This window comes from Thiohalophilus sp. (assembly GCF_046483665.1).
Classification (GTDB): Bacteria; Pseudomonadota; Gammaproteobacteria; order UBA6429; family Thiohalophilaceae; genus Thiohalophilus.
In genome coordinates this window covers 1-47,977 of the sequence record NZ_JAWOCR010000053.1, presented here as the reverse complement: position 1 = coordinate 47,977, position 47,977 = coordinate 1, and the positions used below count along the sequence as shown (strand labels likewise).

At 54.5% G+C, this 47,977-nt stretch carries 37 protein-coding genes and 2 pseudogenes; 17 read left to right on the top strand and 22 right to left on the bottom strand.

Annotation, left to right across the window (positions count from 1 at the left end):
• Nucleotides 1-200: pseudogene (locus R6U90_RS11345) on the top strand (hypothetical protein); the annotation flags it as partial.
• A 108-nt stretch (nt 201-308) separates the two neighbouring features.
• Here R6U90_RS11345 and R6U90_RS11340 read toward each other — a convergent pair.
• The 5 genes from R6U90_RS11340 to R6U90_RS11320 all read right to left on the bottom strand — a co-directional run bounded on the left by R6U90_RS11340 (nt 309) and on the right by R6U90_RS11320 (nt 6,730).
• Nucleotides 309-1,544 carry an OmpP1/FadL family transporter gene (locus R6U90_RS11340; protein ID WP_410352805.1) on the bottom strand — a complete coding sequence of 412 codons (1,236 nt, stop codon included), beginning with the start codon at nt 1,542-1,544 and terminating at the stop codon, nt 309-311.
• Between the two features lie 587 nt (nt 1,545-2,131).
• Nucleotides 2,132-2,941, bottom strand: a complete 810-nt coding sequence (locus tag R6U90_RS11335; protein WP_410352804.1) for an FkbM family methyltransferase — start codon at nt 2,939-2,941, stop codon at nt 2,132-2,134.
• Nucleotides 2,942-3,165: 224 nt separating this feature from the next.
• Nucleotides 3,166-4,389, bottom strand: coding sequence for an HDOD domain-containing protein (locus tag R6U90_RS11330; protein ID WP_410352803.1), 1,224 nt, complete (start codon nt 4,387-4,389; stop codon nt 3,166-3,168).
• Nucleotides 4,390-4,628: 239 nt separating this feature from the next.
• The gene (locus R6U90_RS11325; protein WP_410352802.1) at nt 4,629-4,961 is read right to left on the bottom strand and encodes a TusE/DsrC/DsvC family sulfur relay protein; all 333 of its coding nucleotides are present in this window, start codon (nt 4,959-4,961) and stop codon (nt 4,629-4,631) included.
• A gap of 953 nt (nt 4,962-5,914) precedes the next feature.
• The gene (locus R6U90_RS11320) at nt 5,915-6,730 is read right to left on the bottom strand and encodes a sirohydrochlorin chelatase (RefSeq protein WP_410352801.1); all 816 of its coding nucleotides are present in this window, start codon (nt 6,728-6,730) and stop codon (nt 5,915-5,917) included.
• A gap of 229 nt (nt 6,731-6,959) precedes the next feature.
• Here R6U90_RS11320 and R6U90_RS11315 point away from each other — a divergent pair, with 229 nt between their 5' ends.
• Nucleotides 6,960-7,523 carry a DedA family protein gene (locus tag R6U90_RS11315; RefSeq protein ID WP_410352800.1) on the top strand — a complete coding sequence of 188 codons (564 nt, stop codon included), beginning with the start codon at nt 6,960-6,962 and terminating at the stop codon, nt 7,521-7,523.
• On the opposite strand, the gene R6U90_RS11310 is transcribed toward R6U90_RS11315, so the two are convergent.
• Nucleotides 7,524-8,768 (bottom strand): EAL and HDOD domain-containing protein, encoded by a 1,245-nt coding sequence (locus R6U90_RS11310; protein ID WP_410352799.1) that lies wholly within the window; start codon nt 8,766-8,768, stop codon nt 7,524-7,526.
• A gap of 320 nt (nt 8,769-9,088) precedes the next feature.
• On the opposite strand from R6U90_RS11310, the gene R6U90_RS11305 reads away from it, so the two are divergent.
• From R6U90_RS11305 to R6U90_RS11280, 6 genes and pseudogenes are all read left to right on the top strand, one after another.
• Nucleotides 9,089-10,156, top strand: a complete 1,068-nt coding sequence (locus R6U90_RS11305) for a thioredoxin family protein (protein ID WP_410352798.1) — start codon at nt 9,089-9,091, stop codon at nt 10,154-10,156.
• 926 nt (nt 10,157-11,082) lie between these two features.
• Nucleotides 11,083-11,841 carry a TVP38/TMEM64 family protein gene (locus R6U90_RS11300; RefSeq protein WP_410352797.1) on the top strand — a complete coding sequence of 253 codons (759 nt, stop codon included), beginning with the start codon at nt 11,083-11,085 and terminating at the stop codon, nt 11,839-11,841.
• Nucleotides 11,838-14,084 carry a hypothetical protein gene (locus R6U90_RS11295; protein WP_410352796.1) on the top strand — a complete coding sequence of 749 codons (2,247 nt, stop codon included), beginning with the start codon at nt 11,838-11,840 and terminating at the stop codon, nt 14,082-14,084. The genes R6U90_RS11300 and R6U90_RS11295 overlap by 4 nt, the downstream gene beginning before the upstream one ends.
• Before the next feature lie 3 nt (nt 14,085-14,087).
• A complete protein-coding gene (locus R6U90_RS11290) occupies nt 14,088-15,365 on the top strand; it encodes a glycosyltransferase (RefSeq protein WP_410352795.1) in 1,278 nt (425 codons plus the stop codon).
• 75 nt (nt 15,366-15,440) lie between these two features.
• On the top strand, nt 15,441-17,915 hold the full coding sequence (locus R6U90_RS11285; RefSeq protein ID WP_410352794.1) for an endonuclease/exonuclease/phosphatase family protein: 2,475 nt from the start codon (nt 15,441-15,443) through the stop codon (nt 17,913-17,915).
• Nucleotides 17,916-18,007: 92 nt separating this feature from the next.
• A pseudogene (locus R6U90_RS11280) lies at nt 18,008-19,330 on the top strand (cation:proton antiporter).
• A gap of 135 nt (nt 19,331-19,465) precedes the next feature.
• On the opposite strand, the gene R6U90_RS11275 reads toward R6U90_RS11280, so the two are convergent.
• The 7 genes from R6U90_RS11275 to R6U90_RS11245 all read right to left on the bottom strand — a co-directional run bounded on the left by R6U90_RS11275 (nt 19,466) and on the right by R6U90_RS11245 (nt 26,705).
• Entirely contained in the window at nt 19,466-20,080 is a 615-nt protein-coding gene (locus R6U90_RS11275; protein WP_410352793.1) for an ABC-type transport auxiliary lipoprotein family protein, read from the bottom strand.
• Nucleotides 20,077-20,892, bottom strand: a complete 816-nt coding sequence (locus R6U90_RS11270; protein WP_410352792.1) for an MlaD family protein — start codon at nt 20,890-20,892, stop codon at nt 20,077-20,079. Before R6U90_RS11270 ends, R6U90_RS11275 begins: the two co-directional genes overlap by 4 nt.
• Nucleotides 20,893-21,702 carry an ABC transporter ATP-binding protein gene (locus R6U90_RS11265; protein WP_410352791.1) on the bottom strand — a complete coding sequence of 270 codons (810 nt, stop codon included), beginning with the start codon at nt 21,700-21,702 and terminating at the stop codon, nt 20,893-20,895. It lies immediately after the preceding gene.
• Nucleotides 21,699-22,835, bottom strand: a complete 1,137-nt coding sequence (locus R6U90_RS11260; RefSeq protein WP_410352790.1) for an MlaE family ABC transporter permease — start codon at nt 22,833-22,835, stop codon at nt 21,699-21,701. The genes R6U90_RS11265 and R6U90_RS11260 overlap by 4 nt, the downstream gene beginning before the upstream one ends.
• Nucleotides 22,836-23,285: 450 nt before the next feature.
• Entirely contained in the window at nt 23,286-25,496 is a 2,211-nt protein-coding gene (locus R6U90_RS11255) for a molybdopterin cofactor-binding domain-containing protein (RefSeq protein ID WP_410352789.1), read from the bottom strand.
• Nucleotides 25,493-25,963, bottom strand: coding sequence for a (2Fe-2S)-binding protein (locus tag R6U90_RS11250; protein WP_410352788.1), 471 nt, complete (start codon nt 25,961-25,963; stop codon nt 25,493-25,495). The genes R6U90_RS11255 and R6U90_RS11250 overlap by 4 nt, the downstream gene beginning before the upstream one ends.
• Nucleotides 25,964-26,393: 430 nt before the next feature.
• Nucleotides 26,394-26,705: an antibiotic biosynthesis monooxygenase family protein gene (locus R6U90_RS11245; RefSeq protein ID WP_410352787.1), complete on the bottom strand. Its 312-nt coding sequence runs from the start codon at nt 26,703-26,705 to the stop codon at nt 26,394-26,396.
• A 581-nt stretch (nt 26,706-27,286) separates the two neighbouring features.
• Here R6U90_RS11245 and R6U90_RS11240 point away from each other — a divergent pair.
• Both R6U90_RS11240 and R6U90_RS11235 read left to right on the top strand, forming a co-directional pair.
• Nucleotides 27,287-27,613, top strand: coding sequence for a hypothetical protein (locus R6U90_RS11240; RefSeq protein WP_410352786.1), 327 nt, complete (start codon nt 27,287-27,289; stop codon nt 27,611-27,613).
• Between the two features lie 70 nt (nt 27,614-27,683).
• Nucleotides 27,684-29,402 (top strand): chloride channel protein, encoded by a 1,719-nt coding sequence (locus tag R6U90_RS11235; RefSeq protein WP_410352785.1) that lies wholly within the window; start codon nt 27,684-27,686, stop codon nt 29,400-29,402.
• Nucleotides 29,403-29,503: 101 nt separating this feature from the next.
• Here R6U90_RS11235 and R6U90_RS11230 read toward each other — a convergent pair whose 3' ends face one another.
• Nucleotides 29,504-30,103, bottom strand: coding sequence for a hypothetical protein (locus R6U90_RS11230; RefSeq protein ID WP_410352784.1), 600 nt, complete (start codon nt 30,101-30,103; stop codon nt 29,504-29,506).
• Nucleotides 30,104-30,365: 262 nt separating this feature from the next.
• Between R6U90_RS11230 and R6U90_RS11225 the strand changes: the two genes are divergently transcribed.
• The 3 genes from R6U90_RS11225 to ligD (R6U90_RS11215) are packed head-to-tail and all read left to right on the top strand — an operon-like array spanning nt 30,366 to nt 32,901.
• On the top strand, nt 30,366-30,971 hold the full coding sequence (locus tag R6U90_RS11225; RefSeq protein WP_410352783.1) for a DNA polymerase ligase N-terminal domain-containing protein: 606 nt from the start codon (nt 30,366-30,368) through the stop codon (nt 30,969-30,971).
• A complete protein-coding gene (gene ligD, locus R6U90_RS11220; RefSeq protein ID WP_410352782.1) occupies nt 30,971-31,987 on the top strand; it encodes a non-homologous end-joining DNA ligase in 1,017 nt (338 codons plus the stop codon). The genes R6U90_RS11225 and ligD (R6U90_RS11220) overlap by 1 nt, the downstream gene beginning before the upstream one ends.
• Nucleotides 31,987-32,901 (top strand): non-homologous end-joining DNA ligase, encoded by a 915-nt coding sequence (gene ligD / locus R6U90_RS11215; protein ID WP_410352781.1) that lies wholly within the window; start codon nt 31,987-31,989, stop codon nt 32,899-32,901. The genes ligD (R6U90_RS11220) and ligD (R6U90_RS11215) overlap by 1 nt, the downstream gene beginning before the upstream one ends.
• A gap of 29 nt (nt 32,902-32,930) precedes the next feature.
• On the opposite strand, the gene R6U90_RS11210 is transcribed toward ligD (R6U90_RS11215), so the two are convergent.
• Entirely contained in the window at nt 32,931-33,686 is a 756-nt protein-coding gene (locus R6U90_RS11210; protein WP_410352780.1) for an SDR family oxidoreductase, read from the bottom strand.
• 134 nt (nt 33,687-33,820) lie between these two features.
• Between R6U90_RS11210 and R6U90_RS11205 the strand changes: the two genes are divergently transcribed.
• Entirely contained in the window at nt 33,821-34,747 is a 927-nt protein-coding gene (locus tag R6U90_RS11205) for a DMT family transporter (protein ID WP_410352779.1), read from the top strand.
• Between the two features lie 59 nt (nt 34,748-34,806).
• On the opposite strand, the gene R6U90_RS11200 is transcribed toward R6U90_RS11205, so the two are convergent.
• The 4 genes from R6U90_RS11200 to R6U90_RS11185 are packed head-to-tail and all read right to left on the bottom strand — an operon-like array spanning nt 34,807 to nt 39,977.
• Nucleotides 34,807-35,931 carry an ABC transporter permease gene (locus tag R6U90_RS11200; RefSeq protein WP_410352778.1) on the bottom strand — a complete coding sequence of 375 codons (1,125 nt, stop codon included), beginning with the start codon at nt 35,929-35,931 and terminating at the stop codon, nt 34,807-34,809.
• Nucleotides 35,932-38,715 carry a ribosome-associated ATPase/putative transporter RbbA gene (gene rbbA / locus R6U90_RS11195; protein WP_410352777.1) on the bottom strand — a complete coding sequence of 928 codons (2,784 nt, stop codon included), beginning with the start codon at nt 38,713-38,715 and terminating at the stop codon, nt 35,932-35,934.
• Nucleotides 38,712-39,785 carry an HlyD family secretion protein gene (locus R6U90_RS11190; protein WP_410352776.1) on the bottom strand — a complete coding sequence of 358 codons (1,074 nt, stop codon included), beginning with the start codon at nt 39,783-39,785 and terminating at the stop codon, nt 38,712-38,714. The genes rbbA and R6U90_RS11190 overlap by 4 nt, the downstream gene beginning before the upstream one ends.
• Before the next feature lie 48 nt (nt 39,786-39,833).
• Complete coding sequence (locus tag R6U90_RS11185) at nt 39,834-39,977, bottom strand: hypothetical protein (RefSeq protein WP_410352775.1); 144 nt, start codon at nt 39,975-39,977, stop codon at nt 39,834-39,836.
• 219 nt (nt 39,978-40,196) lie between these two features.
• Between R6U90_RS11185 and R6U90_RS11180 the strand changes: the two genes are divergently transcribed.
• The 3 genes from R6U90_RS11180 to R6U90_RS11170 all read left to right on the top strand — a co-directional run bounded on the left by R6U90_RS11180 (nt 40,197) and on the right by R6U90_RS11170 (nt 43,820).
• Nucleotides 40,197-41,039 carry a mechanosensitive ion channel family protein gene (locus R6U90_RS11180; RefSeq protein WP_410352774.1) on the top strand — a complete coding sequence of 281 codons (843 nt, stop codon included), beginning with the start codon at nt 40,197-40,199 and terminating at the stop codon, nt 41,037-41,039.
• A 151-nt stretch (nt 41,040-41,190) separates the two neighbouring features.
• Nucleotides 41,191-43,086 carry a DUF294 nucleotidyltransferase-like domain-containing protein gene (locus R6U90_RS11175; protein WP_410352773.1) on the top strand — a complete coding sequence of 632 codons (1,896 nt, stop codon included), beginning with the start codon at nt 41,191-41,193 and terminating at the stop codon, nt 43,084-43,086.
• A gap of 23 nt (nt 43,087-43,109) precedes the next feature.
• A complete protein-coding gene (locus tag R6U90_RS11170; RefSeq protein ID WP_410352772.1) occupies nt 43,110-43,820 on the top strand; it encodes a 3'-5' exonuclease in 711 nt (236 codons plus the stop codon).
• 443 nt (nt 43,821-44,263) lie between these two features.
• Here the strand turns inward: R6U90_RS11170 and R6U90_RS11165 are convergent, their stop codons facing one another.
• The 3 genes from R6U90_RS11165 to R6U90_RS11155 form a co-directional block, all read right to left on the bottom strand.
• Nucleotides 44,264-45,928 carry a BCCT family transporter gene (locus tag R6U90_RS11165; protein ID WP_410352771.1) on the bottom strand — a complete coding sequence of 555 codons (1,665 nt, stop codon included), beginning with the start codon at nt 45,926-45,928 and terminating at the stop codon, nt 44,264-44,266.
• Between the two features lie 29 nt (nt 45,929-45,957).
• Nucleotides 45,958-46,383: a universal stress protein gene (locus R6U90_RS11160; protein ID WP_410352770.1), complete on the bottom strand. Its 426-nt coding sequence runs from the start codon at nt 46,381-46,383 to the stop codon at nt 45,958-45,960.
• A 168-nt stretch (nt 46,384-46,551) separates the two neighbouring features.
• The gene (locus R6U90_RS11155; protein ID WP_410352769.1) at nt 46,552-47,760 is read right to left on the bottom strand and encodes a hypothetical protein; all 1,209 of its coding nucleotides are present in this window, start codon (nt 47,758-47,760) and stop codon (nt 46,552-46,554) included.
• Between the last annotated feature and the right edge of the window lie 217 nt (nt 47,761-47,977).

The following is a 47,977-nucleotide window of genomic DNA, read 5'->3' as shown; positions in this document are numbered from 1 at the left end:
ACCCAGAGAATCCCACCATAATTGACAGGATTATCGAGATAATTGGGGCTGATCAAGTCAACTACACCGGAAAAACGCGATGTTGTGGCGGACCGTTGCTAGCGATGGATGAGGAAGTTGCAACACGGAAGATGAAAATGTGGCGGGACACCGAGTCGGTTCGGGCATCGAAAACCCATCAGATTCAAGCTGATGCCTGATATCCTGCGTGACGGGACAATTAAAAAGGTGTAGACAGAGACTTATAAACCGGTTCTGGACTGGTGCTCTCGCACTCAGCCCAAAACCGTACCAGAAGTAATTAACGTCTAGAACCGGTAACCGATATTAAACCCGAAGGATTGCTCGGCCAGACTGATCTTCGCCCCGGTGGTGGGGTCGGTCAGCGTTTTCTCCGGCACTTCCATATAGTGCCAGGCCAGGTCCCAGTGGTCATTCAGTACGACGTTCATCCCGACCGTATAGTGGGTTTCGACAATCGCCGGCAGCAACAGGTTATTCCCCGCCTCACTATCGCCAAACGGCGTCTTGGCATAGTTATACCCGGCGCGCAGGGTCACCCGCTCGCTGACATCGTAGGAAAGTCCCAGGGCATAGACCGTCTGATCATCCCAGCCCGGGTCCATCGGGAAAGATCCGCCGGGTCCGGTTACCGACAGCTTGTCCATGGTATCGGACCAGTTAATCCACTTGATATCCGCTGAAACAGTCACTTTCTCGTTCGGACTGTAAGCCATCCCGAGCGCGGCCTGTTGCGGGAAATCGAGATCCAGCTTGTAGGTACCGGCTTCAAAATCACCACCCATCTGCGGATGACTGATATCACCGTCAGCCAACTGATATTCCATCGGACTGAAATGCTGCTTGGATTTGTAGTTAAAGCCTACCGTCAGCTGATCGTTCACGTCATACAACAGTCCTAACCCGAAACCGAGGCCGAAACCACTGGCGCCACGGCCCAGATCAAAGTTAAATCCTTCGGTTGCATGCTCCAGGCTTTGTTTGAATGCAACTGACTGATAATCGATATTCAGGGTCACGCCCACGCTGTAACGCTCATTCACGTTCCAGGCAAAACCGGGAGCCATCTGCCAGAAGGCAACATTACTGTAACCACTCCACTCACCATTCGGTCGCATGGTTGTCTGCGGGTAATCCACGCCCATCCCGGAGGTGCCGTACATCCCGCCACCGAAATAGACCTCGCTGCCCTCGGACGTCGGCGCGGTCCAGCCGATGGCCGGCACACCATAGATATCGACGGCACTGTCCGCCACATCACCCCCCGAGGCGGTGAAATCGACCGAACGGTCCGGCATGAAGGCTTCCATGGAAAAATCGGCCCGGGCACCGACCCGGGCCATACCGGCCGGGTTAGAGACCGCTGTCATGGCACTGCCCGGGTTGGCGGTCACGGCGCCGCCGAGACTCTTCTGGTAAGTTCCGATGCCGATCAGTTGATAACCGTTGGTGGCATGGGCAGAAAAGGAGACAAAAGCGGTCGCCAGGGCAGCGATCCGCAGGGAGTTGCAGGTAGGTTTCATAACAGACTCACTATTTTTTTATTAACAACAACAAGTTACCTCCGTGGCAACTCATAACCGCCCGGCCCGGGCAGCACGCATGGTACCGCAAGATGGATAGTAATTGAAAATATTCTAATAAGCTTACTTATTAGAGGTGGATATAAAGTACCCAAACAGACGAGCTTGACCTGACTGGAACGCTCACTATGAGTTCCATCGGCCGGTCAGACCAGCGCCAGGGGTATAAACAGCAGGGCCTAAAGTACTTCTATACAGTCAATAACAAGAAATACTACGGAGTTAGCTGGCAACCGCGCGAACAGCCATGTAATCAACATATTCACCAATCGGAACAGCTGTTGTTCAGACTCCTCCTCCGTTCAGGACGCATCGGCCCCATCATCATGACAGGCAACCCTGGCAGATAAGGAATCAGAGACAGAACAATTGACAACAGCGGAATGAATTACAGCAAGACAGGCCATCTTCAACTGGTCCGGGAGACGCATTTCAGAATATTCCGGACTTCATGCGAATGGTAACCAGCTTCCAGACAGCTCTGTAATTCTAAAAGTGAGTACAAAAAGATATCTTATACTTGGCGCCTAGGATGGTAGAGCCAGAACATCGTAATGCTTACCAACATCCAGATTTTCGCGGGTTAGCTCAACCCCCATAGCAAGCGGCTCGCTATTAATCTTACGCACAACATATCCGTGATTGTTAAAAAACTCCAATAGTTGCACACGATATTGTTTGTCTGTCTTTTTATAAATCTCGGCTTTAATAACCGGCCTGTATTCACCAACAATATTTTCTATTGCTTTGAGGACATATAGATCATAGCCTTCAGTATCAACCTTAATAAATCGAAGACGCGGCAAATATTCCGCATAATCTTCATGCAATTCTTTGGCAAGATTTACACAGAAAACTTCCTGCTTGAACGGATGACCATGTTTCAAGACAGAGATTCCTTCATGACGCCCGCCATTACAGAATCCTGCATCTGAATACTCGAACTCTATGAAGCTATCTTCATCCGACGCTGCAGCCAGCATAGTATCGATGTTAGCTACATGCGTATTGGCTCGCGCATTTTTTTCCAACACATGGTAAACAAAAGGGTTGGGCTCTAGCGCGAGGACACGGCCATTCTTCCCTGCCGCCATAGCCATGGGCAAAGTTGTATCGCCTGAGTGTGCACCGATATCAAGACAAAAATCACCTTTACCAATATAATGTTTATAGGCATCTACCAGTTCGGTATTTATTTCCTTGATAGATTCTCCGGGATGCAACCATTGAGCATAATGAATGGTGTCATCACCGACAGTGTAGTCGGTAGTTTTGTACCGATAATGCCTGGGTTTTCCCTTGAACCCGAGGACATATATCAGACTCTTGATTTTCATTGCAGTCTCCTTCCAGCTTCCGGGATGCCTGTGAATTAACCCGGTATACAATCAGCTAACCGGGAAATCGAGATTAGCCTATTCCAATACTATACAGGAGGTTGTACTGCGTTTGCTATCGATTGCATAACTGTCAGCAGAGCCTAGATAACCGTCTGTTCGGTAATCCTGCCACAGTTACAGCAGGCCAGGGAATATCCGCATGCGGGCTAAACATTATTGGCTCATGTCAGCAGAGCAACGACCTCGTTAACTTCCTCTCTGGCCTGCTTGACAATTTTCAGGGGATCAATCTTGTTCAAAGCCAGGCGTTCAAACGCAGGAAGACGGTTAAGCGGGGGAGAATCAAGTTTAACCCCTCCGAGTAAGGCGCAATGTAGCTGGGCCACCTGGATAACATCACAATAGTCAGCATACGCTGGCGCACGCTGCCAGTTCTCCCCTTCGCTTGCAACCGTGACCAACTCAGAATCGAATTCCCAGCGTTGCAGGAGACGCTTGCCCATTCCCGGGGTCAACGTTCGCAGCAAGGTTTCCAGTAAATCCGGATTATTCTCAAATGTTTCGCGTTGATCTGCCTGAATCAAAAGCGGCAAAACGCCTATGTCATGTAGCAATCCGGCCAGGAAGGCATAATCCGAATCAAAATTATCCAGATGAGCGCACAGGGTATGTGCAATTGCCCCAACGCGGATACTGTGAATATAAAACTGCCTCATGCGCTTTCTTATATGATTGCGTCGCGGCACATAAAGGTCGCGCAAAACAACGCTCATAACAATTGTATGGATGGTATTAAAACCAATTCGATTGACTGCACCACGGATAGTTTTTATACCGGAGAAACCATAGAGTGAGCTATTGGCAACCTGAACAATACGCGCTGCAATTGCCGGGTCACCCTGCAAAAGCTCGACCACCGTATCTATTGATACCTCGTCTTCATTAAGTCCTTTGTGAATTCGCCTGGCTATTTCAGGCAAACTCGGCAAATCAACTTCATTATGATTAAATAAACGATCAACTTCCCTGATCAGGCTCGAGTCATCATCATCCTGATCATATTCTTCAACCTGGATACCATTATTACGTTTCTCTTTTTTTTGAGTCACATATTTTTTATAAGTATTCTCGTCCAGAGATAACAGTATCGAATTACGGGTACATACAGCATAGAGACCGTGCGTATGAACCCGGAACAGAGACAATTTCGCGCGGTCTGTTCCTTCACTCACCATGCCCATTGGCTTGTTTTCTGCCAATAGTTTGACTTCTCCCTCGATCAGATAAACATGTCTGTCAAGATGCTCATCTGCCAACAGTTTTTTGCCTTTATGCAGACGCTGTATCCTGGCGCTACGCGCAATATCAAGCAGTCCGACATCACCGACATCAACAAGGTCATCCAGGGAAAGCAAAAGCTTGACAACGGTCTTCTCATCCGCCATGTACAACTCACCACAATAATCAGGACAGGAGGGTCTCTGTTATACAGAAATCATAGAATTAACATGGTTAATTATAAACCAATCTGCCTGAAGGCTCCAACCTGTACGTACCAGCAATCTGGCTTTATCGACTATTCAAGGGGGGGGTATGTATTGAGGATAAAAAAATCAACCGACTATTGAGCCTGTGAGCCTGACTGGTCGGTTGATATAGCAACAGCATGCAAATTCGTATTTTGTTACATATCGTTAAGATATGACTTGGCTTCCTCACCCGGATTGGGTAACCCTGAAATACGCCAGGCATTAAGACAACTATGAAACAACTCATGAATCCAGAATTTGTCTTTATCCAGACGGTGGCAGACGCTGTTCATCGCGGGTGCAGCACCGAATTTTTGGAAATAATCTCGCAGACTGTAAATTACCAGCCAATGGTCATCAGTTAATCGTGGAACATTCAGCTGTTGTGCCATCAACCTGGCTACCTCTTCCGTCCACTCCTGTGGATTAACCAACAGGCCGTCTTCATCCAGTTCGGGCATTACAGGATTGTTTATCGCGGCTGTCATAAAGCCCTCCTTGCGGAATTTACCGCCTGACCGCGTGGAATATCGAGTATTTGCTTGTCACAATTCGAGTATAGACAAGAACCACATTTATGCATCCCAAACTCCCGCTTTCAGGCTCAACACCGCATTTTTTATGCCACTTTACTTTTTCAAATCGAGTCTGCCTCTCGGTGTTTGTGATTCACTCGAACCTCCAATTTTATTACGCAGCACATAACTTATGCACCGTTTCGTTATTACGCTATACAACATAGATACAGGTCATAGGATTAATAATAGTACTTCTCGTGACATCTCACTTTTTCAGGCGCCAATTACAGACAAAACTTCCGGCAAGATATATGAATGTATACAGATAATACGCTGTCGACTTTTACCTCGTGTGATATAAATCGAGGCATATTCTCTGACAGAATACCGATCTCCATGAGAAAATATTTACCGGTACTGCAAAAAGTCGTTTCGAGTACATTTTTAATCTTTTCTCGATATCCGACTGTCAGGCATCATAAGGTAAATCTCAAACCACCCTCATCTGCGGAATAATTATTCTCACACCCGCTTAGCGATAGAAAATGCATAACAACACATGCTGAGGAATTATCCAATATGATTTTTCTCACATACTGCGAGCACGTCATAAAAACACAATGCACTATCATGGGTCTTACAGATGAACTCGATATCCCACTCTCCCGGTCAAAAGCCGATATTTTCTATAGACTGTTCCGAAGGGCTATCTTTTGGGTAATCAACCCAGTTTGATATTCGGCGCTGAAACCGAACCGGAAACAGTCCTGTAATTACCCCTGGCATGGTTACTTTTTGTTTTCTGAAACCCTGGCAAACTTGCAACTACAGCGTAGTTATGTCCGACCTCAGCAGGCGATCATTATATTGAGAATTCTGTCATTCAAAATGGCTGATTCTATACCGACTGAGCCTTGTTAGCTTCAGAGCTGTTCCGCAACTTCCAGTCGATCGCGAAGAATATCCAGCAATAACGGATGGGAGCTTATAAGTGGAGTAATAACGTAGTTCAACCGGGGATAATCTTTTACCACGTTGTCACAGATTTTCTGTACATCGCCCCGTGGCCCGGCATGTCGTCCGGGCAGAAAAAACAACATAGCCACAATGATACTATCAACTCCTTGCCCGGCCTGTTCCGCCAACCAGCTCGCCAACAACTCGCCGTTGAAGTCATACTCTTTTCCCTCGCGTCGTTCCATCACTGCCTGACCAACGCTCATTGCATGCTGCTCTTCTAACATTCGGGCAATATGCCGGCGAACTTCAGTTATAGCTGGAGTCGGAGAACCGTGGTCGACCAGCACAACATGATTATCAGATCCACTGCCTTCCGTAGCCTGTCGAATATGATCGGAGACAATTTGCGCAAGACGTGGTTCACCTTCAGGTAAAGGCCAGATGACAGGAGCCACCTTAACTGTGAAATCCGGAAATTCCGCTTGCAGTTCGGACACCTCGTCAGGAATGAACGAAGTAATTGCCCGACTTACCCCGAAAAACAGCGGTACTACCACAAACTCCCGTTCGCCTTGATCAAGTTGCGCACGAAGAAACGCGTGGAACACATCAGCAGGGGTTCCTGCCAGCTCCGCAGCTGAAATAGCATTGGAATGCTGTAGTGAAACCGGATGGATCTTCTTGCCGGTATGCTCACTCAACTGGGCAGCCAGGCAGCGTAGATACAATGTGGCGTCGGGTTGTTTGGAACCATTATCAACAAGCAAGTAAACTGGCATTATTATCTAACCTGTTTATAGACAGACTGTCATATTAACAGTTATGACTACCGAGCAAAGCATTGTTCAAAGCAAAATTGAGCTGATGCAAATTAATTCATATCAACTGTATTGACATTATTTTTATCTGGCTTTACAGGGCAGATTGGCCCTTACGGCGGTTTTAAACCAGAAAGAAAACTCGTACTCCGCATCGGTATTAAAATGTTAGCGCAGATCGCTCTCGACCATGACACTTGAATCAGCAATCGCTACCTACGGCTACCTCGCCATAATTATTGGTGTTTTTGTTGAAGGCGAAGGAATTGTTCTAACAGCCGGCTTCCTCGCTCACCAGGGTTTACTGAAATTAAACTGGGTCATGACCGCCTCGGTATTCGGCTCGATTCTAACCTACCAGTTTTTTTTCCTGCTCGGCCGTCTTAAAGGTCGCCAGGTATTGAGAAACCGGCCGGGCTGGCAATCCAGGGTAGAATGCACTCGCACGCTACTTGAACGACACAACATACTCATTATTCTGGGTTACCGGGGTCTGTTTGGCTTGCGCGCCATAACCCCCTTTGCACTGGGTATGACTAATATCAATTATTTGCGTTTTACCCTGCTGGATCTGATTCCCGCCACGATCTGGGGGATCGGGGTATCCTGGGCCGGCTATGCACTGGGAAAGGGGGCGGAAAAACTGCTCCACAATCTTGAAGATTACCGGCTCTGGATGGCTGGCGCCATGGTCATGGCGGGCATTATAGTCGTCGGCCTCTATGCACGCCATCGGATGCGTTCCTCACAATAACTACAAGGTATCAATAATCATGTTTGACCAGGTTACCGACTCGATATTGGCAATCAGGATATCCTCGGTTGACAGCCGCATAAATTGAACATTATCCCAGTCAGTCACTTCGTAAGCCATAACACAACTCAAGGCTTCACCCAATAATCCCTTGTGGTAAAGCAAGGCACTGGTAATTTCATCATTGAGTGGCAAAGGCTCCAGCAATTTCGGAAGTGGCCGCTGCATCAACAGGTCAAGTGCGGAGAACATCCCCACTGTAAAGAAACTGTCCGCGGGCTTGATACCGGCGGCCTCGGCAAGCAGTTCACACATCTTGGCCCGGGTCATGGCCGTGCGTAGTATTTCTGTCGGACGATCTTCAAGCTGACTGAGCGCCAGCATCGATGCCCAGCTTGAGAGCTTGCGTCGGCCGAGCAGCATTACACCCTGCTGGACCGATTCGACTTTGCGCGGCAGGTTAAAGGCAGCTGAATTGATCATTTTCAAAAGCTTGTAGCTGGTTGTTACATCCGTATTAATTGCTTCTGCAAGATCCTCATTTTCTGAATCAGGATCATGTAATACCGCAAGCAGGTTCATGATCGTCAACCGGTTAGTCGGCAGGCTCTCGGAAGAAATGATCTGAGGCCGGCTCAAAAAGTAACCCTGGAAATACTCAAAACCCAGATTCGAGCAAAAAAGGAACTCCCTGGGCGTTTCAATTTTTTCGGCTAGCAGGCTTGCCTGATATTGTTTCAGGTGTTCAACGTGTTCCTGAACTTCGTCACATGAAAGAGCCTGAATATCGATCTTGATAATATCCGCCAGGTGCAACAATGGAGCATGGGACGGTCTGTACAGGTAGTCATCCAGAGCAATGGTATAACCCGTATTTGATAACCTGGAAACTGCTTCAATAAGCTGGGGCGTCACCTCGACATCTTCGAGTATTTCGAGAATAACAGTGCCCGGCTGAAAGGGAATCCGACTTTCATCGAGTAGAAATTTTTCTGTTAAATTAATTGCCGCCAGTTTGTTCAGAACCAGCCTGTCCAGGCCGATCTCCATAAACGTATTAATAATAGTAGTAGTTGTCGCCTTATCGCCGTCCAGCTTCGCGCCTGCATTATTAACATTGCCCTGGGTACGATAGAGTAACTCATAAGCATAGACATTCAGTTTTCTGTCAAAAATTGGCTGTCGACCAACATAGACATTATGCGGAGTTACGGCGGTGGAACTTTCTACATTGTTGCCCGGCATGCTCTGATTAACCTGTCACATTCTTGTTTTTATGTCGGCTGCCCTCTTAGTATTCAGGCACCATATGATGATGCTAGCATAAATCCGCCAGACAGGATCTATTGTCCCGGCAGCTGTGCCATGACAGCCGATATCTTCACCATTATTGGACAACCTGTTGCTATGGATATAATCAGCAGCGTGTCTGTTATGCCGCTCTTATCCATCTACCCGAAACAGACTCACGGAGACTCTGGAGTAAGAAAGGGATTTTCCCTTACTATAACCGGCAAGACTATAATAACCGGGGCTAAATCCCGACAAATATACTAGGGTAAAAAGTGAGCCACACCGCAGCAATACTGGCAAGCCTAAGACGGCAGATTTCTCCGGGTCTGTTCTTGCTGCTTTATTTCGCCTATGTCACACCTCTCTATGCACAGACAAATGAGCTCAGCCGTTTTGTCGATACCCCCCTCGAAGAACCGATTACTCATCCCGACTGGTTCAAGCTCAGCTTTCTTGATCTTTACGACGACATTGACGAGGCAGCAGCCAGTGGCAAAGACGGGCTGATAGTCTACTTTGGCCAGGAATACTGCCCCTATTGCAAGGCGCATATGGAGATAAACTGGGGCAACCCGAATATTGTCAAATATACGCGGGACAAATTTGACGTAGTTGGTATCGACGTAAAAGGTTCTCGCAATATCACCACAGTCGATGGTCGTGTCTACGAGGAAAAGGCCTTCTCGGTAAAACAGAAAACCAACTTTACGCCTTCTTTGCTGTTTTACAATAATGAAAAAGAAAACGTCCTCAAGCTGCAAGGCTATCATCCACCCTACAAGTTTCGCGCCGCGCTGGAATATGTCAGCGACCAACATTATGAAAAAGAGACGTTTCGCGAATACCTTTCCCGAGGGGAAATGGCGGAAAGTTTTGGCAAAGACAACCTCAATCATCATAAAGCATTTATGCCAGAACCCTACCTGCTTGATCGTAGCAAAATTTCGGCCAATAGGCCCCTGGTCGTGTTTTTCGAACATACTCGCTGTCATGCCTGTGATGTCCTGCATGCAGGCCCCCTGAACAGTGAAGTTATTGCGGCTGATTTAAAAAAAATGGATGTTGTACAGGTTGATATGCGGTCTGAAACCAGACTCATTACGCCGGACGGTCGCAAGATAACCGCACATCAATGGGCCAGGGAACTTGATCTATACTATGCGCCAACCATCATTTTCTTCGATCAACAGGGCAAAGAAATTATTCGTATCAACTCGGTTGTCTGGTTATATCGCCTCAAAAATGTACTCGAATATGTTATATCTGGCGTCCATAAAAAATATGAAACATACCAGCTATGGCGACAACACACAGGCAGACAAAAGGCGGGGATGGAGTAAGCAGGGCAATCGTATATATTTCCGGGTTACTTTCTGATACCCGAAGAATATTTTATCCTGATAACTGCAATTACCTGACTTTTCAGGCCTGGTAATTACCCCCTCTCACACCGGCATCTTTCAAAAGCAGGACTATGATACGACGTCAGGCGGGATAAGCTGTTTTGCTCTGCCTCGTTCAACCAGGGAGCAAGCTGGTTGCTTGTGTTGCCCGATTGATCAAATCGCCCGCCATCCTATCTCCGATATTGTAAAAGGAATTGGCTGGTCTTTGACTACCCAGGCAGAAAGACACAAATACCGTCTAATTTGCCACCCGGCAATATCTGCCATCATCGCCTTGCCGTGTTTTATCTTGGCCTGGACCAGGAAGCCAGAGGGGATCAAAAAAAAAGATTTCCGTTAACGCGGCTTCATGAATCTGACACCCCGATATAAAGTCAGCTATATGAGAGCGCACCAGTCGCTCTTATGCGCAATGTACACATTTATTAACGACCTGTGTATCCGCTTTACCGGCAGGTCGTACAACGGTTATTGTGTCCGAATGAAAATATTATGGTCTGGCGGGGCGGAATACATGGCATCACCAGCTCGTTCCTGCGGCTGTAGCGACAGGCAACTGGCTGACAATTTAATCCATTACCTGTAGTGCGGGTCTTGTTGATCTATATCACCATCCGCTTCCTGCACCCGATATTGAAGCCTCCCTCATGGAGGGCTGCATCGACAGGGTTTGCAGGAGGGATAGTTTTGTACTATATAACTACTTCCTGTGCGAGATCTTGTCTTCCCTTTAAAGGGTCCGTTAGACTGTGGTGTAATTCATGGAGCCCTCTCTCGGCACCAGAAAATGTCAAAGGTCCTTCAGCCGATCTTACTATGGCTCATCAGTAACTAACCCGCCCGGTTATGGGACATGGCAAATGTCAGAACCATCTCGAATCAAACACCCCGGGAAAATGCTTCGGTCGCCACTTTGGGCAATTGTCGCCAGCATTCTGTTTGTCGCTGCTGTGCTTGTTTTGTTGAACTACTTCGGCGTCGATCAACAGGTGATACGTCTGTTGAGATGGTTTGAGGCCCAGGGAGTATGGATATCGCTGCTCTTTATTCTGATCATGGCGGGAGTGGTCCTGCTGCTGCTACCAGGTATATTGTTTACCATCGGCGCCGGCTTTGCCTTTGGCATTGTGGAGGGCTCTGTTTACGTGGTGGTTGGCACAACACTCGGCGCAACTCTGGCATTTTTGATTGCACGCTATCTATTCGGCCCGCGCGCCAAACAGTTCATCCTGTCCCACTCCCGGCTTCGGCTGGTAAACGAGGAAATAAAACCCCATGGCTGGAAGATCGTGTTGCTTACCCGGTTGATCCCGTTCTTTCCCAGCAAACTCTCCAACTATTTTTTTGGCCTGACTTCCTTTTCCCTGCGCGGTTATGTCGGTGGTTCACTGCTGGGATTCATTCCCTTTTCCGTCCACAATGTTTATCTTGGTTCCATCGCCGCCGACCTGTCCAGCCTGGGCGTACATCAGGTAGGCCGCTCCCCCCTGCAATGGAGCCTGTATGCGGCCGGCTTTATTGCCGCGGTGGTGGCGGTCATCACCCTGAGCCGCCTGGCGCAACGGGCGCTGGCCCGCTATGAGGAACAGGGAGATATCATCGAGGAGGAACTGTTATGAGCTGGATGAAATGGCTACCCTGGCGCTTCATTCTTCGCTATGTAGCGCGCAAACAGGGGTTTCTCGACCCCATCACCCTGTTGTCGCGGCTGCACAGCTTTGCTCAGCCCTCCGAGGTCGCCGAGCCTATCGAACTTCTGCGCGCAGGCGTCATTTTCCACGCCCGCGGCCTGATCAACAGCCGGGTCATTCAACACAATCTGGACTGGGTGTGGCCCTACTGGATCGAACGCCAGTTTGATCCTACCGATGTGTCATTTATCCCGCGCGCCTTTTCCTTCACCCACATCAATCTCAGCCATCGCAACTGGACCGCTATCGGTTATCCGGACTGCCCGGAACTGCCGATTGTTGATCCGCGTGGACTGCTGACGCCCCTGCTTGATGGCTGGTCCCTGGACGCCTGGCTCCTGACGGAGGACGGTCGAGCTCTACTACCTTCCAGAGATCCGGATTGTCGTCAACAACAAGAAATGGAAGCGGGGGTCTGCATTACCACCGATAGCCGGATAAAGGGCCAGATCCTGTCCAGCCGGGCCTGGGTAGAGATCGAGTCCGGCATCCCGGTCTGCAAGCTGCGTCTGCAGGCTCGCACTGATACCCCGGCTTCACTCGTGCTGGCGCTTCGCCCGTATAACCCTGAAGGGATCAGTTTCATCAATAATGTCAGCCTGTCGCCGACGCGCGATGTCTGGACCATTGACGACAAACACGAGGTGAGATTCAGCCGACCCGCCGCACGGCATCATGTTGCCGATTATCGCAGCGGAGATGTGTATATCCACCTGAAGGATCGCGAGGATCAGTTCGAAGGCGGCTGTGATGTGGGGATGGTCACAGCCGCGGCGCTGTTTCCGTGCCCCGCCGACGAGACGAGCGAAATTACCGCCAGCATCCCGCTGGCGAGCAAACCGGACGAACGGTTCGCCGGCAATGCCTGGCATGATATCCATGATGATCATTGTCAGCTTTCCTGCCCGGAGTCGCGCTATCAGTTTCTCTACGATGCCGCGATCACATCACTTATTCTGCATTCACCCGACGATGTCTATCCCGGGCCTTACACCTACAAACGTTTCTGGTTTCGCGATGCCGCCTTCATTATTCATGCCCTGCTCTGTAGCGGGCTGACCCGGCGCGCCGAACGCGCCCTGGCGCGCTTTCCGTCTCGCCAGACAGGACGCGGCTATTTCCGCTCCCAGGAGGGCGAATGGGATTCCAACGGCCAGGTATTATGGATCCTGCAACGCTTCTTTGCCCTGACCAACCGCCAGCCCTCACTGGAATGGCACGATCCGATTGCACAAGGCGCGCGCTGGATTGAGCGCAAGCGACTCGATGACGATCCGCAAACGCCCCATACCGGACTACTGCCGGCAGGGTTCAGCGCTGAACACCTGGGACCCAACGACTATTACTACTGGGATGATTTCTGGGGGATCGCCGGCTTGCGCGCCGCAGCGGCCATGTTCGCGGAGACGGACCCCGATCGCAGTGCGGATTTCGTAACGGGTGCCAACGATTTTGCCACTGCAGTGGATCGTAGCCTGGTCGCCTGCACGCAACGTCTGGCCCGTGCAGCCATGCCGGCCTCGCCCTATCGCCGGCTGGATGCGGGAGCCATCGGTTCGCTGGCAGCAGGTTATCCGCTGCAACTCTGTGCGCCGGACGATCCCCGGCTACTCGATACGGTCGAGTTTCTGTATGACCACTGTTTTGTCAGGGGCACGTTCTATCAGGACATGACCCATTCCGGTCTCAACGCCTACCTGACCCTGCATGTCGCCCAGGTGATGTTGCGTGCCGGCGATCCCCGTTACCTTGAACTGATGGATGCAGTAGCCGATCTGGCCTCACCGACCGGACAGTGGCCCGAAGCCTGCCATCCTCTGACCGGCGGTGGCTGCATGGGCGACGGGCATCATGTGTGGGCCTCTGCTGAATGGCTGCTGATGATCCGCAACTGTTTTGTGCGCGAAGAGGCGGAACATCTTATCCTGGTCAGCGGCATTCCGCAGCGCTGGCTGGAACAGACCACGCCCATCCGCTTCGGGCCGGCGCCGACCCGCTTTGGTACTGTGTCGATCACCCTCACCCCGGATCCCGGCAAAGCACCGCGCATTGAGTGGCAGGGCGACTGGCACGGTGAGATCCCCCCCATAGAGATCCGGCTGCCCGGCTTTGTCGCGCTCGAGACCACCAGCGGCAGGGGCTCCGAAGTACTCGTCAAAAAGGAAACGTGACATATGAACATTCTCATCCTCACCAATACCTTTAGCCCGCATGTGGGCGGTGTGGCCCGCTCCGTGGAGGCCTTCGCCGAGGAATACCGCAAGCAGGAGCATGAGGTGCTGATCGTGGCGCCCGAATTTCCCGGTGCAGAGGAAAACGAAGCCGGCGTGATACGCATTCCCGCGATTCAGAACTTCAACGCCAGTGATTTTTCCGTGGTTCTGCCGGTCCATCCTCAACTCAGCCGCCGACTCGATGAATTTCAGCCGGATATCGTCCACTCCCAGCACCCTTTCCTGCTCGGTATGAGCGCCGTGCGAATCGCGCGCCGCCGGCGTTTGCCTCTGGTCTTTACCCATCACACTCTGTACGAACAATATACTCACTATGTGCCCGGTGACTCCCCGGCTCTCAAGCGATTCGTGATCGAGCTGGCTACCCGTTACGCGAACCTCGCCGACCAGGTTTTTGCTCCCAGTGAAAGCATCCGTGATCTGCTGCAGCAACGGGGTGTCACCTCGCCGATTACCGTGGTGCCGACCGGCGTCTATCTGGAACAGTTTGCGCGGGGCGACGGCCCCGGCTTTCGTGAACAGCTGGGGATTCCCGCACAGGCATTTGTAGTAGGCCATCTGGGTCGTCTGGCGCCGGAGAAGAATCTGCCGTTCCTGACCCGCGCCGTCGCCCGCTTCGCCGCTGATCATCCAGAGGTTCATTTTCTGGTGATCGGCACCGGACCTTCCGAACAGCGCATGCGGGAGATTTTCACCCGGACCGGACTCGACGATCGCCTGCATATCACCGGTATCCTGCAACAGCCTGCACTGACCGATGCCCTGCACGCCATGGATCTGTTCGCCTTCGCCTCCCTCAGCGAAACGCAGGGTATGGTGCTGACCGAAGCCATGGCCGCCGGCTTGCCCGTTATCGCCCTGGATGCGAGCGGGGCGCGGGAGGTAGTCCGGGACCAACAAAACGGTCGCCTGCTCCAGACACAATCGATCCCGGCCTTCAGCGCGGCCCTGCAGTGGGCGGCCAATCTTGCCCCTGATGCGTTCCAGGATCTGAAAAACACGGCACTCAGGACCGCCGATTCCTTTTCCATGTCCCGTTCGGCGGACAAGGCGCTGAGCTGTTACGCCTCACTCGAACCCGGCTCCCATGCGGATCAGGACAATAGCTGGCAGGAGGCGATGACCGCCATCAAGACCGAGTGGAATATCCTGAAAAGTATGGCCAACGCCGGCGAGGCGGCCTTGCAGACCGACCTGTTTTCCGGCAAGGAGAAGTGATGGCCAGGGAACCCGAAAGCCACCCGGGGCACGATGCATCAGTGACTCGCCACAATCCCGACAGGTGAAAGTTCCATGCTCGGACGAATAGAGTCTTTTCTGCGACGCCTGCGTCGCAATCTCAGTCGTAGTGTCTGGCTGGCGCGCCTGTTGCGCCTGCCAGTCTCAGAGGGAACACCTACGCGGGCGGGGCTCATCATGCTCCAGATCGACGGCCTCTCGCATCCGGAATTCGAGCGCGCCCTGGAGCGCGGCGAGATGCCGTTTTTACAACGCCTGATCCGCCGTGAGCATTACCGACTTCATAGCCACTATTCGGGCCTGCCATCGACAACTCCCGCGGTTCAGGCGGAACTCTTCTATGGCATCAAATCCGCGGTGCCGGCGTTTTCCTTCCGGGATCACTCGCACGAAGTCGTTCGCATGTACGAACCGGAGGCGGCGGCCCGGGTCGAGGCCCGGCTTGCGGCCCACGGTAACCAGGCATTGCTGAAAGATGGCAGTGTCTACATGGACAACTTTACCGGGGGCGCCGCAGAATCGCATTTTTGTCCCGCATCGCTGGGCTGGGGCCCGGCACTACGCGCGGCCAACCCGCTAGTGCTGTTGGTATTTCTGATCAGTAATTTCTACAGTTTTATTCGCGTTGCGGTCCTGCTACTGCTGGAATTGGGGCTGTCACTGGTGGACTTTGTCCGGGGCATTTTCGGCGGCTATGCCTTCATCAAGGAACTGAAATTCATCCCGACCCGGGTCGCCATCACTATCCTGATGCGCGAATTGTCAGTGATCGGAGGCAAGATCGATATCAGCCGCGGCCTGCCCATCATCCATATCAACTTCACCGGTTATGACGAACAGTCCCATCGCCGGGGACCCCGATCGCTGTTTGCCCACTGGACACTGAAAGGCATCGACGACGCCCTTGTGCGGTTATGGCGCGCGGCCCATCGTTCTGCCTGGCGGCACTACGATGTCTGGATCTATTCCGATCATGGACAGGCTGCCGTGCGCTCCTATTCGTATGTTCAGGGCTATAGCCTGCAAGCGGCGGTGACCGGCGCCTGTGAAAAATGGGGCACCACAATGCAGGTGCGTCACACCGGTACGGAGGGGATCCAGACCCAGCGGGTGCGTTTTCTGGGCGGTGGAAAAATCCAGCGTCTGTTCTCGGTCTTCAGCCGCAATGATGAGGAGAACAGGGAGCATCAACCGGTAGTCACCTCACTCGGTCCCGTCGGCCATATCTATCTTGCCCCGGAACTGAGCAACGAAGGGCGCGATTTCATCGCCCGGGAACTGGCGCAAACACACCAGGTACCACTGGTACTCAGTGTATTATCGAAAGGGACGCTACACGCTCGCACCGCTAATGGAGAATACCGGTTGCCACGGGACCGGGCCATCCTGTTCGGGGCCCGGCACCCTTTTCTCGATGAAATCGGCGAGGACCTGTCACGGCTCTGCGAGCATCCCGAGGCCGGCGATATTGTGGTACTGGGCTGGCGCGAAGGTGTCTCCCCGCTAAGCTTTGCCATAGAAAACGGGGCCCATGCCGGCGCCATGCCCGAGGAGACCCACGGCTTTGCACTGCTGCCAGAGGACGCCCCCCTGGCGGTTCGCAAATCCGAATATCTGCGCCCCGGAGATCTGCGTGACGCGGCATTGCGTCATCTGGAAAAGACAAACCCGCCATCCCGGACCCGGAGTGCGTCCAGCCACGACCTGAAAAAGGATGTGCTACGGGTCATGACCTACAACGTGCACAGTTGTGTCGGCATGGATGGCAAGCTCGATGCCAAACGCATTGCCCGCGTCATTGCCCGAACCCGCCCGGATGTGGTCGCCCTGCAGGAGCTGGATGTGGGCCGTGCGCGCAGTCAGGGCATGGATCAGGCACATCTGATTGCCCGCTACCTGAAAATGGACTTCCATTTTCACCCCGCTGTTCACGTCGAGGAAGAGCGCTATGGCGACGCCATTCTGACCCATCTGCCCCATCGCCTGATCAAGACGGGCATCCTGCCCGGGCTCGGCGACAAACCTTATCTTGAACCCCGCGGTGCGCTCTGGATCAGCGTCGAACTGAACGGACGGAATATCCAGATCCTCAATACCCACCTGGGCCTCAGTCAGCGCGAGCGGCTCGTCCAGATCGAGGCTTTGCTGAGCGAGGAGTGGCTGGGGAATGAACAGTGTCATGATCCGGTGATTTTGTGCGGCGACTTCAACGCCTCGCCCTCCTCAACCGTATGCCGTCGACTGGAAAATCGCCTCCATGACGTCCAGATCGAAGCACAAGGACACACCCCCCAAAAAACCTTCCCTACCCGCTTCCCCAGTCTGCGTCTTGACCACATCTTTACCAGTCATGATCTGGACATCACTCATATCGAAATTCCCGATTCACAACTGGTCCGCACGGCCTCCGATCATCTCCCGCTGGTGGCAGAGATACGCGTTGGCGTCCCACGACCGGATGAGCCCGGTCGCAAGACCGGTTCAACGCGAAGTACAGCGCAACACACCAAAAACGGCCATCGCACCTGACCATCATTGCCTCGCTGCCGTTTTATCATACAAGTTACACTGTATCCGGTTTCAACGGACCGTTTCATTGCTATATTGATTAGAGTGGTTTTCTGAGCCTGCATCTCTGCCCCGACGCTTCTGATCATCGCACTATAAACAACCCGGTCACCTGGATACGAACAGATAATTATCAGTCCTACCCTATTCCTGTTTTTCGCCATGTTAATCGTGGTGACGATCGTCTACCCCTGGCCGACAAACTGCGCATCCCGTTCAGTGCTCTGCTGCTACTTATCGGCCTGCTCACAGCCGGGCTAATCAGCATCGCCGGATTTGATACCGGACTGCGCTGGCATCACTTCAAAGAGATCGTTTTTAATATATTCTTGCCGGTTTTGATATTTGAATCGGCGCTAAACATCAACAGCCGTGCATTATTGAGAAACCTGGGCCCGATTCTTCTGCTGGCGGTTCCGATCATGTTGATCTCCACACTGATCATCGCAACCGTTCTGTATTTTGGTATCAATCATCCAGGCTTTCGGTGGCTTGCTGCCCTGATTTGCGGCGCCCTGCTCTCCGCAACGGACCCTGTCACCGTTATCGACATATTCAAACACTTCAAAATTGGCGAGCGCTTGATCACTTTTCTGGAAGGCGAAAGCCTGTTTAACGATGCCATCGTGATCGTATTATTCGGGCTTTTATTGTCTATGGCTATCGAGCCCACGCAACAACTGGCGTGGCATTCACCTGTGTTATCGTTCTTCTATGCTCTCCTTGGCGGCATTATCACCGGCCTGATAACCGGATTTATATCTATACCCACTTACCGCTGGCTACGCAACAATCAGCTGGTATTTACCGGCGCCAGCCTTGCACTGGTCTATTTAACCTTCGTCGCCGCCGAGTAATGGCTGCATGTATCCGGCGTTATGGCCGTTCTGACCTATGGAATATGCCTTGGCCGGGAGACCGGCAACCAGGAAGCATTGGCCCATCACGCATTATTGACTATCTGGCATTTTTTCGCGTTCATCGCCAACGCCTTCGTATTTATGCTGGTCGGCCTGACCATCACCACGAGAATGTTCAGCGACATGTGGCTGGCTATGTTGCTCGGCATCCTGGCGGTATTGCTGGCCCGTGCCATCGGGATCTATGGCACCCTGCCCTGGCTGGGCAGGCTATCGGTTATCCCGTCCATATCGCAAAAAGAATACTTTGTGGTTTACTGGGGCGGGTTGCGGGGTGCCGTGGCCGTGGCCCTGGTGCTGTCACTGCCGCTTGAGCTGGATGCCTGGTACACGATTCAATCCATCACCTACGGCGTTGTGGTCTTTTCCATATTCATTCAGGCGCCGGCCCTGCACCTGATACTGAACCGCCTGATAATAAAAACGGACGGGCCTACCCGGTACAAAGCTATATAAGTAACAAAGGATATAGTTACTTTCTGAACCCGGTGACGATCAGAGGTTGCTGATTCCGCCATCTCTATCAGGCAGGTATGAGTGAAGAGGTAGGGGGCGAGGTGCTCTGCTTGCTCTCTTTCTCCCGCTAAGGGACTAATTCATTTGCGCGACTGTCCAGTCGATCAGCTCGGCCGCCAGCGCATCACTGGCCCGCCCGAAGGCGTCGACCACCGCCGGGACCTGTTCGCCTTCCACAGCCTCCCGGGCGGCAAAGCGCCGCGTCGCGATAATCCGCTTGCCGCTGACCTCGACCAGGTGGGCATCCAGGCGAATGCGCACCTCCGGGACACCCGTCGCATATTCGACCTGGAATGCGCGCAGTGTCCCGCCGAGCTCGACATCGGCCCGCAGTTGTTCCCGCCCGCTGCTCAGCCGGGTAATACGCCCGTCATTAGCAAATGCCTCCAGCAAGTGATCCCGCCATAATGCCGGCGCCGGCGAACTCCAGCGGACATTCGGATAAACATTCAGCTGGTGACCCTGCGGTACGGCCACGATCCGCGTGGTGCTCAAAAGCTCATTGGCCGAGGGACGCTGAACACGTAAGGAGAGTTCTCTGTGTTCAGCGCCACTATCCTCCACCCTGGAGGGCGGCAACCGGTAAATATCCTGGGGCGCCGGTTCGGGAATGATGTTGCAGGCACTCAGGCCCGCTATCACGAGAACTCCCAGCCCGATCAGCCTGCCCCCTTGCACCAATGATCTCATGGTTGAAACTCCCTGACAGGTTCACGACTGAGCAGATAGCCGCCCGGATTTCGATCGAAACGCTCCACCGCCTTGCGAACGGCGGCCGTGGAACGGCGCAGCTCATTGAGTGCCGGGCCGAGATCGTCCAGCCCCTGCATGCCCTCCGCCAGCGCCGCCTCGTTCTCGCGCAGTAATCGATCGATCCGCGTACTGGCCCGCGAGAGGTTCTCGACCCCCTGGCGCATTGCCTCGCTCTGGCCGGCCAGGGTCCCGGTAAACCGGTCGAGGTTCTCAAGGCTGCGCGTCAGATGGGCGGTATTCTCTTTGGACAGCAGGCGATTGCTGTTCTCCAGCAGCCGCGAGGCATCGTTGAGGATTTCTGTCAGCGCCTCGCTCAGCCGGCCAATTTGCGACGCCCTTGCCGTGATTTGCGGCACGCCGTCATCGGCCCGCTCCAGCGGCGGACTCTGCGCCGATCCGCCAAGCAACTGGATCTCGCTGGCGCCGGTGAGATTGGCCAGAACCAACTCGGCCAGGGTGTCCTGGCGGACCGGCGTGCTGGCGCTCACTCTGACGCGGGCGATGACCTGCCGCGGATCGTCCGGATCGAGCCGGATCCGTTCAACCCGTCCCACCGGAACCCCGTTATACAGAACGCGGTTGCCGTTCGACAGGCCGGTGACCGCCTGGTGAAAAACGATATCGTAGAGCGTGGTTTCGCTCTTCTCGGTCGGACCGCCTCCGGCCAGCCACAGCACGAACCACATACCGCCCGCGATCACCGCCATGGTGAACAGGCCAATCAGTATATGGTGGGCACGGGTTTCCATCTAACTATCCTCGTCGGTGGTTTGGACGGCCTGTTGCGCGGCACGACCGCGCGGGCCATGAAAATAGTCCTGCACCCAGCTATCCGGGGTCGCGGCCACCTCCTCGAGGGTGCCGGTAACCCGTACGCGTTTGTCGGCTAACACCGCCACCCGGTCGCAGACAGCATGCAGCGTATCAAGATCGTGTGTCACCAGGAACACGCTGAACCCGAAAGCGTCGCGCAGGGTTAATAATAACCGGTCGAAGGCCGCCGCACCGATGGGATCGAGCCCGCTGCTGGGTTCGTCAAGAAACAGTAACGGGGGATCCAGCGCCAGGGCGCGTGCCAGGGCCGCGCGCTTGACCATGCCGCCGGAGAGCTCGGCGGGAAAGCGGAGTCCGGCCTCCGGCGCCAGGCCGACCAATGCCAGCTTGACCCAGGCCAGCGACTCGGCCTGGGAACGGTTCAGCCCGGCATGTTCGACCAGCGGCACGGCGATGTTTTCAAGGACCGACAACGACGAGAACAGCGCCCCTTTTTGAAACAGCACTCCGCTGCGGCATATCAGCCGCGCCCGGTCCATCTCGTACAGGGCATACAGATCCTCGCCCAGAAAATGGACCGTCCCGGCGGCCGGTTGCAGCAGTCCCACGAGGTTGCGCAACAATACCGACTTGCCGGTGCCGCTGCCACCCACCACACCGAGAATCTCGCCGCGATAGAGATCCAGATCCAGCCCGTCATGCACCACCTGCTCGCCAAAGCGGTTCACCAGTCCCCGGACCTGCACCAGCGCTTCACGCCCCGTGCTGTCACTCGCCTGACTCACCAGCCCGCCTCCATGAAATACAGGGCCGCCACGGCATCGAGCAGGATCACGATGAAGATCGACTGCACCACACTCGAGGTCGTATGCAACCCGACCGACTCGGCGCTGGCGCCGGACTTGAAGCCCTCGAGGCAGCCGATCAGGCCGATGATAAAAGCGAACAGCGGCGCCTTGGAGAGGCCGACCCAGAAGTGTTGCAGGGGCACCGCATTGACGATCTCCATATAACGGGAGACAGAAATATCCAGTGACAGGAGCGACACCAGCCCGCCGCCGGCCAACCCGGAGACCACGGCAATAAATGTCAGCAGGGGCAGGCTCACCATCAACGCCAGTATCCGGGGCAATACCAGCAACTCGATCGGATCCAGCCCCTGCACGCGCAGAGCATCAAGCTCCTCGTTGGCCTTCATCGAACCGATCTGCGCGGTGAAGGCGCTGGCGGTCCGCCCGGCCAGCATGATCGCCGTAAGCAAAACGCCAAACTCGCGCATGAATGAATAGGTCACCAGATCCACCGTATAGATGGTCAGCCCGAGATCGACCAGCACCGTGGCGCCCAGCAGAGCCACGACCGCCCCGACCAGGAAGGTCAGCAAGGCGACGATGGGCACGGCATTGAAGCCGATCTGTTCGATGTGACTGACCAGCGGCGTGAGGCGCCAGCGCCGCGGTCGCGGCAACACCCTCAGGAAGGTCAGCAACGTTCGCCCCATAAAATCGAGCAACGTCAGCAGATCCCGACCGATGATCAGGCTCGCGCGTCCGATGCGTGCCGTCACATCGCCAAAGACATAGCGGTTTTGGCGGGTACCCAGAACCGGATGCAACAACGCATCGCAGACGGTCAGCAACAGCTCGCGGCGTTCCGGGGTCAGCCCCGGCACGGACTCCGGCAGAGCCTGGGTCCGTTCGGCCCCCAGCAACCGGACCAGCAACGTGGCCCCGGCCGAGTCCATCTCACCAACCCCCTGAAGATCCAGTCGCACCGGCGTCGCGTTATCCAGGGTCAGTTTTCCCACCGACCGACTTAACGCCGTGTAATGCAGCAGCGTCCAGTTGCCGGTGAGGATCAGCGCGACGCCCTCCGGCCCGGCTTCCTGGCGCACCTGCCCCGGCGCGGACGCGGTCATCTCCGCCACCACTATCCACTCAGCCGGTAGCGGTAGCGGCACCGGAATCGGGAACCTGAAACCGCCGGTTGTTCACACATGCTCATGTCCGGGATCGCATCCTGTTCGCTAATAGCCCGAAGTGTACTGTGATATCACTGTACCACCACAACTGCCCTTCGGGCAGTTCAGGACCGAGGGACGAGTTACGAGGGACAAGGAAGAGCCGTAGGAGCGCCTCCGGCGCGACAGGCCGTGCGGTCGGTCCGCACGTTCTCTCCACAGGCGTCCTTCGGACGCAGGACCGAGTTACGAGGGACGAGGTCTTGTAGGAGGGGCTTTCAGCCGCGACCCATCACCATCATTCGGGATAGACAGGACCCATCGCGGCGCAGCCGCTCCCCCGATCGAGGAGACAGGTTTTGATCTTCCTCGTTACTCGTCCCGCGTACCTCGTCCCTGCCCGAAGGGCTAGGCGGCACTCAAATCCACATCCTTCAACGGCACCTGACGAATCCGCTTGCCGGTGGCGGCGAAAATGGCGTTGAGTACCGCTGGCGCGGCGACAGCGATGGTCGGCTCGCCGATCCCGCCCCAGAAACCGCCGGAGGGCATAACGATCGTCTCCACTTCCGGCATCTCATCCATCAGCAGCGACGGGAAGTCATGGAAGTTGGTTTGCTCGACGCCGCCGTCCTTGATGGTGCACTCGCCGTAGAGCAGGGCTGACAGACCATAGACGAACGAGCCTTCCACCTGTGCCTCGATCTGTTGCGGGTTGACGGCGTAGCCGGGATCGGTGGCGGCGACGATGCGATGGATCGTTAACTTGCCCTCGTCATCCACCGACACTTCCGCGCAGGCGGCCACATAGCTGCCGAAGGTCTTGACCACCGCCAGACCACGATGCACCCCGTCACTGGCCGGTTTGCCCCAGCCAGCCTTTTCGGCCACGGCATCAAGCACCGCCCGGCTTTTGGGCTGATCGCGCATCAGGCTGCGACGAAATTCGAGCGGGTCCTTGCCCGCGGCATGGGCCAGTTCATCCACAAAGCATTCCATATATATCGCATTCTGGTTGATGTTCACCCCGCGCCAGAAACCCGGCGGCACCGGCGGGTTGCGCATGGCGTGCTCTACCAGCAAGTTGGGTACCGTGTAGCTGATGGCGTGATCGCCCTCGGGATGGAAGCCCTGGAAAGTGACCGGATCCATACCATCCTGTAGCCCGTCAGGCATCACCGTGGCGAGGATCGACTGGCCCGAGATGCGCACGTTCAGCCCGCTCAGGTTGCCGTCCTCGTCCAGGCCGCCGACCAGCCTGCAGTGAGTGATGGGATGATAGTGGCCGTGGGCCATATCCTCCTCGCGGCTCCAGAACAACTTGACCGGGGTGCCCGGCAGTTGTCTGGCGATGCTCACCGCCTGGGTGACAAAGTCGTGAAACGCGCCGCGCCGGCCGAAACCGCCGCCCAGGTGGATCTTGTACACCTCGCATTTGTCCACCGGTAACCCGGCCGCATCCACGACCGCCTTCAAAGCCGCCTCGCCGTTTTGCGTGGGGCACCAGACCTCGCACTTGTCTTTGGTCCACAACGCGGTGGCGTTCATCGGCTCCATGGTGGCGTGGTTCTGGTAAGGATAGCGATAGGTCGCCTCAACGGTTTTCGCCGCGCCCTGCAATGCCTTGTTCACATCACCGGCTTTGTTACCGACAAACACATCCTTGTCGGAACTCAGCCCCTCTTCGAGCATTTTGTCGATGGCAGCGCTGTCGAGTTTGGCATTCGGCCCGTGATCCCAGCTGATCGGCAGCGCCTGCAGGGCTTTGTTTGCCTGCCACCAGGTATCGGCCACCACGGCGACAGCATCCTCACCCACGCGTACCACCTTGCGCACGCCGGGCATATCGGTCACCTTTTTCTCATCGAACGATTTGAGCTTGCCGCCGAAAGTCGGACACGCCTTGATCGCCGCGTTGAGCATGCCAGGCAATTGCAGATCGGCCCCGAAGATCTGCTTGCCGTTGAGCTTGTCGTCGGTATCCAGACGCGGCATCGGCTTGCCAATGATTTCCCACTCGTCCGGGTTTTTCAGTTCCACATGCTGGGGCGGGAAGAGCTCGGCCGCCGCTTCGGCGACCTGGCCGTAGGTGACCGTACGCCCGCTGGGCTGGTGCGTGATCACGCTGTTGGCCGCGCGGCATTCGCCTTTGGGCACCTCCCAGCGTTCGGCTGCCGCCTGCAGCAGCATCTCGCGCGCCACGGCTCCGCCCTTGCGCACATAGCGATGGCTGTCACGGATGCCGCGGCTGCCGCCGGTGGAAAAGCTGCCCCAGACCCGATCCCGCGCGCGATTCTCGCCAGGGGTCGGGTATTCGGTGATGATCCTGTCCCAGTCACATTCCAGCTCCTCGGCCACCAGTTGCGCCAGGCCGGTCAGAGTCCCCTGCCCCATTTCGGAGCGGGCGATACGGATAATTACCGTGTCATCGGGCTGGATCACCACCCAGGCGCCGATCTCGGGGTAGCCTTCGGAAGGCAGTTCGTCCCACTCGCCGGCCACGGCCGTGGCACTCATCGGCAGATAGAGCCCGAGAGAAAAGCCCACACCCAGCCCGGCCGCGCGGCTGCTGGTGATCAGAAACTCGCGCCGCGAGACGTTCAGCGTTTCGGTTTTCATGACGCCCTCCCACGCTTGTTGATGTCGGCAGCCAGATGAATCCCGCGCCGCACCCGGTTGAATGTCCCGCAACGGCAAATGTTGGTAACCTGCTTATCGATCTCCTCGTCGCCGGGCTCGGGGTTATTGTTCAGCAGCGCCGCTGCAGCCATGATCATCCCCGGCTGGCAGTAACCGCACTGCGGCACATCCAGCTCCTTCCATGCCTGTTGCAACGGATGGCTGTTATCTTCCGAGAGCCCCTCGATGGTGACGATCTTTTTGTTGGCATCCATGGAGGAGACCTCCACCGTACAGGAACGCACCGCCTCACCATCCACATGCACAGTGCAGGAGCCGCACAGGCCGATGCCGCAGGCATACTTGGTGCCGGTCAGCCCCAGCTGCTCACGCAATACCCAGAGCAGTGGCGTCGAGTCATCGACTTCCACCTCGACCGTCTCACCGTTGATATTCAATGTCGCCATGCGAAGTCCTCCGAAAAACCTGCAGAAAGTCTAGACGGAGCCGGCGGGCTTCACAATGGGGTTTGGGCGTAGTTTTTGTGGGAAAAGAAAGATTGCAGAATAACTTAATAGTGAGCCAGTGGAAGCGACCCACGGGCGCGACTGCCGAATCCAGCACCGTCGCGGTCGAAGCCCGCTCCCACAGGAATTGTGGCGAGTTGGCAGTCAAAGTTTAACTGCATTCATCACTCGTCAAACTGAACGGGTGCGGTGGTTATAACTTATGCTTGATACCGATACCTGGCGATGTCCTCACAGAACAAATTATTTCTAGCTGCGCGCGGAATCACCCTTACTCATATACAGATTTGATTGATGACTGTTATGAACAAATGTCGATTCGGCGAGGATCACTGGATTTTTCACCGCATGCCTCAGCGACTTACGGCGATTAAACGGATTGCTCACTTGCCACAACCACCTCGTGCATTTCCAGCTTGCCTTCACCGTCGAACGCCTCCTTTGGCATGGGATTGCTGTGGGCCAGTTTGAAATCTTCACTGCCCACCCAGGCCTCAAACGCGTCTCTGTCCTGCCAGGTAGTCAGCACCACATAGGGTGTCTCGTCACTCTGTGGCCGGAGGATTTCCATGCGCACAAAGCCCGCTTGCTGATCAATCTGGCCGGCCCGCTGGCGAAATCGTTCCTCGAATGTCTCCTCCCAGCCGGGAGCGACGGGTACGCGATTGGCAACAATAAACATGATGTCAGCTCCCGTTATCTCACTCTGTTGAACACAAAAACGAAAGAATAGTAACAGATGATAACAAGTCATGATGGTCAGCCCTCTCTCATCTGGTACTGATCGCGGTCATCACAAACAGCCTGGTATCCTTCCCGTGGCCAGGCAAATCCCTGACCCGGGGAAAGTTTTCAATCATAACTGTACTGCAAATACCACATTTTAAGGCAGCGGGCTGACATACAACCGGCTCCTCGCACCGCACAGGCCCCGGTTTGCCCCGTCACCGGACACACTGCGCGCACTGGCCGGTGAATGCCGTACCGCCATTGCCCGTGTACAGCAAAACACTCTGCCACCGGAATAACTGTCAGATATGCGCATACGGGCCAACAATCGCGCCTGTTTGCCATAAAACAGAATCCACTGTCGGAGCACCGACTGTCAGTCGCCAGAGTCTCACTCACTGGTGGGAGCGATTTGAATTAGACCCGCCACCTTTTTCGGTGTTTGGAAATCCCTCTGTCCTGCGCTTGATAGCCACAGCCAGGGATGCAAGACTGAGTTGCCGATTTGCTGAACAATGATAATGGGAGAAACTGATGGCGGAAATTATAGAACTACCCGATAACTTTTTCGGCAAGGCCGATCGCCAGCGTGTGGAAAGCTTTGCGGCCCATGAGGTGGCCCACGGGCGGGCAACGCGCTGGCATTGGGCCAAAGACAATGATGATGACGATATTTTTCAGCTGTTCGCCGGCGGCGCGAATGAGTATCTGATCCTCACCCTGAGCCGGGATCGCGAGCAGGACGCCTATTGTGCCCACGACGGCGAGGGTCGGCACCTGGTCAGCGGTTCGATGGATCATGTCATGGCCGGGGTCGACGCCTATCTCACCGCGCTGCATGGTGAGCCGCCGGCCTCCTGAGCCGACGCCGGACCGGGCAACATCCCTGGCCCTTGCCCACTGACCGAGACAACTCATGATCCCCTCAAAGATGAGCGAATGGCTGGAGCGTTTTAGAATCCAGCTGGCCCGCGCGGATGCAGTGTTGCCGCTCTCGGTTCTGGGGCTGATCGCCGGCATCCTGGCGGCCCTGACGGTCATCGCCCTGCGCCTGCTGGTCGATTCGGCGCAGACTACCCTGTATCCGATGACGCAGGCCGGGGATTTCGAGTCCCTGCCCTGGCACTGGCGGCTCGCAATCGCCCTGACAGGCGGGCTGCTGGTCGGTCTGTTGTTTCGCCTGGTGCCCGGCCCGGGGCAGACCGTGGGTGTGCTGCACGTAATCGAACGCCTGGCCTATCACCAGGGCCGACTGCCCTGGATCAACGCGGTAGTGCAATTTTTCGGCGGCGCGATTTCCATGATCGCCGGGCATTCGGTTGGCCGCGAAGGGCCCAGCGCCCACCTTGGGGCGGCCAGCAGCAATCTGCCGGCCCAGGCACTGGATCTGCCGCATAACAGTCTGCGAGTACTGACCGCCTGCGGGGCCGCGGCCGGAATTGCCGCCTCCTTCAATACCCCGTTGGCCGGGGCGGTGTTCGCCATGGAAGTGCTGATGCTCGAGTACACCGTGGCCGGTTTTGCTCCGGTGATTCTGGCCACGGTGAGCGCTACCGCTATCAGCCAGCTGGTATTCGGCGACACCTATACTTTTTCCGTACCCGAACTGCAGCTGGGCAGCGTAGCTCAGCTGCCTTATATATTGGTATGCGGGATTCTGATCGGCCTGCTTGCCGCCGGCTTCAATGCCCTGTTCCAGCAGGTCGTCCGGAGCAGCCGCAATCTGCCAGCCTGGGTGCGGCCCGTGCTGGCCGGTCTGCTGGTCGGCCTCTGCGGACTGTTCGTCCCCGAGGTGATGGGCATCGGTGATGACACGGTCAACGCCATCCTGAGCGGCGAAACGGCTCTGCGTCTGCTCCTCGTGGTGTTAATCGTGAAAGTGCTGGCCACCGCCGGAGGCATTGGCCTGGGGCTGCCCGGCGGGATCATCGGCCCGACCTTTTTTATCGGTGCTGCCGCCGGCGGCCTGCTGGGCGCCGTCGGCGTCCAGCTCGGCTTCCTCGAGAACGGGAGTGTCGGCCTGTACGCGATGATCGGCATGGGTGCGATGATGGCCGCGACCCTGCAGGCGCCCATGGCCGGGTTGATCGCGATTCTGGAGCTGACCGGGGAGCCGAACTTTATCCTGCCGGGTATGCTGGCAGTCGTGACCTCGACTGTCGTCAGCGGACGGCTCTTCCGGCGCGAATCCCTGTTTCATACCCTGCTGCGGGACCGTGGCCTGGACTATCGCAGCGACCCGGTGGCTCAGTCGTTACGACGAATTGGCGTGGCCAGTGCCATGAATCGCAAGATCGTCGTCCTGCCCAGGCAGGTCGAGGCCGAGCAGGTTGATCGCGCCCTGCAGGACGAGCCAGTCTGGGTATTGATCAAGGAAAAAGACACACCGGAAGTAGCACTGGCGGGTGTGGATCTCGCCCATGCCCGTAAGCAATCATCCGCTGCCGGGCAGTTCGATCTGATGGAACTCCCCGGTGAGCGTCGCACGCTGGTAGCTGTGGACATACGCGCCACCATGGAAGAAGTGCGACAACACCTGCACGACAGCGGCAAGGAGATGGCCTATGTCATCAGTCAGAACGTGCCCGGGTTACCCCGCATTTATGGTGTACTTAGCCACGACGAGGTGGAAAGCAGTTACCGGTATTGAGATGTCGGCCAACAGTAATAGGTAACCCGGTCAATACTGAAACAGCCCGCTCCCTGGCAGGTCGAAACAGTGGCGGCTAACAGACTAACCGTGTGCCACGGTTATAGGTTATTTCGCTGGCCGACTGGTGTACTCATCGAGTTTCTGGCTGTCTTTTGACGCGAAATAACCCGTTCCAGGCCATTGATAGTCTTCAGTCCCTCACTCAGCATCTTTTCTCTGGCCAGAGAAGATCCGATCAAGGGCGGCAACCAGAAATCGGGAATATATTCCGCATTATAGATTACCCGCGTTATATTGCCTTCATCGATGAGACGCCACAAGCTCCTTCCATACCGCAGATCACTTTCCTCGACAATAGTGTTGGACATAATGTATCCCTGCCCCATTTCTGTGACCAGGGCAGTCTGTTCGATTCTCTCGCAGAATATCCACACACAGGCTTCACTGGCGAAATATATCTTATGCTTATCACCAGCCCTTTCGATCAGTCGACTTTCGACCACAGTATCGTCAACCTCTGGCATCTTATCAAAGTCCATCAATACGGAATTGACCTGACGGGTGTTTACCTTGATCCGCATATCCAGATGCAAAACAAAATAACCATCAATTTTATCTGCGTGATACTCGATCAACTCCCCCGACAATACCGGCATCGTCAGACTGCACATAAGAAATATTAGCAGAGCATGTCGCATACGGCGCTTCCCTGGCAGTCAGTTACAAGACAGCTCAAGGATAATAGATGTTTATGTCACAATTTTTACGGCATAGAGGCATGAAAAACAGAAAACGCCTGCTATTATCTAAATGATAATCATCTGAAATTGTATCTACACATAGGAAAAAGGTCTCGCCGGGTCAGCTGACTTTATTAAAGAACGGTTTTTATTTCGGGTTATCCGGACCAGTATATTGATTGTCAGATTGCGATAAGTGTAACCCGATGAGCGTAGCATTATGGGAAAACTGGATACTTATAAAAAGAAACGCGACTTCCGGAGCACACCAGAACCCGGGGGCAGGACCAGAAAGCGTAACGGTCGATGCTTTGTAATCCAGGAGCACGACGCCAGTCATCTGCACTATGACTTTCGCCTGGAGGTTAACGGTGTTCTGCTCTCCTGGGCAGTTCCCAGGGGGCTGTCTACCGACCCGCATGAAAAACGGCTGGCGATACGTACCGAAAATCATCCCTTGGCCTATGCCGACTTCGAAGGTGTTATCCCAGAGAATGAGTATGGCGGCGGCACTGTTCTGATATGGGATCGCGGCACCTACAAAAACCTGCGCGCCGATAAAGGAGCCAATGAAGAGCGTAGCAGTATGGAGGAGTCGCTCGATAGTGGCTTGATCGAGGTATGGCTCTCAGGCAAGAAACTGCAGGGTGGCTATGCTCTGAAAAGAATACGCGGCGGCAAAAAATCCCAATGGTTAATCATCAAGATGGATGATAAGTATGCAGATGCGCGCCGCAAACCGACCAGTACAGAGCCCGAGTCCGTCAAAACAGGACGAACACTGGATGATATTACTGAACAGAAACCTCCGGGAAAACACTCCTGATGAACAAATTACTTGCAAGTCTAACTAAAACACAAAAGGAAAAAATCAAGGCGACAAAACAGCCCGGCTGGACTTCTCCAATGCTTGCGACATTGACAAACAATTACTTTTCCCACAAGAAATGGCTGTATGAACGTAAGCTTGACGGAGAACGAGCACTTGCATTCATTGACTCTGAAAAAGTCAGGTTGCTGTCGCGTAACAAGAAAGAACTTAACGCTACCTACCCCGAGATTATCGACCAACTGAATAAACAGAAGAGCCCAATGGTCATTGATGGTGAAATCGTCACTTTTTCCGGTAAACTTACCAGCTTCTCGCGACTACAGCAGCGAATGAAGTTCAGTAGCGCGCGTCAAGCCCGCCAAAGCAACATCAAGGTTTATTTTTACCTGTTTGACATTCTGTTTCTCGATGGATACGACCTCACCAATTTACCTTTACGTGTCAGAAAAAGCCTGCTTAAACAGGCAATCAGATTTTCTGATGGCCTGCGCTATACTCCTCATCGTAACGAAACCGGGAAAGATTTTCACAAAGAGGCATGTAAAAAAGGCTGGGAAGGTATTATTGCCAAGGACGCCGAAAGCAGTTATGTACACTCACGTTCTGAAAGATGGTTAAAATTCAAATGCATTCAACAACAGGAGATGGTTATAGGTGGTTTCACCGATCCCTCTGGTTCCCGACATGGTTTCGGCGCCTTACTGGTGGGATATTATGAAAACAAGCGCTTGCATTATGCGGGAAAAGTAGGCACGGGTTTTGATGATAAAACCCTGAGCGATCTCAAGAAAAAACTAAAAAAACAGGAAACTCGCACCTGTCCATTCGCGGAAGAAAAGAAAGCGTACGAAAAGAATGTTCATTGGGTTAACCCCGAGATGGTGGCAGAAATCGGATTCACCGAATGGACCAGTGACGGGCGGCTACGTCACCCACGCTATGTTGGCCTGCGTAACGATAAAAACCCTGAAGATGTCGTGCGCGAGAAACCCGAATCGGTCTCTGACTGATGAGTAAAAAGATATCCTACGGTAACAAAAAGATCACAATCTCAAACCGTGACAAGGTTTTATTTCCTGAAAAGGAGATCACAAAAGGTAACTTGATAGATTATTACCATGACATATCCAGCATCATGTTGCCGCATATGCGCGAACGCCCACTGACTCTGCAACGCTATCCCGAAGGCATTCAAGAAGAGGGTTTTATTCAACAGGAGTTCAGTGACTATTTTCCTGACTGGCTTGGCCAGGCCAGGACCCCACTGGCTAATGATAAACGTAAATCCATTTTACATCCTGTTTGCAATGACAAGGCCAGCCTCCTGTATCTGGCAAACCAGGCAGTTATCACTTTCCATGGCTGGCTATCTTGCAATTCCGCGCTGGAGTACCCCGATAAACTGGTATTCGACCTGGATCCGTACGGCGATGACTTTTCTCCGGTATGCCGGGCTGCCGGATACGTACGTGGACTTATGGAGGCACTGGGAATGACCGCATTTGTCATGACCACGGGTTCACGAGGCCTGCATGTCATAGTCCCGCTGAAACCTGACACGCAATTTGACACAGTCCGCGATTATGCCAAAATTATGTCGAAACGCCTGGCCGAGAACTACCCGAACGAATTAACCACCGAACAGCGCAAGGCGCATCGCGGTAAGCGCATCTATCTGGATGTAATGCGCAATGCCTATGGCCAGACCTCGGTCCTTCCCTACTCAGTTCGGGATAAGCCCCTTGCGCCCGTTGCAACACCACTGGACTGGGACGAAATCAATGACAGCAATCCAGGGCCACAGAGCTATCACCTGAAAAATATCCGCCGGCGCCTCGGACAGCGGGATGATCCCTGGAAGGATATTCGACGCCATGCAGTCAGCCTGAGCAAACGACCCGATCCCGATACCACAGACCTGTGATAATACAGTCTCACAGCCCCTTTATCCTGTCATTCTTCATAGATCATCTTGCGACTCATTCCTCCGTCAACGACAAAATCCTGTCCGGTAATAAACCCTGCTGCGTCACTGATCAGATAATCGGTCATCGCTGCAATGTCAGCAGGAAATCCAACCCGGCCAACCGGATGCTGGTGACGATCACTTTTACTGAGTTCCGGTGTCTTACGACGCGAAGGCGCTTGCCACTCTTCGGTCGCGATCCAGCCCGGACTGATGCAGTTGACCCGGATAACCGGTCCTAGGCTCACCGCCAATGCATGGGTGAAAGCCACCACGCCACCCTTGCTGGCGGCATATGCTTCGGTATGGGGCTCGGATTGAAGCGCGCGGGTCGAGGCGATATTAACAATACTTCCCCGGGTTTGGCGCAGTGCCGGAATCGTATGCTTGGCCACCAGGAAATAACCTGTCAGGTTCACCTGCAGTCGCCGTTCCCATTGGACCAGTTCCAGCTCTTCGATTGGGCCGGTCTCTGGATCGGCAATCGCCGCGTTATTCACCAGCGCATCGATTTGTCCGAACTGATCGCCCATAGCCAACACTGCGTCGCGTACTTCAGCTTCCCTGCTGGTATCGCAGCGCTGGACAAGCAGCTGATTTGTAAATTGCGCATACTCCTCGCGACAGGCGGCCATGGCCTCTTCATCAATATCTGTGATAACGACATTATGCTTTTGCCTCAGAAAATAGTCTGCCAGACCTTTGCCAATACCCTGGGCGCCACCGGTGATCAGAATATTCATTATCATAGTCCACTTGTTTTAAAATTTTCATTGTCTCGTGCATTAATGAGACTTACTCTAGTGCGACAATCATTCTGATTGCAATGCGATCTTTTAATTACATACCCCTCACTGATGTTCAGGTTATTCGCTTTATGAAACAAATGATATTGCGCCTTTTTGGACTTGAGCTGCTGTTCGTGCTGCTGTGGAATTCGGGTTTCATCGGTGCCGAATACGGTTTACCGTTTGCCGGTCCCTGGACCCTGTTATTCTGGCGTTATCTGATTTTAACCGTGTTGCTGGGACTATGGCTTGGCCTGCACGGTCGACTCAGCTGGCCTGGCCACCAGGAGGCCGGTTATACGGCAACAGTCGGCATACTCGCGCATGGCGTCTGGCTTGCCTGCGTGCTGGTTTCGCTTGATATGGGGGTACCGGCCGGAATCGTCGCACTGGTCACAGCATTGCAGCCGCTGCTGACCGGCGCCCTGTCAGGCCCGGTGCTGGGCGAACGGACCGATGCCTGGCAGTGGCTGGGATTGATCCTCGGCTTTTGTGGTGTGCTGATTGCCGTGGTCGCCCGGATATCCCAGGACACCTCCATCGGAATACTGGCTTATCTGATCCCCTTCGGTTCAGTGGTGGCGATCACCGTGGCGAGCCTGTTGCAACGACGCCGTGAGAAACACAGCCAGGCGCCCCGGCCGGGCGACGACACCACGCTATTTTATCAAAGCGCGGCCACAGCGCTGTTCCTGCTGCTGCCGGCCTGGTTGGTTGAGGATTTTGCCACCGACTGGACCCTGCCGTTTATTGCCACGATGAGCTGGTTGATTCTGGTGGTATCGCTGGGCGCCTACTGGAGCATGTGGCGACTGCTGGTCCGCCACGACGCAACCCGCGTAGCCAGCCTGTTCTATCTCAGCCCACCGGTGACTATGCTGATGGCCTGGGCCGCCTTTGGCGATCGACTGATACTGACCGACGTGATTGGACTGGTCGTGGCCGCTCTGGGTGTATTGCTGGTTTACCGGCTGGGCTTTCGCCGGCCTACGATCCGGGTGTTGCCGCCAAGGTAATCTCCACCTTCCCGACCTGTGAGTATTGCCCGGTATGAGCAACGAAAGAAAGGTGATGTTCAGGTCATGGTTCCCAGGGTTTTGCGAAACCGCGCCAGGGAAAAGGCAAACAGAGCGCCGCCGATGACGATCAGGGCCAGCAGTTGCGGCCAGACCACGTTCAAACCGGCACCGCGGAACAATATAGCCTGGGAAAGAGAGACAAAATGCGTGTTGGGCGCTGCCAGCATAATGGTCCGCACGATCTCGGGCATACTCTCACGCGGGGTGGTACCGCCCGACAACATCTCCAGTGGCAACAGCACCAGGAACAGTAACAGTCCAAGCTGGGGCATGGAGCGGGCCACGGTGCCAAGGAAGATGCCCATGGAAGTTGTGGCAAACAGGTGCAGGGCTGTACCGAATAAAAATAACCCGAGCGATCCTTCAATGGGTACGGCCAGTATACCGCGTATCAACACCTGCAGGGCAAAGCCCGAGGCGATCAACACCACCAGCATCATTGCCCAGACCTTGGCGGTCATTATCTCAAAGGGCGTAACCGGCATGGCGAGCAGATGTTCAACCGTGCCGTGTTCACGCTCGCGGATTAACGCGGCGCCGGTCAACACAATTGCCAGCATGGTGATGTTACCTATCAATTCGACAATTGCGCCGAACCAGGCGTCGTTCAGCTCGGGGTTGAAACGGGCCCGCAGTGCCAGCTCCACCGGCATATCGACCGTATCGCGATAGTCCTGCACGAAGGTATTTATCTCACCGCTGACGATGGCCTGGACATAGCCGGTGCCGATAAAAGCCTGGCTCATGCGGGTAGCATCGACGTTGAGTTGTAGCGCGGGATGGTGCCCGGCCAGCACATCGCGCTGAAATCCGGCAGGAATATGCAAAGCGAAGGTGTCGAGCCCGGCATCCATGCGTGAATCCATTTTCGCCGCGTCGATCATGATAGGCGGCAGGAAATAGGGTGGATAAAAACTGTCAGTAATGCGCTGTGACAGCGGCGAACGATCCTCGTCGACCACGGCGATAGGTGCCTTGTTAAGAATCTCGGGAATCGCGGTCGCGGCAGTATAGATTGCGAAAGTAAAGGCATAGACGATCAGTATCAGCATGATCGGGTCGCGCGCCAGGCTGCGCAGCTCCTTGATCCCCAGGTAAAGAATATTGTGCGCAGCCTGCATCTAGCGCTCCTGCTTTTTCAATAACAGCGCGCCGAGTCCAAGCAATACCGGAATAGCCAGGAGTAACGGCAGGAAGCTGGCCTGCAGATCGGCAAAGTCCAGTCCCTTTGAGAAAGTACCCCGCGCGATAGTCATAAAATGGGTAGTCGGGAACATTTCGCCAATAACCCTCCCCACACCTTCCAGTGAAGTAACCGGAGTAAGCATCCCGGAAAGCGTAACCGCCGGCAACATGGAAAGAATCGCGGTACCAAACAGCGCAGCGATCTGGCTACGTACGAAAGTGGAAATCAACAATCCATAAGCCGTTGTTGCAATTACGTAAAGTACTGCGCCAATCCCCAGTGTCAGCAGGCTGCCAGTGAAAGGCACGCCAAAAACAAAAATAGCCAGGACCGTTAACAACATAAAACTGAACAGTGACAACGCCACATAGGGAATCTGCTTGCCGATCAGAAACTCCAGCCGACTAACCGGTGTGACATAAAGATTGACGATGGAGCCCAGTTCCTTTTCGCGTACGACGGCCAGAGCGCTGAGGATCGCCGGGATCAGGATCAACAATAACGGGATCACGGCGGGCACCATCGCCGGCAGGCTCTTCACTTCCGGATTGTAACGAAAACGGGTTTCAATCGTTGCTGGCTGGCTCAACGCCGCATTACCATGCTCCTTGCGCATTCTGCCGGCGATCCAGTGCTGATGAATACCCTGCACATAACCGCGTGCGATTTCAGCGCGTTGTGGCATGCTGCCATCAATCCAGGCGCCGATTTCGACCTGTTCGCCACGCGCCAGGTCGCGCGCAAAGCCTGGCGGGATTGCAATGGCCAGGCTGAGCTCACCATTGCGCATACGCCGATCCAGTTCCGCATAGCTTTGCAGAGAGGGCTGTTCCTCGAAGTAACGCGATCCCGAGAGATTGAGTGTGTAATTGCGGCTCACCGTACTCTGGTCGTGATCGAGCACCGCAAAACTGATATCTTCCACATCCATGCTGATGCCATAACCCAGCACCAGCATCAGCAAGGCACTGCCCAGCACTGCCAGGGTTAACCGAACGGGATCGCGTTGCAGCTCCAGTCCCTCGCGCCGGGTATAACTGAACAGTCGACGCAGGCTGCGTCGGCATTGACCGCCAGTCTTTTCTTTGCCTTTCGCTGTATATCTTTCCTCGTTTTGCATTGCCTCATCCAGCACTTCCGGTTCTGAAGTTGCGCGGGAGACCCCGGCTTCCAGGTAGTGAATAAAGGCTTCCTCGAGGTTGTCGGTGTCGGTTGCCTGTGTAATGGCTGACGGCGTATCCGTCACCAGCACCTTACCGGCATGCATCAGCGATATGCGATCGCAACGCTCGGCCTCGTTCATAAAATGAGTCGAGATAAAGATGGTCACATTGTCGCGTCGTGCAAGTTCAATCAATTCATTCCAGAAATAGTCGCGTGCGACAGGATCCACACCCGAGGTCGGCTCATCCAGAATCAATATCTCCGGATTGTGAATCATTGCTACCGCCAGCGAGAGGCGCTGGCGCTCACCCAGCGGCAGCGCCCCGGGCAACTCGTCCATGTTCCGGATTAACTCGAAACGGCGGGCCATCTCCCGCACACGGGAATTGATCGCTTCCGCCGCCATACCAAACAGCCGGGCATGCAGCACCAGATTCTGGCGCACCGTCAATTCCCCGTAGAGGGAGAAGGACTGGGTCATATAACCCACCCGGCGACGGGTATCGATATCGTGCGGATCCACCGGATGGCCAAATAACCATGCCTCGCCTTCGCTGGCGGGCAGCAAACCGGTGAGCATTTTCATGGTGGTGGTCTTGCCGCAACCATTGGAGCCGATGAAGCCGAAGATTTCGCCCCGCCGGATTCTGAAGCTGACGTGATCGACAGCCGTGAAATCACCAAAGCGCATGGTGAGATCGCGCGCCTGGATAGCGATCTTTTCCTCGTCGCCCGCCTCACGAGGGATCAACTTCACCGATTGATACTCCGCCTGCACGGCCTCGGGTAGCAGTTGAATAAAAGCCTGTTCTAGGCTATCTGCCCCGGTCTTCTGCAGCAGTTGTTGGGGCATGCCAGTCGCCAGTACCTGCCCGGCATTCATTGCCACCAGGTGGTCAAAGCGCGCCGCCTCTTCCATGTAGGCGGTTGCCACCAGGACGCTCATACCGGGATGATTGTCGCGAATGCGGTCGATCAGTTTCCAGAACTGACGGCGCGAGAGAGGGTCAACCCCGGTAGTGGGCTCGTCGAGGATCAACAGGTCGGGATCGTGTATCAGGGCGCAACACAAACCCAGTTTCTGTTTCATGCCACCGGAGAGTTTTCCGACCGGACGATCCCTGAAGGGAGCCAGCCCGGTAGCCTGCAATAATTCGTCAATGCGGTGCTCGCGTTCCTCTCTGGCATGACCGAACAGCCGCCCAAAAAAGTCGATGTTCTCGAACATCGACAATGTAGCGTAGAGATTCTTGCCCAGCCCCTGTGGCATGTAGGCGATGCGCGGACAGATCTGGCGGCGATGTCGGGTTCTGGCCATATCGCCGCCCAGGACCCTGATGCGACCGGTCTGAAGCTTTCTGGCACCGGCGATGAGCGCGAGCAGACTCGACTTGCCCACTCCGTCCGGACCAATGATACCCACCATGCAGCCGGCCGGCAGATCGAGCGTGATGGAATCGAGCGCCCGTGTCTTGCCATAACGCAAACCTACCTCATGCAGACGCACAACGGGATCGGCTCCCGGCGCATGCTGCACACTCTCTTTGCCGCTCATTGCACCAGGTTGTGCTGCAGATGATCTGGCCAGGGTGTCCCGGGATCCAGACGGACGTAGGCGACGCCAGGCAGTCCCGTTTTCACTTGTTTGATGTATTTATTCAACAATTCACGGGGTATGCGTGCACGCACGCGAAACATCAGTTTTTCCCGCACGCTGGCCGTTTCGACCGTCTTGGGAGTGAACTGCGCCACGTCAGCAACGAAGGAAATATTGGCAGGAATAACATAGTCCGGTGCCGCATCGAGCACGATGCGTGCCTCGGCGCCGATTGCCAGACGCCCCGCCGCGGTGGTAGGCAAAAAGAAAGTCATGTACACATCAGTAAGGTCCACCAGGTTCAATACCCGTCCGCCGGCCCCAATCACTTCGCCGGGACGGGCGACGATAAACTGTATCCGCCCATCCCGCGGTGCAACGAGAGTACTGTCATCGATGTCGCTCTGGATTCGTTCCACTGCTGCGCGCGCCGCCTCTACCGCGGACCGGGCACTGTCGATCTGGCTGCCTGCAGTAGCAATGGCCGCTTCTGTAGCTGCAACCTGGGCGCGGGCGGCACTCAATGCCGCGGCGGCGCTTTCAACATTGGCGCGGGCATCGTCCGATTCCTGTGCCGAAACCGCCCCTTTTTGTGCCAGATCCGCGATACGTTTGGCACGCTTTTGCATCGCCGTCAGTTCCGCCTGGCGCTGGACCACCAACGCTTCGGCCGCCGCTTTTTCACTCTGACGCTGGGCAAGCTGACTACGCGCGGTAGTCACTGCATCCCTGGCCTGGCGCAGCTGCGCCTCGGCCTGCTGATGACGGGCCTCCAGCGAACGGGTATCCATGCGCGCCAGTGCCTGGCCAGTCGAAACGAATTCGCCCTCTTCCACCAGGATTGCGTCGATACGCCCGGCTGTTCTGGCAGCCACATCAATCTCCACAGCCTCGATACGACCATTCCCGCTGACCAGACCGTCATGGACGTCCTCCGCCGAATAACGTTGCCAGGCATAAATGGCCAGAATCCCCACTACCACCAGGATGACGCCACGAAATAACCATTTCTGCTGTTGCGATGTCATTGTTTTCAATCTGACGTGGATGAGCCAATCAACATAGACTGACATATACTAAAAATATATGGCGGCAATATCGTCGACACCACCAGGCTGGTTCTTCTGAGAGAGATAATTTTGCTCCCGCAAGGCGCCGGGGTTCAGCGCTCGAAACATCCGGAAACCTTCTGCGAGAAGATGCAACATCAGACGTTGCATAACTGTTTTATCACCTTCAACTCATATCAATCAAGGATAAATCCGGCATGCCAAACTCGACAGATTGCCGGCAGGCAATCCTGCTTTTTTCCTGCCAATTTATCGCCTACTATTTATAATCATAATGCAGAAAAGTACACTTATTTGCACAGCGTCAACTTCTGTGCATGACCATCTCACTGAGACCACCACGGTCACCCAGGTTAAGGAGCCAGGTTAATGGACAAACTCTTCAGTCCGGATAAACTCTCAAGCTATACAGACACGAGCCTTGGATTATTGCTGCAGTTTGGTCCGCAACTCGTGCTGGCCATTGTCGTCCTCATTATCGGACTGTGGCTGATCAGGCGACTGGTCAGGGTTATGGCCAGAGGTATGGAACGTAGCAAGGTCGAGCCCACGCTGTCACGTTTTCTGCAAAGCCTGGTCGGTATCGGTTTAAAAATCCTGCTTTTTATCAGCGTCGCCTCCATGGTGGGGATTGCAACCACCTCGTTTATCGCTGTGCTCGGCGCCGCCGGTCTGGCCGTGGGTCTGGCCCTGCAGGGCAGTCTGGCGAACTTTGCCGGCGGTGCGCTGATTCTGATGTTTCGACCTTACAAAGTCGGCGACTACATTACCTCCCAGGGCGTTAGCGGCACGGTCACCGACATTCAGGTTTTTAATACCATTCTGACCACACCGGATAATGTCCGCATTATCGTGCCTAACGGGAGCGTGTCTAACGGAATTATCACCAATTACTCTGCTGAGGCAACACGCCGTCTGGATTTCGTATTCAACATTGGTTATGGCGACAATATCGATCAGGCCCGTGAGATTATTATAAGTATCCTGAATAATGATGAGCGGATTTTTTCAGACCCGGAGCCTCAGGTACTTTTGAGTAACCTGGGGGACAATTCCGTCGATCTTACGGCGCGGAGCTGGGTTAACGCAGAGGACTACTGGCCATTGAAATTCGAATTGACCGAAAAGGTCAAAGCAGCCTTTGATCTGGAGGGTATCAGCATACCTTTCCCGCAGCGGGATATACACGTCTACCAGCATAACGGAGGATAATGCCGGTCACCGAGACCGATTCCGGTTGTTTATACAGCACGGTATACGCTACTTACCGGTTTGACTGACACTACACAGGTTGAACTGTATTATGCTGAGCCTGTCACTACCTGTTCACCGTACAACCTTAAATCTTCAGGAAGGTAATAATATGGAAGCGGAAGTCAGGGAAATTCGCGATCATCTCACCCTTTTTCCTCCTTTTGACGGTTTGAGCGAGGATTTACTGGACGAAGTTGCCGCTTCGGTGGAAATTGCTTACTACCAGGCCGGTTCGGCGATCCTGGAGCGTGGCGAACCTATCCATACGCTCGCGTATATCCGCAGCGGAGCTGTAGAAATCTATCGCTATAACGGTGAGCTGCATAACAGACTCGGTGAAGGCGATATATTCGGTCAATTCAGTCTGTTACGTAACCGACGCGTGCTTCTCTCTGCCACAGCCATCGAAGACACATTGTTATACCTTATCCCGGAAACAGTGTTCGATCGTTTATGCGAGGAAGATGGTAACTTTGCTGATTTCGTCGAATTGTCAGGCTCCCGCCTCAAGAGCACGGTCGAGCAAATTCAGCGTGATAACGACATGACAATCACCCGCATCCGTCGCCTGATTACTCGACTTCCGGTAATGGTCGAAAATACCGCTTCGGTACAGGAAGCGGCCCGGCTTATGACTGACAATGATGTCTCTGCTCTGCTGGTGCTCACCCCGGCCAGCGATGAAGAGGCGGATAACACCTTCGCCGATAACGATGATCGTCAATGGCGTCTTACCGGCATCCTCACTGATAAAACCTTGCGCGCGCGAATTCTGGCGAGGGGAGAGTCGGCACAAACGCCGGTAGCCGACGTTTGTGAAGGAGAGCTTATTACGATTCAGTCCGACGAGTCCGTCAACGAAGCCATGCTGACCATGTTACGCAACAATATACAGCGTCTTCCAGTACTGCACCGGCGGCGTCCTGTGGGCCTGGTTCACCTTTCCGATATTGTACGTTACGAGACCAATAACAGTGTCTACCTGGTGAGCAACATTTTTAACCGGCCATCAATTAATGCACTGGCGCGTCTGACACCTGACATACGCACCGCTTTTGTCCGGCTCGTAGAGGAAGGCGCCTCTTCCCAGATGATTGGTAATGCCATGTCGAGTATCGGTCGTAGTTTGATGCGCCGTATCATTGAGCTTGCCGAAGCGGAAATGGGTCCTCCTCCTGTCCCCTACTGCTTTATGGTACACGGTTCATTGGCGCGTAATGACCAGTCTATTATCACCGATCAGGATAATGCTATGATATTGCATGACACCTTTGATCCGGCACAGCATGACGCCTACTTCAAGGAACTGGCTCAACGTGTCAGCGACGGTCTTAATGCGTGTGGCTATCCTTATTGCAAGGGCGGAATCATGGCGACCAACAATGACTGGCGAAAGCCCCTCTCAAAATGGAAGCAATATTTCGAAGAATGGATTGCCAAACCGGATCCGCAGCGTCTTTTACACAGTTCGATTTTCTTTGATCTGGACCCGATTTATGGCAAGGAACGGTTTGTCGAGGAACTTCAGGACTTGATTGCCATGCATGCCAGCCAAAGCCCGCTGTTTCTCGCCGCATTGGCCCGTAACGCACTCAGCCGGACGCCTCCGCTCGGACTTTTCCGTACGTTTGTTCTGGAGAAGGATGGCAGGCACAACAACACCATAAATATCAAACGTCGGGGTGTTGCCCCTCTGAATGACGTGATACGCGTTCATGCGCTGGGCGTCGGTTCGCGCGCACAAAACAGTTTCGAAAGACTCGACGATATCGAGCATGCCGGCGCCTTGCCTGCCGGGCAGACCGACAAACTGCGCTATGCGCTGGAGTTTTTGTCTCTCGTTCGCCTGCGTCACCAGGCCTACGACATCAAACATGATCAACCCGTCGATAACTCTATTGAACCGGAAAATGTCTCGGATACCGAACGGCATAATTTGAAAGACGCCTTTCAAATTGTCAGCAACGCCCAGAAGTTCCTCCGTTTTCGTTATCCCAGTCCCTGATACACAAATTTATCTCTACTATCATGAAACGTTCCCCAACATTACCAGGCTGGCAGGAATACTTTGCGCAACAGGCAACGGCCTGCAAAACCCCGGCCCTGCAGAAATTTTATGCCGCCGGATTACCCGACGATGATACGCCGATTTCAGAGGTCCCGTTGATTGCGCTCGATTTTGAGACCACGGGAATGGACCCCCGCAAACACGACATTGTCAGCATTGGTATGGTGCCGTTTAATCTGCGTATTATTCGCCCGGCCCGGGGACACTACTGGGTTGTTAAACCATCCGAATCTCTAAGGGAAGAGTCTGTTACGTTTCATCGCATTACTCACTCGGAAGTCCAGGGCGCCCCGTCTTTCGATGCGGTGCTGGACGATATTCTGGAACAGCTTACCGGCCATCTTATTGTTGTCCATTATCGCAATATCGAGAGGTCGTTTCTTGATGCAGCGGTAATCGCCAGACGCGGTGAACATTGCCTGTTTCCCATGATTGATACCATGGAACTTGAAGCACGCAGGGAGCGCCAGGGCTACTGGCAACGTTTCAGGCACTTTTTTGGCAGCCAGCCCACCTCTATCCGGTTGGCTAACAGCCGCCACCGCTATGGCTTGCCGGATTACTCATCCCATCATGCCAAGGTGGATGCCATGGCTACCGCCGAGTTGTTTCAGGCGCAGGTGGCCCGGCACTTCAGTCCCGAAACGCCGGTATCCGAGTTATGGGTCTAAATAAACGTTCCGAATACCCGATCACTTTGTTCAAGATATTGCTTCGCTTCGCTCGCAACGCCCCAATGAACTGTCCGGAATCGGTAAGGGCGGAGAGAGTCAGCCACCATTGCGAACAGTCTCCAACGACTCATGACACAAGCGGCTTCTCTTCCCCTCTCCTGGCTCACCAGCAATATCCTATTCCCCGAGCTTGATGCAAGCATAGGATGACTGAAAATAGAGAGGTCATTGCGAGGAACAACGTGACGAAGCAATCTCACTGGACTGGTATTCGGAACAGCTATTTAGCACTGCGTCACGCAGGATTTCCAGGCAAGAGCTACACAATTCAACACCAGCTAAAAAACCGTCTCTGCGAGAGTTAATGAATGACGTTCACAGGCCTCTGCCAATAAAAAAGACGGCCGAAGCCGCCTTTTCCGTTAAACACAGCCACCCGGTCAGGTTACGGTTCGTGGTTCGCTCATCAGTCCCTTGATAATGGCGTAACAGCCAGCCAGTAGTATCAGGGTAAACGGTAATCCCGCAGATACCGCTATAGCCTGCAGTGCCGCAAGCCCGCCCCCAAGTAACAGGGCAATGGCGATGGCGCCTTCAATAATGCCCCAGAACACACGCTGCGGTTTGGGGGCGTCAATCTTGCCGCCGGCCGTAATAGTATCGATCACCAGTGATCCCGAGTCCGAAGAAGTGATAAAGAAGACAATCACCAGCACGATACCAATAAATGACGTGATATCGGCCAGTGGCATCTCACCCAGCACCATAAACAACTGCAGTGAAAGATCGGCAGACGCGGCGCCTTCAAAGCCTTCCTGAAATTGCTTGATGGCCGTGGAGCCGAACGCTGTCATCCAGAATATCGATACGATAGAAGGAATAAGCAGCACCGACACCAGAAACTCACGGACGGACCGACCGCGGCTGACACGGGCGATAAACATGCCCACGAACGGTGACCAGCTGATCCACCAGGCCCAGTAGAAGGTCGTCCAGCCCTGGCTGAAGTTCGCATCCTCACGCCCGAACGGATTGCCCAGAAACGGCAACTCGCCCAGGTAGACGAGAATATTTTTGAAAAAGCCGGTGACAATCATCAACGTCGGACCGACAAACACCACGAACACCAACAGCAAAAACGCCAGTACCATGTTGAGCTCGGAAAGTCGTTTTACCCCCTTGTCCACACCGAGAACAATGGAGACTATCGCCACAGCAGTGATGCCGGTAATCAGCAGAACCAGCGTCGTGTCCCCCCCGCTGATGCCAAACAGGTGACTCAGACCGGATGCGGCCTGCTGCGCGCCGATTCCCAGGGAGGTCGCCAGACCAAACAGGGTCGCAAAAACCGCCAGGATGTCGATGAGATGTCCCGGCCAGCCCCAGATACGCTCCCCGAGTATCGGATAGAAAATGGAGCGAATGGTCAGCGGCAGACCTTTGTTATAGGAAAAGATCGCCAGCGACAACGCCACGATGGCGTAAACCGCCCAGGGATGCAGCCCCCAGTGGAAAATGGTGGCTGCCATGGCCAGGTTGGTGGCCCCGGCAGGATCGCCGGCCGCCGCACCCAGCGGCGCCCAGTCAGTACGGGCGCCACCCTCACCCACGCTGGTACCACCCAGGGCGGTTGCATAGTGAGTCAGCGGCTCGGACACGCCGTAAAACATCAGGCCGATACCCATACCGGCGGCGAACAGCATGGAAAACCATGAGATCCTGGAAAAATCCGGCGTCGCTTTTTCACCACCGATTCGAACCTTGCCCAGGGGCGACAGGATCAATCCCACGCAAACCAGAACGAAAATATTACCCGCGAGTAACATGAACCACGTCATGTTAGTGTTGATCCAGTTTTTTATCGACTCGAATATTGCCGTCGACTGTTCAGGTAACGCCAGTGTAAGAATGACGAAGGCCAGAATTAACAGTGATGAAACGGTAAATACCGCGCCATGAATATCGATATTCACCCCAAGCGGATTGGCCTGGTAGTTGTCCTGGCCAATCTGGTAATCGGTATCGATCAGGTTGGTCGCACCCTCGGGGGCCGGCACGCCAACTGATTCGTTCGAATCCGAAGAATTATCGGGCTTGTTGTCCACGAGACTCTCCCCTTATTATTTAAGTGTTGTCAGGCTGCATCCGGACGCACGAGAAATACGGATGATTCGCTATGCGATGCAATCTTGCTGCCGTTGGCCGGCATGATAGCATCGAGATGTTTGGGCAAATGTGTCCCCATGACAACCAGATCGGCACCGATTTCCTCAATCGCCTTGACCAGAATATCGTCCAGATCGGCCACCGGATCATGGCTGTTATAGACATGCGCAGAAGGTTCCTGCCCGTTATCCGGAGCATGTTCATGGGCAAAGGCTTTGAGTTTTTGAGCATACTCCTCGGGGGTATGCGCCACGGAACTGGGTTGCGAGGTGGTCACGCCAACATAGCAAAGTTTCGCCTCGTAATGACGGGCCAGATCGGCCGCGACAGTGAGTGGCTTTTCCAGCGCACCCAGATGCGCAAGATCCACCGGCACCATTATTGTTTTAAACATGAAAGGGGCTCCTTATTATGGTTACACGAATCGCTTCGTGCTAAACAGCTTTTATCATTGTGGTTTTGAACTGCTCTCTGTAAAGCAGTCTCACTCTCCCTGAGACAGGGGCCACTCAATGGCTCCGGCAAGCCAGGGAATTAACCTCCCTGGCAAGACGGGGTAACTTCAGAAATAGTAGCCGAAGTTGATATTGAAGCGGGTCTGCCACTGGTCATCGGCGTTGGCCCCCAGACGGTCTTCATAGGTCGCATCACCACCGACAAACTCGTTACCGTTGGAATAGGCCAGGTCGGTATAGATATACCAGCCATCATGGGCCCAGGCCGCGCCCAGCATGAACAGGTCACTGTCATTGAAGCCGCTTTCATCTTTCATGATGGAGCTGTATTCCACGTAGGGCACGACATAGTCCAGCCAGTCAACGCCATCCGTGGTATAGGTATAACTCAGGGAAACAGCCGGAATCCAGGCTTCAGCCGCCGCAGTACTGGGGAAGTCATAGGCGCCAAACTGAACCCGCTTGTCCGTTCCCAGCGGCTGGGCCGCGTCAACATCGTACTTGTAACGTGTCAACTGGGTGGCCAGCTTGAACTTGCCCCAGATATTGATCATGTGTACCGAGGCGGCATAATGATCGCCATCCTCCTGCGGCCCGTTACTTTCCAGCTCACCAACCTGCAAAGAGAAACCGATATCGGTCGGCACATCAGCATCGGGCATGCTGTAAATCCCGCGCACATTGACCTGATTGCGTTCCTCGTAACCGCTGCCATCTTCATTGACGACATCATAGGAATAACGGGCGCTGTCTGCCGTTGAGCCCCGATAAGCTCCCTCATCGGCATAGTAATAGCCAAAGTCCCATTGCCAGTTGCCGCCGGATTTGCTGTATTTCACGCCCATATCCATGTCGTCCGACAGGCCGACATAGTAATGCTGATCGAAAAACCAGCTCTGCGATACGCCGTAGGGGCCGGGACCGAAGGGAACGCGGTTCACCCCCACCTGGAGCTGGCTGTCATCGTCAAAGTTATAACCCAGCCAGCCGGTATGCAGGAAGTTGTACCCGTTGTACCAGCGATACTCCAGCTTGCCGACATACGGGCCGTTGGCATAGTCCATATTGACGCGGAAGGTGTCGAGATTGAAGTTACCGTCATCTTCCCAGGCTCTTGAGGCGGCACCATCATCATCCGCCGGATAATCACCGACCGTATAGTTGGCCCGCATGGCACCGCCAACGGTCAGATTACCAAACTGGATTTTATCGCTGGCCGTGGCCTGGGTTAATGGGATACTAAACAGTAAAGCGAGAGCGGAACTTCCGGTAATTAGAGCACGAGAGTGGGACTGTAAAAGGGTGGTTATTTTCATGCTGGTTCACTCCTTCGAAATAGCAACAACTTGTTTGTGATACCTGCCGGTTGCCGGGCAGGTTCAGTTTGCTACCAGCGATAAAGATCAAAGCTCGCCGCTAATCCAGTACTCTATGCGGTCTTCATTCTCCTCAATATACTTTGTAACGGCCTCTTCATACGAGGTTTCCTGGGCGTTATTCATCGCTGATTCCAGATCCTCGATAGGCAACTGC

Excerpts from the sequence above, each read along its gene's own strand:
- R6U90_RS11340 (WP_410352805.1), bottom strand. The coding sequence starts at position 1,544 with ATGAAACCTACCTGCAACTCCCTGCGGATCGCTGCCCTGGCGACCGCT.
- R6U90_RS11335 (WP_410352804.1), bottom strand. The coding sequence starts at position 2,941 with ATGAAAATCAAGAGTCTGATATATGTCCTCGGGTTCAAGGGAAAACCC.
- R6U90_RS11330 (WP_410352803.1), bottom strand. The coding sequence starts at position 4,389 with ATGGCGGATGAGAAGACCGTTGTCAAGCTTTTGCTTTCCCTGGATGAC.
- R6U90_RS11325 (WP_410352802.1), bottom strand. The coding sequence starts at position 4,961 with ATGACAGCCGCGATAAACAATCCTGTAATGCCCGAACTGGATGAAGAC.
- R6U90_RS11320 (WP_410352801.1), bottom strand. The coding sequence starts at position 6,730 with ATGCCAGTTTACTTGCTTGTTGATAATGGTTCCAAACAACCCGACGCC.
- R6U90_RS11315 (WP_410352800.1), top strand. The coding sequence starts at position 6,960 with ATGACACTTGAATCAGCAATCGCTACCTACGGCTACCTCGCCATAATT.
- R6U90_RS11310 (WP_410352799.1), bottom strand. The coding sequence starts at position 8,768 with ATGCCGGGCAACAATGTAGAAAGTTCCACCGCCGTAACTCCGCATAAT.
- R6U90_RS11300 (WP_410352797.1), top strand. The coding sequence starts at position 11,083 with ATGTCAGAACCATCTCGAATCAAACACCCCGGGAAAATGCTTCGGTCG.
- R6U90_RS11295 (WP_410352796.1), top strand. The coding sequence starts at position 11,838 with ATGAGCTGGATGAAATGGCTACCCTGGCGCTTCATTCTTCGCTATGTA.
- R6U90_RS11290 (WP_410352795.1), top strand. The coding sequence starts at position 14,088 with ATGAACATTCTCATCCTCACCAATACCTTTAGCCCGCATGTGGGCGGT.
- R6U90_RS11285 (WP_410352794.1), top strand. The coding sequence starts at position 15,441 with ATGCTCGGACGAATAGAGTCTTTTCTGCGACGCCTGCGTCGCAATCTC.
- R6U90_RS11275 (WP_410352793.1), bottom strand. The coding sequence starts at position 20,080 with ATGAGATCATTGGTGCAAGGGGGCAGGCTGATCGGGCTGGGAGTTCTC.
- R6U90_RS11270 (WP_410352792.1), bottom strand. The coding sequence starts at position 20,892 with ATGGAAACCCGTGCCCACCATATACTGATTGGCCTGTTCACCATGGCG.
- R6U90_RS11260 (WP_410352790.1), bottom strand. The coding sequence starts at position 22,835 with ATGACCGCGTCCGCGCCGGGGCAGGTGCGCCAGGAAGCCGGGCCGGAG.
- R6U90_RS11255 (WP_410352789.1), bottom strand. The coding sequence starts at position 25,496 with ATGAAAACCGAAACGCTGAACGTCTCGCGGCGCGAGTTTCTGATCACC.
- R6U90_RS11250 (WP_410352788.1), bottom strand. The coding sequence starts at position 25,963 with ATGGCGACATTGAATATCAACGGTGAGACGGTCGAGGTGGAAGTCGAT.
- R6U90_RS11245 (WP_410352787.1), bottom strand. The coding sequence starts at position 26,705 with ATGTTTATTGTTGCCAATCGCGTACCCGTCGCTCCCGGCTGGGAGGAG.
- R6U90_RS11240 (WP_410352786.1), top strand. The coding sequence starts at position 27,287 with ATGGCGGAAATTATAGAACTACCCGATAACTTTTTCGGCAAGGCCGAT.
- R6U90_RS11235 (WP_410352785.1), top strand. The coding sequence starts at position 27,684 with ATGAGCGAATGGCTGGAGCGTTTTAGAATCCAGCTGGCCCGCGCGGAT.
- R6U90_RS11230 (WP_410352784.1), bottom strand. The coding sequence starts at position 30,103 with ATGCGACATGCTCTGCTAATATTTCTTATGTGCAGTCTGACGATGCCG.
- R6U90_RS11225 (WP_410352783.1), top strand. The coding sequence starts at position 30,366 with ATGGGAAAACTGGATACTTATAAAAAGAAACGCGACTTCCGGAGCACA.
- ligD (WP_410352782.1), top strand. The coding sequence starts at position 30,971 with ATGAACAAATTACTTGCAAGTCTAACTAAAACACAAAAGGAAAAAATC.
- ligD (WP_410352781.1), top strand. The coding sequence starts at position 31,987 with ATGAGTAAAAAGATATCCTACGGTAACAAAAAGATCACAATCTCAAAC.
- R6U90_RS11210 (WP_410352780.1), bottom strand. The coding sequence starts at position 33,686 with ATGAATATTCTGATCACCGGTGGCGCCCAGGGTATTGGCAAAGGTCTG.
- R6U90_RS11205 (WP_410352779.1), top strand. The coding sequence starts at position 33,821 with ATGAAACAAATGATATTGCGCCTTTTTGGACTTGAGCTGCTGTTCGTG.
- R6U90_RS11200 (WP_410352778.1), bottom strand. The coding sequence starts at position 35,931 with ATGCAGGCTGCGCACAATATTCTTTACCTGGGGATCAAGGAGCTGCGC.
- rbbA (WP_410352777.1), bottom strand. The coding sequence starts at position 38,715 with ATGAGCGGCAAAGAGAGTGTGCAGCATGCGCCGGGAGCCGATCCCGTT.
- R6U90_RS11190 (WP_410352776.1), bottom strand. The coding sequence starts at position 39,785 with ATGACATCGCAACAGCAGAAATGGTTATTTCGTGGCGTCATCCTGGTG.
- R6U90_RS11185 (WP_410352775.1), bottom strand. The coding sequence starts at position 39,977 with ATGCAACGTCTGATGTTGCATCTTCTCGCAGAAGGTTTCCGGATGTTT.
- R6U90_RS11180 (WP_410352774.1), top strand. The coding sequence starts at position 40,197 with ATGGACAAACTCTTCAGTCCGGATAAACTCTCAAGCTATACAGACACG.
- R6U90_RS11175 (WP_410352773.1), top strand. The coding sequence starts at position 41,191 with ATGGAAGCGGAAGTCAGGGAAATTCGCGATCATCTCACCCTTTTTCCT.
- R6U90_RS11170 (WP_410352772.1), top strand. The coding sequence starts at position 43,110 with ATGAAACGTTCCCCAACATTACCAGGCTGGCAGGAATACTTTGCGCAA.
- R6U90_RS11160 (WP_410352770.1), bottom strand. The coding sequence starts at position 46,383 with ATGTTTAAAACAATAATGGTGCCGGTGGATCTTGCGCATCTGGGTGCG.
- R6U90_RS11155 (WP_410352769.1), bottom strand. The coding sequence starts at position 47,760 with ATGAAAATAACCACCCTTTTACAGTCCCACTCTCGTGCTCTAATTACC.